The organism is Acidovorax sp. GW821-FHT09A11 (assembly GCF_059418365.1).
The window spans coordinates 1-55362 of sequence record NZ_JBWKPS010000015.1 but is presented as its reverse complement, the minus strand read 5'-3'; the positions used below and the strand labels follow the sequence as shown (position 1 = coordinate 55362).

57 protein-coding genes (1 of these 57 only partly in view) are annotated in these 55362 nt (G+C 67.4%); 36 read left to right on the top strand and 21 right to left on the bottom strand.

Annotated elements, in window-relative coordinates; translation table 11 throughout:
• The 12 genes from fliQ to fliF all read right to left on the bottom strand — a co-directional run.
• Nucleotides 1-3 carry the beginning of a flagellar biosynthesis protein FliQ gene (gene fliQ, locus AC07PV_RS23955; RefSeq protein WP_218296978.1) on the bottom strand. The gene continues 267 nt to the left of window position 1, outside the view, so only the first 3 of its 270 coding nucleotides appear in the window; the start codon lies at nucleotides 1-3; the stop codon falls past the left edge of the window.
• A gap of 11 nt (nucleotides 4-14) precedes the next feature.
• Entirely contained in the window at nucleotides 15-785 is a 771-nt protein-coding gene (gene fliP / locus AC07PV_RS23950) for a flagellar type III secretion system pore protein FliP (protein ID WP_494631498.1), read from the bottom strand.
• Nucleotides 778-1134: a FliO/MopB family protein gene (locus tag AC07PV_RS23945; RefSeq protein WP_369643493.1), complete on the bottom strand. Its 357-nt coding sequence runs from the start codon at nucleotides 1132-1134 to the stop codon at nucleotides 778-780. Before AC07PV_RS23945 ends, fliP begins: the two co-directional genes overlap by 8 nt.
• A gap of 7 nt (nucleotides 1135-1141) precedes the next feature.
• Nucleotides 1142-1579, bottom strand: a complete 438-nt coding sequence (gene fliN / locus AC07PV_RS23940; protein WP_218296975.1) for a flagellar motor switch protein FliN — start codon at nucleotides 1577-1579, stop codon at nucleotides 1142-1144.
• Nucleotides 1569-2573, bottom strand: a complete 1005-nt coding sequence (gene fliM / locus AC07PV_RS23935; RefSeq protein WP_010466026.1) for a flagellar motor switch protein FliM — start codon at nucleotides 2571-2573, stop codon at nucleotides 1569-1571. The genes fliN and fliM overlap by 11 nt, the downstream gene beginning before the upstream one ends.
• A gap of 18 nt (nucleotides 2574-2591) precedes the next feature.
• On the bottom strand, nucleotides 2592-3170 hold the full coding sequence (locus AC07PV_RS23930; protein ID WP_494631496.1) for a flagellar basal body-associated FliL family protein: 579 nt from the start codon (nucleotides 3168-3170) through the stop codon (nucleotides 2592-2594).
• Nucleotides 3171-3406: 236 nt separating this feature from the next.
• Nucleotides 3407-4768 carry a flagellar hook-length control protein FliK gene (locus tag AC07PV_RS23925; RefSeq protein WP_494631495.1) on the bottom strand — a complete coding sequence of 454 codons (1362 nt, stop codon included), beginning with the start codon at nucleotides 4766-4768 and terminating at the stop codon, nucleotides 3407-3409.
• A gap of 5 nt (nucleotides 4769-4773) precedes the next feature.
• Nucleotides 4774-5235 (bottom strand): flagellar export protein FliJ, encoded by a 462-nt coding sequence (gene fliJ / locus AC07PV_RS23920; protein WP_494631494.1) that lies wholly within the window; start codon nucleotides 5233-5235, stop codon nucleotides 4774-4776.
• Nucleotides 5236-5254: 19 nt separating this feature from the next.
• The gene (gene fliI / locus AC07PV_RS23915) at nucleotides 5255-6649 is read right to left on the bottom strand and encodes a flagellar protein export ATPase FliI (RefSeq protein WP_218296972.1); all 1395 of its coding nucleotides are present in this window, start codon (nucleotides 6647-6649) and stop codon (nucleotides 5255-5257) included.
• Entirely contained in the window at nucleotides 6639-7361 is a 723-nt protein-coding gene (locus tag AC07PV_RS23910) for a FliH/SctL family protein (protein ID WP_492245118.1), read from the bottom strand. The genes fliI and AC07PV_RS23910 overlap by 11 nt, the downstream gene beginning before the upstream one ends.
• Nucleotides 7345-8340: a flagellar motor switch protein FliG gene (gene fliG, locus AC07PV_RS23905; protein ID WP_218296970.1), complete on the bottom strand. Its 996-nt coding sequence runs from the start codon at nucleotides 8338-8340 to the stop codon at nucleotides 7345-7347. The genes AC07PV_RS23910 and fliG overlap by 17 nt, the downstream gene beginning before the upstream one ends.
• 27 nt (nucleotides 8341-8367) lie before the next feature.
• Nucleotides 8368-10059, bottom strand: a complete 1692-nt coding sequence (gene fliF, locus AC07PV_RS23900; protein ID WP_218296969.1) for a flagellar basal-body MS-ring/collar protein FliF — start codon at nucleotides 10057-10059, stop codon at nucleotides 8368-8370.
• A 173-nt stretch (nucleotides 10060-10232) separates the two neighbouring features.
• On the opposite strand from fliF, the gene fliE reads away from it, so the two are divergent.
• Nucleotides 10233-10544, top strand: coding sequence for a flagellar hook-basal body complex protein FliE (gene fliE / locus AC07PV_RS23895; protein WP_218296968.1), 312 nt, complete (start codon nucleotides 10233-10235; stop codon nucleotides 10542-10544).
• A gap of 412 nt (nucleotides 10545-10956) precedes the next feature.
• On the opposite strand, the gene AC07PV_RS23890 is transcribed toward fliE, so the two are convergent.
• The 4 genes from AC07PV_RS23890 to AC07PV_RS23875 form a co-directional block, all read right to left on the bottom strand.
• Entirely contained in the window at nucleotides 10957-11256 is a 300-nt protein-coding gene (locus tag AC07PV_RS23890) for a flagellar protein FliT (protein ID WP_063461658.1), read from the bottom strand.
• A 3-nt stretch (nucleotides 11257-11259) separates the two neighbouring features.
• Nucleotides 11260-11706 carry a flagellar export chaperone FliS gene (gene fliS, locus AC07PV_RS23885; RefSeq protein WP_218296967.1) on the bottom strand — a complete coding sequence of 149 codons (447 nt, stop codon included), beginning with the start codon at nucleotides 11704-11706 and terminating at the stop codon, nucleotides 11260-11262.
• Between the two features lie 61 nt (nucleotides 11707-11767).
• Nucleotides 11768-13210, bottom strand: a complete 1443-nt coding sequence (gene fliD, locus AC07PV_RS23880) for a flagellar filament capping protein FliD (protein ID WP_218296966.1) — start codon at nucleotides 13208-13210, stop codon at nucleotides 11768-11770.
• Between the two features lie 223 nt (nucleotides 13211-13433).
• The gene (locus AC07PV_RS23875) at nucleotides 13434-14873 is read right to left on the bottom strand and encodes a flagellin N-terminal helical domain-containing protein (protein ID WP_218296965.1); all 1440 of its coding nucleotides are present in this window, start codon (nucleotides 14871-14873) and stop codon (nucleotides 13434-13436) included.
• 325 nt (nucleotides 14874-15198) lie between these two features.
• Here AC07PV_RS23875 and AC07PV_RS23870 point away from each other — a divergent pair, with 325 nt between their 5' ends.
• From AC07PV_RS23870 to AC07PV_RS23825, 10 genes are all read left to right on the top strand, one after another.
• Complete coding sequence (locus AC07PV_RS23870; protein ID WP_369643497.1) at nucleotides 15199-16674, top strand: flagellin N-terminal helical domain-containing protein; 1476 nt, start codon at nucleotides 15199-15201, stop codon at nucleotides 16672-16674.
• 276 nt (nucleotides 16675-16950) lie between these two features.
• A complete protein-coding gene (gene motA / locus AC07PV_RS23865) occupies nucleotides 16951-17811 on the top strand; it encodes a flagellar motor stator protein MotA (RefSeq protein ID WP_218296963.1) in 861 nt (286 codons plus the stop codon).
• 148 nt (nucleotides 17812-17959) lie between these two features.
• Entirely contained in the window at nucleotides 17960-18892 is a 933-nt protein-coding gene (gene motB, locus AC07PV_RS23860) for a flagellar motor protein MotB (protein ID WP_218296962.1), read from the top strand.
• 72 nt (nucleotides 18893-18964) lie between these two features.
• Nucleotides 18965-19351: a chemotaxis response regulator CheY gene (cheY, locus tag AC07PV_RS23855; protein ID WP_010466076.1), complete on the top strand. Its 387-nt coding sequence runs from the start codon at nucleotides 18965-18967 to the stop codon at nucleotides 19349-19351.
• A 4-nt stretch (nucleotides 19352-19355) separates the two neighbouring features.
• Nucleotides 19356-19982: a protein phosphatase CheZ gene (locus AC07PV_RS23850; RefSeq protein WP_218296961.1), complete on the top strand. Its 627-nt coding sequence runs from the start codon at nucleotides 19356-19358 to the stop codon at nucleotides 19980-19982.
• Between the two features lie 159 nt (nucleotides 19983-20141).
• Entirely contained in the window at nucleotides 20142-21296 is a 1155-nt protein-coding gene (locus tag AC07PV_RS23845; protein WP_218341825.1) for an EscU/YscU/HrcU family type III secretion system export apparatus switch protein, read from the top strand.
• Nucleotides 21293-23374, top strand: coding sequence for a flagellar biosynthesis protein FlhA (flhA, locus tag AC07PV_RS23840; protein WP_218296959.1), 2082 nt, complete (start codon nucleotides 21293-21295; stop codon nucleotides 23372-23374). Before AC07PV_RS23845 ends, flhA begins: the two co-directional genes overlap by 4 nt.
• Complete coding sequence (gene flhF / locus AC07PV_RS23835) at nucleotides 23371-24876, top strand: flagellar biosynthesis GTPase FlhF (RefSeq protein WP_492245117.1); 1506 nt, start codon at nucleotides 23371-23373, stop codon at nucleotides 24874-24876. Before flhA ends, flhF begins: the two co-directional genes overlap by 4 nt.
• Nucleotides 24869-25666, top strand: coding sequence for a hypothetical protein (locus AC07PV_RS23830; RefSeq protein WP_218341823.1), 798 nt, complete (start codon nucleotides 24869-24871; stop codon nucleotides 25664-25666). Before flhF ends, AC07PV_RS23830 begins: the two co-directional genes overlap by 8 nt.
• Before the next feature lie 4 nt (nucleotides 25667-25670).
• Nucleotides 25671-26387, top strand: a complete 717-nt coding sequence (locus AC07PV_RS23825; protein ID WP_218296956.1) for an RNA polymerase sigma factor FliA — start codon at nucleotides 25671-25673, stop codon at nucleotides 26385-26387.
• 280 nt (nucleotides 26388-26667) lie between these two features.
• Here AC07PV_RS23825 and AC07PV_RS23820 read toward each other — a convergent pair whose 3' ends face one another.
• From AC07PV_RS23820 to flgA, 3 genes are all read right to left on the bottom strand, one after another.
• Complete coding sequence (locus AC07PV_RS23820; RefSeq protein ID WP_255591934.1) at nucleotides 26668-26943, bottom strand: hypothetical protein; 276 nt, start codon at nucleotides 26941-26943, stop codon at nucleotides 26668-26670.
• 147 nt (nucleotides 26944-27090) lie between these two features.
• Nucleotides 27091-27411 carry a flagellar biosynthesis anti-sigma factor FlgM gene (flgM, locus tag AC07PV_RS23815; RefSeq protein WP_218341822.1) on the bottom strand — a complete coding sequence of 107 codons (321 nt, stop codon included), beginning with the start codon at nucleotides 27409-27411 and terminating at the stop codon, nucleotides 27091-27093.
• Nucleotides 27412-27504: 93 nt separating this feature from the next.
• Nucleotides 27505-28296, bottom strand: coding sequence for a flagellar basal body P-ring formation chaperone FlgA (gene flgA, locus AC07PV_RS23810; RefSeq protein ID WP_494631492.1), 792 nt, complete (start codon nucleotides 28294-28296; stop codon nucleotides 27505-27507).
• Between the two features lie 213 nt (nucleotides 28297-28509).
• Here flgA and flgB point away from each other — a divergent pair, with 213 nt between their 5' ends.
• The 12 genes from flgB to AC07PV_RS23750 all read left to right on the top strand — a co-directional run bounded on the left by flgB (nucleotide 28510) and on the right by AC07PV_RS23750 (nucleotide 41054).
• Nucleotides 28510-28968 (top strand): flagellar basal body rod protein FlgB, encoded by a 459-nt coding sequence (gene flgB, locus AC07PV_RS23805; protein WP_218296953.1) that lies wholly within the window; start codon nucleotides 28510-28512, stop codon nucleotides 28966-28968.
• A gap of 37 nt (nucleotides 28969-29005) precedes the next feature.
• Complete coding sequence (gene flgC / locus AC07PV_RS23800) at nucleotides 29006-29410, top strand: flagellar basal body rod protein FlgC (protein WP_218296952.1); 405 nt, start codon at nucleotides 29006-29008, stop codon at nucleotides 29408-29410.
• Between the two features lie 18 nt (nucleotides 29411-29428).
• Nucleotides 29429-30082 (top strand): flagellar hook assembly protein FlgD, encoded by a 654-nt coding sequence (locus tag AC07PV_RS23795; RefSeq protein ID WP_218296951.1) that lies wholly within the window; start codon nucleotides 29429-29431, stop codon nucleotides 30080-30082.
• Between the two features lie 42 nt (nucleotides 30083-30124).
• Entirely contained in the window at nucleotides 30125-31405 is a 1281-nt protein-coding gene (gene flgE, locus AC07PV_RS23790; protein WP_218296950.1) for a flagellar hook protein FlgE, read from the top strand.
• A 179-nt stretch (nucleotides 31406-31584) separates the two neighbouring features.
• Nucleotides 31585-32325, top strand: a complete 741-nt coding sequence (gene flgF / locus AC07PV_RS23785; RefSeq protein WP_218296949.1) for a flagellar basal-body rod protein FlgF — start codon at nucleotides 31585-31587, stop codon at nucleotides 32323-32325.
• Nucleotides 32326-32370: 45 nt separating this feature from the next.
• The gene (gene flgG, locus AC07PV_RS23780; RefSeq protein WP_218296948.1) at nucleotides 32371-33153 is read left to right on the top strand and encodes a flagellar basal-body rod protein FlgG; all 783 of its coding nucleotides are present in this window, start codon (nucleotides 32371-32373) and stop codon (nucleotides 33151-33153) included.
• A 20-nt stretch (nucleotides 33154-33173) separates the two neighbouring features.
• The gene (locus AC07PV_RS23775) at nucleotides 33174-33863 is read left to right on the top strand and encodes a flagellar basal body L-ring protein FlgH (protein WP_218296947.1); all 690 of its coding nucleotides are present in this window, start codon (nucleotides 33174-33176) and stop codon (nucleotides 33861-33863) included.
• 411 nt (nucleotides 33864-34274) lie between these two features.
• Nucleotides 34275-35417 carry a flagellar basal body P-ring protein FlgI gene (locus AC07PV_RS23770; RefSeq protein WP_494631491.1) on the top strand — a complete coding sequence of 381 codons (1143 nt, stop codon included), beginning with the start codon at nucleotides 34275-34277 and terminating at the stop codon, nucleotides 35415-35417.
• Nucleotides 35418-35557: 140 nt separating this feature from the next.
• Nucleotides 35558-36478, top strand: a complete 921-nt coding sequence (gene flgJ, locus AC07PV_RS23765; protein ID WP_218296945.1) for a flagellar assembly peptidoglycan hydrolase FlgJ — start codon at nucleotides 35558-35560, stop codon at nucleotides 36476-36478.
• A gap of 20 nt (nucleotides 36479-36498) precedes the next feature.
• The gene (gene flgK, locus AC07PV_RS23760; RefSeq protein WP_218296944.1) at nucleotides 36499-38475 is read left to right on the top strand and encodes a flagellar hook-associated protein FlgK; all 1977 of its coding nucleotides are present in this window, start codon (nucleotides 36499-36501) and stop codon (nucleotides 38473-38475) included.
• Between the two features lie 26 nt (nucleotides 38476-38501).
• Complete coding sequence (gene flgL, locus AC07PV_RS23755) at nucleotides 38502-39755, top strand: flagellar hook-associated protein FlgL (RefSeq protein ID WP_218296943.1); 1254 nt, start codon at nucleotides 38502-38504, stop codon at nucleotides 39753-39755.
• 69 nt (nucleotides 39756-39824) lie between these two features.
• Nucleotides 39825-41054: an HDOD domain-containing protein gene (locus tag AC07PV_RS23750; protein ID WP_494631490.1), complete on the top strand. Its 1230-nt coding sequence runs from the start codon at nucleotides 39825-39827 to the stop codon at nucleotides 41052-41054.
• 220 nt (nucleotides 41055-41274) lie between these two features.
• Here AC07PV_RS23750 and AC07PV_RS23745 read toward each other — a convergent pair whose 3' ends face one another.
• On the bottom strand, nucleotides 41275-42762 hold the full coding sequence (locus AC07PV_RS23745; RefSeq protein WP_218296941.1) for an aminotransferase-like domain-containing protein: 1488 nt from the start codon (nucleotides 42760-42762) through the stop codon (nucleotides 41275-41277).
• A gap of 148 nt (nucleotides 42763-42910) precedes the next feature.
• Here AC07PV_RS23745 and AC07PV_RS23740 point away from each other — a divergent pair, with 148 nt between their 5' ends.
• The 11 genes from AC07PV_RS23740 (at nucleotide 42911) to AC07PV_RS23690 (ending at nucleotide 51891) form a co-directional block, all read left to right on the top strand.
• On the top strand, nucleotides 42911-43525 hold the full coding sequence (locus AC07PV_RS23740; RefSeq protein ID WP_369643505.1) for a LysE family translocator: 615 nt from the start codon (nucleotides 42911-42913) through the stop codon (nucleotides 43523-43525).
• Complete coding sequence (locus AC07PV_RS23735) at nucleotides 43522-44436, top strand: DMT family transporter (RefSeq protein ID WP_494631488.1); 915 nt, start codon at nucleotides 43522-43524, stop codon at nucleotides 44434-44436. Before AC07PV_RS23740 ends, AC07PV_RS23735 begins: the two co-directional genes overlap by 4 nt.
• An 81-nt stretch (nucleotides 44437-44517) precedes the next feature.
• Nucleotides 44518-44847, top strand: coding sequence for a DHCW motif cupin fold protein (locus tag AC07PV_RS23730; RefSeq protein WP_218341815.1), 330 nt, complete (start codon nucleotides 44518-44520; stop codon nucleotides 44845-44847).
• Nucleotides 44848-44935: 88 nt separating this feature from the next.
• A complete protein-coding gene (locus AC07PV_RS23725) occupies nucleotides 44936-46138 on the top strand; it encodes an aminotransferase-like domain-containing protein (protein WP_218296937.1) in 1203 nt (400 codons plus the stop codon).
• Nucleotides 46139-46234: 96 nt separating this feature from the next.
• Nucleotides 46235-46861, top strand: a complete 627-nt coding sequence (locus AC07PV_RS23720; RefSeq protein ID WP_492254010.1) for a glutathione S-transferase — start codon at nucleotides 46235-46237, stop codon at nucleotides 46859-46861.
• Between the two features lie 8 nt (nucleotides 46862-46869).
• Nucleotides 46870-47733 carry a PhzF family phenazine biosynthesis protein gene (locus AC07PV_RS23715; RefSeq protein ID WP_218341813.1) on the top strand — a complete coding sequence of 288 codons (864 nt, stop codon included), beginning with the start codon at nucleotides 46870-46872 and terminating at the stop codon, nucleotides 47731-47733.
• 177 nt (nucleotides 47734-47910) lie between these two features.
• Nucleotides 47911-48786: a PhzF family phenazine biosynthesis protein gene (locus AC07PV_RS23710; protein WP_494631487.1), complete on the top strand. Its 876-nt coding sequence runs from the start codon at nucleotides 47911-47913 to the stop codon at nucleotides 48784-48786.
• Between the two features lie 26 nt (nucleotides 48787-48812).
• Nucleotides 48813-49496: a VOC family protein gene (locus AC07PV_RS23705; protein ID WP_494631485.1), complete on the top strand. Its 684-nt coding sequence runs from the start codon at nucleotides 48813-48815 to the stop codon at nucleotides 49494-49496.
• A 5-nt stretch (nucleotides 49497-49501) separates the two neighbouring features.
• A complete protein-coding gene (locus tag AC07PV_RS23700; RefSeq protein WP_218341811.1) occupies nucleotides 49502-50143 on the top strand; it encodes a LysE family translocator in 642 nt (213 codons plus the stop codon).
• Complete coding sequence (locus tag AC07PV_RS23695) at nucleotides 50140-51123, top strand: threonine dehydratase (RefSeq protein ID WP_492254014.1); 984 nt, start codon at nucleotides 50140-50142, stop codon at nucleotides 51121-51123. The genes AC07PV_RS23700 and AC07PV_RS23695 overlap by 4 nt, the downstream gene beginning before the upstream one ends.
• A 96-nt stretch (nucleotides 51124-51219) precedes the next feature.
• Nucleotides 51220-51891, top strand: a complete 672-nt coding sequence (locus AC07PV_RS23690; RefSeq protein ID WP_492245111.1) for a histidine phosphatase family protein — start codon at nucleotides 51220-51222, stop codon at nucleotides 51889-51891.
• Nucleotides 51892-52046: 155 nt separating this feature from the next.
• On the opposite strand, the gene AC07PV_RS23685 is transcribed toward AC07PV_RS23690, so the two are convergent.
• Nucleotides 52047-52913 (bottom strand): creatininase family protein, encoded by an 867-nt coding sequence (locus AC07PV_RS23685; RefSeq protein WP_218296929.1) that lies wholly within the window; start codon nucleotides 52911-52913, stop codon nucleotides 52047-52049.
• A gap of 131 nt (nucleotides 52914-53044) precedes the next feature.
• On the opposite strand from AC07PV_RS23685, the gene AC07PV_RS23680 reads away from it, so the two are divergent.
• Nucleotides 53045-53800, top strand: a complete 756-nt coding sequence (locus AC07PV_RS23680; protein WP_494631484.1) for an alanyl-tRNA editing protein — start codon at nucleotides 53045-53047, stop codon at nucleotides 53798-53800.
• Nucleotides 53801-54208: 408 nt separating this feature from the next.
• The coding region (locus AC07PV_RS23675; protein ID WP_494631483.1) for a DUF748 domain-containing protein at nucleotides 54209-55362 on the top strand (1154 nt) is incomplete at its 3' end.

The window sequence follows — 55362 nt, the reverse complement described above, 5'->3', positions numbered from 1 at the left end:
CATCGCCCACTCCTTCAGGGAACAAAACTGGCAGCCAGCGAGCCGATCAGCAAATTCCAGCCGTCCGCCAGCACAAACAGCATGAGCTTGAACGGCAGTGCCACCAGCACCGGAGACAGCATCATCATGCCCAAGGACATGAGGATGCTCGACACCACCATGTCGATCACCAGAAACGGGATGAAGATCATGAAGCCGATCTGAAATGCCGATTTCAGTTCGCTGGTGACAAAGGCTGGCACCAGCACCCGCAGCGGCGCGGTTTCCGCCGTCACGCTCGCATCCAGGCGCGCCAGCCGGGAAAAGAGGGCGAAATCGGATTGCCGGGTCTGCTTGAGCATGAAGCTGCGCATCGGCGCCTCGGCCTTGACCAGTGCCTGTTCGAAGCTGATGGTGTTGTTGGTGTAAGGCACATAGGCGTCCTGGTACACCCGGTCCAGGGTGGGCCCCATCACGAAGAAGGTGAGAAACAGCGACAGCCCGATGATGACCTGGTTGGGCGGCGCCGACTGGGTACCCAGCGCCTGGCGCAGGAGAGACAAAACGATCACGATGCGCGTGAAGCCCGTCATCATGAGCAGAACCGCCGGCAGGAAGGACAGGGCCGTGAAGAACAGCAGGGTCTGGATGGGCACCGAATAGCTGTTGCCCGAAGGGCCGCTGCCCACCACCAATGGCAGCGCGCCCGCGGAGGCCTGCGCAGCGGCCGTGACATGCACCATGGCGCCCAGGGTGGCCACCGCAGCCAGCAGCAGCACACGACGCACCCGTGACGCCTCAGCCATGGGAAGGACTTCCAGGCGCGTTGACGGCCGACGCAACCGCGTGCGCGAAAGATGGTTCCGCCTTGGGCGCCGCGGAAGGCGTGCTGGCGGCAACGGCCGGCAGCACGTGCAGGCAGCTCACCTGCTGTGCGGTCACGCCAAGAACCAGCCAGGTCCGCGCGTGTTCCGGCCCCACCTCCACGGTGACCACGCGCTGCTGGGGACCCACGGCCACGGCGGAGAGCACGCGGGAAGCCGCTCCAGCCCCCAGGCCGGCGGTGGCGTGGCGCTGCTGCAGCCGGCGGACCAGCCAGGGCAGCAACGCCATGGCGCCCACGAAAAGGACGACCACCACCAGCGTCTGGGTCATGCTGCCACTATCCACGGCTGACCCGCCGAAGGCGCTCGGAAGGGGTCACCACGTCCGTGAGGCGGATACCGAACTTGTCATTGACCACGACGACCTCGCCCTGCGCGATGAGATAGCCATTCACCAGCACGTCCATGGGCTCGCCCGCGAGCGCGTCGAGCTCCACCACCGAGCCTTGGGCCAGCTGAAGGATGTACTTGATCGGCACCTTGGTGCGCCCGAGTTCCACCGACAGCTGGACCGGAATGTCCAGCACCATGTTGATGTCGTTGACCGTGCCATCCCCGCCGCCAGAGAAAGGGCGCACGGGGTCGCCGGAGAGCGGGCCGCCCTGCTCGGCATCGCCGGGCTTGTCCTCGGTCCGCTTTTGCTCCTCGAGCGCCTCGGCCCAACCCGCAAAGGGGTCATCCGCCGCGCCGTCCTTGTTATCTTCTTCAGTTGACATCTTTTTCTCCCAGCCAGCTCATGTCGGCATTGCGCAGGCATTCTTCGATACGAATGGCGTACTTGGAATTGTGCGTTCCGTACTGGCATTCAAAAATAGGCACGCCCCCGATCGACGCGCGGATGCGGGGCTCGCGGTCGAGCTCGATGAAATCGCCAGGCTTCATGGCCAGCAATTGCTCCACCGTGGCATCGGCGCGGGCCAGTTCAGCCACCAGCGTCACTTCGGCGGCCTGGATTTCCCGGGTCAGCACGCGCACCCAGCGGCGATCCACCTCGATGGAATCGCCCTGTGTGGACGAATACAGCACGTCGCGGATGGGCTCCAGCGTCGCGTAGGGCATGCAGATATGGATCGCCCCCGAAAGGTCGCCGATTTCCAGCTGAAAGGCCGTGGACACGACGATTTCGCTGGGCGTGGCGATGTTGGCGAACTGCGGCTGCATTTCCGAGCGCTGGTATTCGAGCTCCAGGGGGTAGATCCCCTGCCACGCCTTCTTGTATTCGGCGCAGATCACATCCACCAGGCGGTTGATGACCCGTTGCTCCGTGGGCGAGAAGTCCCGCCCCTCGATCCGAGTCTGGAACTTGCCCACGCCGCCGTACAGCGTGTCGATGATGCCGAACACGAGCGAGGGTTCGCACACGATCAGCCCGCTGCCGCGCAGCGGACGGATGGCCACGATGTTGAAATTCGTGGGGACCGCAAGCTCCCGCAGGAAGGCGCTGTAGCGCTGCACGGACACGGTGCCCACCGAGATCTCGGGGCTGCGGCGGATGAAATTGAACAGGCCGATGCGGAAGTTGCGCGCGAACCGCTCATTGACGATTTCCATCGTCGGCATCCGTCCACGGACGATGCGCTCCTGGCTGGAAATGTCGTAGTTGCGTACGGAACCCGCCTCCGCCACTTCCTCGACCGATTTCTGGCTCTCGCCAGTAACCCCTTCGAGAAGGGCATCGACCTCTTCCTGCGAAAGAAATGAATCACTCATGACTGGTCCTTGCCCGGGTCACTGGATGATGAAGCTGGAGAAAAGCACCCGGTGCACCGGGTTGCGCTCCGTGCGCCGGCGCGCGGGGCGTTCATCTTCGTCGCCGTCCTTGTCGGCCGCCGCGGCACGCGCGCGGTCGCGTTCCGTGGCAACCGGATAGCCCAGGGGACGCGAGACTTCGCGCAGGATATCGGAGGCCAGTTTTTCCTTGCCTTCCCTTTGCAGCAATTCGGCGGAGGTCCGCTGGGAAATCAGCATCAGGATGCCACTGCGGATGGTGGGCAGGTACAGCTTCACCTGTTCCGCCGTCTTGGCATCTTCCAGCTCCAGGGTAATGCCGATCTGTGCAAACCGGTCGCCGCCGGGGTCCGCCAGGTTCACCACCATGTTCTCCATGGGCAGGAAGGTGGGAGCCACCTTGGGGGCCTCCTTGCGGGCCGGGGCAGCCCCTTCCTCGTCTTCGGCGTGGGAGCGGCTGGAAATCAGCCAGGCCGCCACCCCGCCGCCAATCACCAGCACCGCCACAACGCCGATGATGATGATGATGAGCATCTTCTTGCTTTTGGCCGGAGCCGCTGCGGGGGTATTGGCTGACACGATGCGGATTCCTTGGTGGGAGACGGGCCGTACCCACGCAATCAATGGGCGGACAAGACCGGATGGCCCATTATTGGGCGATGCTGCGACCAATAATAGCCAGAATAAAAGCCCAAAACCATGGCATTCGCAGCGCTATCCCGATTGCAGGTCACCCGCCAGGAGCCGTGACCCGGCAATGCGCCCACGGCGCGGCGCATGCGGGGCGGGCCGAAGGTTCCCGCCGCCATGCGGACTCACACAAAGATGTCCACGGCACGGTCTGGCGCGCCGCCACCGCCGCGCAGCGGCGAGGCCATGCCCACCGGCGTGGCGGCCACCACCTGCGCCTGGCGTGACCCATCGCGGCGGCCCTGCCGTTCGGGGTCGGCCGCATTTTCACGTTGTCCGGCCGACGTGCCGACCGACATGCCCGAGAGCACCAGCCCCTCGCTGCGCAGCAACTCGCTCAATTGCGCCATGCTCCGGTCCAGCATGTCGCGGGTCTGCGGCTGGTCGCTGCGGAAAGTCACATGGGCCTCATTGCCCGACAGCGACACCGACACCTCGACGGGCTGCCCGTCGCGGTTGAGCGTCAGCTCCGCATTCTGAGTCTTCTGGTTGATCCAGTACGTCACCTGCTCGGCGACCTGGTCCTCCATGCCGGCCTGGGCAGGATCGCCAAACGCCGCGGCGCCATCGACGGCCGCTCCTGGCTCCACGGGCGCCACGCCCCCGCCATTGTCGAACCATGCGCCGGCATCCCCCCGCCCTTCGCCAGGGCGGCCGCCATTGCCGGCGGCCTCCCCACCCCGTGCGGGCGCTGCAGCCGCCAGCAGGTCGCCCGCCATCGCTGCGCCGTTGGCCACCAGGTCGCCGGCCCCGGCAGCCGCGCTCCGATCGGCGGCGCCCGCAACCGGCAGGCCCGCCGCCATGCGCTCGCTGGCGGCCTGCACCGTCGCCACGGCCGCCATGTGGTGCCCTTGCGTCGGCAGCGCCACATCGCCCGCCCGGGCCCGGCCCAGGGACATTTCTGCGGAATCCGCCCTTTGGGCCAATGCAGTTTGCATGCGCGAGAAAGCCCGGCCGAACGCTGCGGCACCGGCCTGTGGTGCCCCGCCCTTGAGGTCCGCGGAAGCGTCGAGCATGGCCGTTTCGGCCACCATGCCCTGTGGCAGGCCGTCCACGCCCGGCACACCAGCCGCCAACGGGTTCGCCCCTGCCTGGGCGCCCACGCCGGGCATCCCCGAGCCTGCCGCCGTTCCATCTTGCACTGCAATGCGAAGGCCGGTGCCCTGCCCCGCCGCCGCCCCGGCGGCATCGCCCCGCACAGCGGCGTCGGGCGCCAGCAATCCCTGCCATGCCGCCAGGGCCGAAGCATCCAGGGCATCCTTCGCGGCATCGGCGGGCAACCCATCGGCCGGCGCCGCGCCGGCGGACGGCAGGTCCAGCGGCCCGGCGTCCCCCGGGGCAGCAGCATCCCCGAGCGCTGCCAGCAGGGCCAGAAAGCCGCTGGGGGCGGCACTGTGGGCGTCGTCCGGCGCCTGCGCCGTGGACCGGGTCCGCGCGGCGTGGGCCGGCTGGGTGCCCTGGGGAGAAGAAATTCTTGCTTGTTCCATTGTCACTACTCCCGGCCCGCAGAGCCTTGCATCGCACTTCGGTACTGCAGGGCAGCCCGTTCATCGGTTTGTTTCTGATCTCTTCGCATTTCAGCCCGCTCCAGGTCGTGGCGCCGCTTCTCCATGACCTTGCGCAGGCTGGCCAGCCGCAGTTCCGCCTCCAGCAGGTTGCGCCGGGCCGCCTCCACCCGGTTGGCATGGTCACCCACCACCCCGGTCTGGACACCCGCCGCATGTCCCAAACGGTCCATGAACTGGTAGTGGTGGTACATCACCTCGGGCTTCATCGTGGTGTCGGTCTTCATGCCCCACCGCGCTTGCGTTTCACGGGCATAGTCTTCGAGCTGGTCGAGCTGGGCGCGTGCCGCCTGCTGCGCTGCCTGCGTGTCCTGCAGCACCTTGCGCGCGTCGTCCCGCTTGCGGGACGCCACCTCGACGGCGACGGACAGGGAATTGAGGCTGGACATGGCTGGCGATCCGCTGTGTTCAGTGGTCCAGCACCGCCGCCATGCCCGCGACGCTCTGGTCCATGGAGGCCGCCTCGAACATGTCCTGCTGCAGGAACCCCGCCATCTGCGGCTGCAGACGGATGGCCTCGTCCAGCGCCGGATCGGAGCCGCTCATATAGGCGCCCACCTGCACCAGATCGCGGCTTTTCTGGTAGCGCGAGTACACCGCCCGAAAGCGCCGCGCCAGGTCGAAATGCCCGCGCGACACCACGTTGTGCATCACGCGCGACGCGGATTGCTCGATGTCGATGGCGGGGAAATGGCCCGTCTCGGCCAGCGCACGCGAGAGCACGATGTGGCCATCCAGGATGGCGCGCGCCGCGTCGGCGATGGGATCCTGCTGGTCATCCCCTTCCGAGAGCACTGTATAGAAGGCCGTGATGGACCCGACGCCATGCAGTCCGTTGCCGCTGCGCTCCACGAGTTGAGGGAGCTTGGCGAAACAGGAGGGCGGATAGCCCTTGGTGGCAGGGGGTTCGCCAATGGCCAGCGCGATTTCGCGCTGGGCCATCGCATAGCGGGTCAATGAATCCATGAGCAGCAGCACGTGCTTGCCCTTGTCGCGGAAATGCTCGGCCACGGCCGTGGCATAGGCCGCGCCCTGCATGCGCAGCAGGGGGGGTGCGTCCGCCGGAGCGGCCACCACGACCGAGCGCGCGCGGCCGTCTTCGCCCAGGATGTCCTCGACGAATTCCTTGACTTCGCGCCCCCGCTCGCCGATCAGCCCCACCACGATCACGTCGGCGCGGGTGTAGCGGGCCATCATGCCCAGCAGGACGCTCTTGCCCACCCCAGAGCCTGCGAACAGGCCCAGGCGCTGGCCGCGCCCCACCGTGAGCAGGGCGTTGATGGCGCGCACGCCGGTGTCCAGAGATTCGCGCACGGGATCGCGGTCCATGGCATTGATCTGGCGGCGCCCCATGGGCTCGGACACCACGTCCTGCACCGGCCCGCCATGGTCCAGCGGCAGGCCCTGCGCGTCCACCACCCGTCCGAGCAGGCCCTCGCCCATGGGCAAGCGCAGCACACCGGCGCGCTGGATGGCCCGCGCGGGCTCGCCCAGTCGCGGCATGGGAACGTAGGGCGCCGCCGGCACCACGCTCGCGCCGCTGGACAGCCCGTGGATGTCTCCCGCGGGCATCAGAAACGCGCGATCGGCGGAGAACCCCACCACCTCGGCCAGCACCGGGGCATGGCCCGGCATCTGGACCATGCACTGCGAGCCCACCGGCACGCGGATGCCCACGGCCTCCAGCACCAGGCCTGTCAGCCGCGTCAGGGTGCCGCGTGTTTCCAGCGGAGCGCCCTCGGCAACACGCTCGCGCGCATCCTCGATGAGGCGTGTCCAGGCGGCGGGGGCTTCAACGCTCATCGCCGCCCTCCTCCTGCCAGGGCGACTGGAGGCCCAGCGCCGCGATGGCGCGCTGCCAGCGCTTGTCCAGGCTGCCATCCACCACGGTGCCCGCAGACTCGACCAGACAGCCGCCTGGCGGTACTGCGGCATCGGCCATCCACTGCACCCCCGGCGCATCCATCTCCTCGCGCAGGGGCTGGGCCATCGCCTCCATGTCGGCGGGGTTCAACCGGACCATCGCGGGCCGGCCTTCGGTCACCAGCATGCCCACGGCCTCCCGCACCACGGGCTGCAGGGCATTGGGGTTGACGGACAGCTCCTGGCGCACCACCTGGCGCGCGATGTCGCACGCCAGTTCCAGCAGCTGCTGGGCCATCTGCTGCTGCATGTCGATCAGGCTCGCGTCCAGCGTCTGCATCACACCCTGAAGGCGCAGGGCGGCTTCGTTCCCTTGCTGCGCGATGTAGTCATCCATGCGGCGCTGCCACTCCAGTGCCGTTTGGGCCTGGCCCTGGGCAAAGCCCTCGGCATACGCGTCGTCACACGCCTGCTGGACCAGCGCCTGCTGCGCGGCCTCGTCTATTTCGACCGGAATCTCGGCCACGGGCTCTGGTTCTGGCTCGACGAGGTCGGAGCCATCCACGGCGCCAAACTTCCACTGTGTGAAATCGCCGACTTCCTCGCTGGGGATGAAGCGCGAGTACGAACGCTGGCTAGACGAAGGCATCATCACCGCCGGATCCAATCACGATCTGACCCTCGTCGGACAGGCGACGCACGGTCTTGAGAATTTCCTTCTGCTGGGCCTCGACTTCGGACAGCCGCATCGGGCCGCGCGATTCGAGGTCTTCGCGCAGCGCTTCGGAAGCACGCGAGGACATGTTCGAGAGGAACTTCTCGCGCAACTCCGGCACCGCTCCCTTGAGCGCAACGATGAGCGTTTCGGAAGCCACTTCCTTGAGCACGGTCTGGATCGCCTTGTCGTCGAGCTTGAGCACGTCCTCGAACACGAACATCTTGTCCATGATCTTCTGGGCCAGGTCGGGGTCGTAGCCGCGGATGGACTCCAGCACCACGGCATCCATGTTGCCGCCCAGCAGGTTGATGATCTCGGCCGCTGCCTTGACGCCGCCGAGCGAGCTCTTGCGGATCTTGTCGCCGCCGGCCAGCACCTTGAACAGCACCTCGTTGAGGTCCTTGAGCGCCGTCGGCTGTATGCCTTCGAGCGTGGCCACGCGCAACAGAATTTCACTGCGCTGGCGGTCCGTGAGGTGCATCAGGATGCCCGATGCCTGGTCGCTGTCCAGGTGCACCAGGATGGCCGCGACGATCTGGGGATGTTCGTTGCGCAGCAACTCGGCCACGGACAGCGGGTCCATCCACTTCAGGCTTTCGATGCCCGAGACGTCGCCCCCCTGCAGGATGCGGTCGATGAGCAGCCCGGCCTTGTCATCCCCCAGCGCACGCCGCAGCACGGCGCGCACGTAGTTGCCGGTATCCGACACCAGAAGGCTCTGCGCCGCCGCCGCGTTGGAGAACTTGTTGATGACCTCGTCCACCTTGTCGCGCGACACCGAGCGCATGCGCGCAATGGTTTCGCCGAGCTTCTGCACTTCCTTGGGCGAGAAATGCTTGAACACTTCGGCCGCCTCTTCCTCGCCGAGGGACATCAGCATGATGGCTGCGTCGTTGAGTCCTTGGTCGTCCATGGTGGTCGTCGTCCGTGATGTCGGCGGTCAGACTGGCTCGCCGTTGAGCCAGGTCTTCAGGATATTGGCCACGGCCACAGGGTTCTCCTTGGCCAGCACCCGCGCCTCTTCCAGGCGCAGCTGCTCCGGCGTGGCGGGAAGCACTTCGTTCTTCGCGGCGGGCGCAGGCAGCGCGGGGCGCTCGGGTGTTTCGGACTCCACGGCGTCGAGCTGGCCGCCGGCCACCGGGATGGCGCGGGGCTTGGCAGCGGCGCCGCCCTTGAGCGCCGGCCGCACCAGGCCCAGCAGCACCAGGGCCGCGAACAGAACCGCACCCACTGGCCAGGCGAAGGTCTTGGCCAGTTCGATCACTTCAGGCTGTTTCCACAGCGGAACGTCGTTGGCGGGCGTCGCGTCCACCTGGAACGGGGTGTTCATGAGGTTGACCGAGTCGCCACGATCCCGGTTGAAGCCAATGGTTTCGCGCACCAGGGCGGTCATCTGCTCGAGCTGCTCTGGCGTGAGCGCCTTGGATACCGTCTTGCCCTTGTCCTCGGCGGACTGGTAGTTCACGACCACCGCCGCACTCACCCGCTTGAGGGCGCCGCTGCCGCCACGCGTCACGCGCACGGTCTTGTCCACTTCGTAATTGGTGATGGATTCGCGCTTGCTCGCCGCTGCCTGCGCACCCTGGGCCTGCTGGCCCGCCGCCGTGGGTGCCGGATTGGCGCCGTTGATGGGCGCCGCAGCAGCCGCGGGAGGCTGGTTGGTCGTGGCGCCAGGCACGCCCGTGGGCAGCGGATTGCCCTGCGGACCGGAGCTTTCCACGATCTGCTGGCTGCGGATGGCGCTGGCATCGGTGGCGAGGTTGGGGCGGTGCTGCTCGGACGTGGATTCGGTCTGGGTGAAGTCCACCTCGGCCGTCACCTGCGCCTTGACGTTGTTGCGGCCCACCACGGGTTCCAGGATGTCCAGGATCCGGCGGGTGTACTGCTGCTCGATCTGCTGCACATACAGCAGTTGCTGCGCGTCGACCCCGGTTCCCGCGGCGCCATCGGGCGATTGGGACAGCAGCTTGCCCGTGTCGTCCAGCACGCTCACGGCGGAGGGCGCCAGTTCCGGCACGCTGGAGGCGACCAGGTGCACGATGCCCGCCAGCTGGGCACGGTCGAGCACGCGGCCGGGATGCAGGCTCACCAGCACGGAGGCCGAGGGTTTTTGCTGCTCCCGGAAAAAGCCATTCTGATTGGGAAGCGCCAGGTGCACGCGCGCGCCCTGCACGGACGACAGCGCCTGGATGGAGCGGGTGAGTTCACCCTCCAGGCCCCGCTGGAAGTTCAGGCGTTCCTGAAACTGCGTCATTCCGAATTTGCTGGACTCCATCAGCTCGAAGCCCGCCACGGAACCCTTGGGCAGGCCCTGGGTGGCCAGGCGCAGGCGCACGTCATGCACGCGGTCCGCGGGGATCAGGATCGCACCGCCGCCATCGGCATGCTTGTAGGGCACGTTCATCTGCGACAGCTGGGCGACGATGGCACCGCCATCCTTGTCGTTCAGGTTGGCGAACAGCACCCGGTAGTCGGGCTGGCGCCCCAGCACGATGGCCGCAATGGCCGCTGCCACCAGGAGCGCCGCACCCACGCCCAGCCGCATGCGCTGCGCCCTGTCCAGGGCAGACAGCCGCTGCAGCCAGTTCGGGCCGGCAGGGGGAGTGAGAGGAACTTCAGCAACTGCAGACATCTTGCTTTCCAGTAGGGCAGGCCCGACAAGGACCAAAGCGTGGGGTCGATTATTCGGCCACGCCCTCAAAATGTTCGCTGGATAAGCCGCGCGTTTGGCCATCAATTCAGAGCGATGGGCGGGGGCGCGATGGCTAGGATACGCAGCATACCCCCATTCCCACGGACACCGCCATGGACCTTCGCATCTCAAGCTCTACCGCCCCGCTCACGGGCGCTGGCGTGGCGCGCCGTGCTGCGGCGCCGCAAAACGACGCCAATGAAGTGGGTTTTTCAGGGGCGCTCAAAGGCGCGCTCCAGTCGGTCAGTGCGGCCCAGAACCGTGCCAGCGACCTGCAGACGGAAGTCCAGATGGAGAACCCCTCCGTCAGCCTCGAGGAAACCATGGTGGCGATCCAGAAGGCCCAGATCGGATTCCAGGCCACGCTGCATGTGCGCAACCGGATGGTGCAGGCCTATACCGACATCATGAACATGCAGGTATAGCAGGGGCACTCCCCTGAGGCGCTGCGCGCCTTCCCCTCGCTCTCACAGCGCTGCGCGCTGTGGGCAAGGGGACGATGCCCTCGCTGCGGGGCGGCCCTTGCTGGGCATCCCTCGCGGGGGGCGCGCCGGTATCTGGCAGCGCAGGTCTGCGCTTACTCCTGATTTGTAGCTGCTTGCGCTTTATGGATAAGCGCTACAGGCACTTTTTATTCCGTAAAAGACACGCCACACTCTCAGCACAGGGAGCTCCGCGACGCATCGCTGGCCGTGGCAGCTTCGTGACAAGCGTCAGAAATCAGCCGCTCTCAATTTAATAGCTGCTTGCGCCTGATGGACAAGCGGTAGCGCCGTATTTCATCCATGAAAAAGCCGACCTCGCGGGGTCGGCTTTGTCTGGGGCTTGGCGCATGCCTCAATGCATCATCTGCGGCTGGCCTTCGAACAGGTGTTCGAACTGCGCCAGCCAGGGCTCGGCCAGGCAACGGATCTGGGCATCGTTGCGCAGGATGCGCTGCATGATGCGGGTCTTTTCGCGCCGATGCTCTGGCAGCAGTTCGTGTTCCTGCGACTTGAAGCGCAGTTGCTCGATCAGCACGGCACAGGCTCCTTCATAGCGCACCACGCCATCCCAGTCCTTGAGCCTGGCGGCCTCCAGCATCTTGGCGCTGCTGTCTTCGATCGCCTTGTAGTAGTCAATCAGCATGTGGGACATGGTTCAGGCCTCCACCAGTGCTGGCTGCCCCGGGGTGGCGGCCTCCGCGACGGCGCCCGATTGCTTGATCTGGCTCCAGCCCTGCGCCACCGGCTCGATCAGGCGCATGACCTCCTGCATCATGGCATCGTCGTTGCGGGCATTCGCCAGGATCAGGCGGTGCAGGCAGTAGTCATACAGGGCTCCCAGGTTCTGGGCCAGCTCCCCGCCATCCACCTTGTCGAGCGCCGTGCTCAGCCCCTCTTCAATGATGCGGACGGCCTTGGAGATATTGTTGACCTTGCCCAGCACGTCGCCGCGCGCCATGGCACCCCGCGCCGTGGCGATGGAGTTCAGGACACCTTCATACAGCAGGCTGACCAGCTGGTGCTGGTCCATCGTGTGCATGCTGGTTTCTACATTGATACGCTGATAAGCGTTGGCTGCACGGGGGCTATAGGCGCTGAACATGCTGGCAATCCTTGCGATGTATTACTTTAGTTATCGGCTACAGCCAGAAAAACTGAAGCGGTCAGCCCGAGGATTTATTCCAAGTGGTCACCTGCTGCGAGATATACGCATTGAGCGCATTCAGGCTCGACATCTTTGTATCAAGGGCGGTGTAGCGCGCCGTCAGGCTCTTTTCCAGGCGGTCCGCACGATCGTTGATCGTCTCCACGTCCTTGGCATTGAGCTTGAGGGATTGCTCGTAGATTTTTGCCTTGCTGGCGAAGAACCCGTCGTTTGCGAGCAGCTTGGTCGTGACCGCCTTGAATTTTCCGGCGAACCCGTCCTCCACGCTGCCGCCCTCCGGCCCCCGGAAGAAAGCCTTGACGTCGTCGGCGTTTTCCATGGCCTTGTTGAACTTGGTCGCGTCGAGCGTCAGGTTGCCGGTGGGCGCCACGTTGCCGAGCCCGCCCTCCGAGACCACTCCCACGGCAGACAGATTGCGCAGCGCGCCCGAGCTGTTCACGGACTGCAGCGCCATGCGCAAGGTGTTTTGCAAGGTCACCGCCGCGCTATCCCCCTGCAGCAACCCCGCCGTTTTGGTGCCCTGGTCGTACTTGGTGACCTCATTCAACGCCTGATTGATGGCGTTGTATGCGCTCACGAAGGCCTCGATGTTCTTCTTCACGGCAGAGTTGTCCTTGGCCACCGTCACCGCCACGTCGCCCGTGGTGACCTGCAGCGCCGTGAACGTCACGCCCGACACGGTATCGGCAAAGGCATTCGTTGCCGAAGTGACGGCAACGCCGTTGACGGTCGCGTTCGCGTTCGCCGCATACTCCGTCACGCCGCCCACCACGAGCCGCGACAAGCCCGCACCGTCCGCCAGGTTGCCGTCGGCGTCCGCCGCGCTCATCCGGTAGCCGGCATCCTCGCCCGTTGTCTTGCTGCGCAGCATCAGGCGCTCGCCGGAGGCATCGCTCAGCACGGTGGCCGTCACGCCGGCCTTCGAGCCATTGATCTTGCTGGCGACGTCCGCCAGCGTATCCGTGGCGCTGACTTCCACATTGACCGCGCCCGCGCTGCCCATCGTGAAGACCTTGGGCTCGCCGGACCACTTGCCCGTTTCAAAGGTCAGCGTGCCCGCCCCGACAGCCTGCTTGACGGGCGACAACGCCACGGAGATGGAGGACTGCGCCTTGGCCAGGTTCTGCACCTGCACATTGAATGACGTCGCCGCGGCGCCGCCCACGGCGGAGACCGACACGGCTTCCGGCTTGGCGGAGGTCGCGCTCACCCCGTTCCAGCCCGTGACGCTGGCGAGCTTGCTGGCGGCATCGGCCAGCGTGGAGACCAGGGATTTGAACTGGCCGAAGGCAGACACCTTCGCATTCGTGATGGCCGCCTGCTGGTTCAGGCCGTTGGTCTTGGTGATGGGGATCTTCACGGCGTCGACCGAAGCCTTGATCAGCCCATTGACGTCCACGTTGCCGCCCAGGCCGATGCCTATCGATGAAAAGCTAGCCATATCCCACCTCCTGAATCCGTGTCGGGTTGAATCGCCAGAAATTATCCAGGCCTTTGGCTTGTTGCATCCAGCCGATAAGCACCCAAGAAAGCCACCAATCTACCGCGTTGCAGCCCGATTGGCAAAAAGCGGAAAGCGGCGGCGACCAGGTCGCCTCCGCCTTGTGAGGAGCGGGCTTGTTTCACAAACCCGCCCCGCCTGTTCAACCCTCTGCCAAAGATGATCAGCGCAGCAGGGCCAGAACACCTTGTGGCAGCTGGTTGGCCTGGGCCACCATGGCCGTGCCAGCCTGCTGCAGGATCTGGGCGCGCGACAGGTTGGCGGTTTCTGCGGCAAAGTCGGCGTCCTGGATGCGGCCACGCGAGGCAGACATGTTTTCGGACGTGCTTTGCAGGTTGTTCACCGTGGTCTCGAAGCGCGACTGCAGGGCACCGAAGCTGGCGCGCTGGCCGTTGACGGCGGACAGGGCCGAATCGATGATCTTCAGGGCCTTGGTCGAACCGTCGACAGTCGACACGTCGATGGTGTTGACGGAATTCAGGGTCGAAGCACCGGCTGCCACGTACGCGGAGGTGCCGCCCAGAGAGAAGCCCTTGTCGGAGCTGAACTCCACCGTGCCACGCGAGTTGGCCGTGCCGCCAGCGACTGCCATGGACTGCGCGGCAGAGAAGGTCAGCGTAGCGGCCGTCGCGTTTTGCGATGCCAGGGTGGTCACGGCCACCGTCGAGTTGTTGACGATATTGATGTCCGAGCCCGCATCATTGGTCAGCAGGATGCCATCGCCGGCGCTGTTGAGCTTGGCGGTGATGCCGGTCTGCGATGCCACGTCATTGAATGCCTTGACGGCTTCGCCCAAGTCGGTTGCCGAGGTCGCGCTGAAGGTGATGTTGGCGGCGGTCGTGGTGTTGTCACCCTTGATCGCCAGGGACACGGCACCTGCCGTGGTGATCTTGAACTCGGACAGATTGCGAGCCGAAGCCGTCACGCCGGTGGTCTCGGCCGCTGCGTTGACTGCTGCGGCAATTTTCGAAGCCGTGTCGGCAGCGTCGACGTTCACCGTCTTGCTTTGCAGGCCGTTCACGATAACGGTCGCGGCGGCGGCGGCGGGGGCGGCGGCAGCCGCAGGAACGCTGGCCGAGGCCTTCAGCTGCGCACCATAGGTGGTCGTGCGGAAGTTGCCGGTGGTCGCCGTGATGGTCTGGTTGGCGTTGGCGCCCACCTGGAAGGTGGCGGAGCCGAACGAGCCGTCCAGCAGCTTCTGGCCATTGAATTCGGTCGTGGTGGAGATGCGGTCCAGTTCGGACAGCAGCTGGCCGACTTCAGCCTGGATGGCCTTGCGGTCGCCGGCGGAGTTGGTGGCATTGGCGGACTGCACGGACAGTTCACGCACACGTTGCAGGATGTCGCCAGAGGCCTTGAGCGCGCCTTCAGCGGTTTGCGCCAGCGAAATGCCGTCGTTGGCATTGCGCACTGCCTGGTTCAGGCCGCGGATCTGCGAGGTGAAACGCTCGGAAATGGCCAAGCCGGCGGCGTCGTCCTTGGCGCTGTTGATGCGCAGGCCCGACGACAGGCGCTGGATGGAGGTGTTGAGCGACAGTTGGCTCATACCCAGATTGCGCTGGGCGGTCAAGGAACTGACGTTGGTGTTGATGGTAGCTGCCATTTGCAAATCTCCTGAAAAGAACTGACTGAACATGGCGTTGCCGCCAACCTGGTGCCAGGCAAGGCACCCGGCCATACGGTTCACAGCGCCAGCATGGCCTTCTGTAGAACGGCGGGCATTTACGTCCCGTTGCAAATGTTTTCGGAAGCTGCGGCGAAAACTTTAGGGCGAAACGCACAAGTTGCAGGGTTTTTGTGCGCTTTATCGCACCACTGCGCACCGCGCTCGACTTTCACAATTCACCCATCGTTCCCGTCTTGTCTGCCGGACGGTGGGGCTTCTACCGGCGCAGATTTGGTTTTTCAAGCCTTTAAGGAGCATATCCATGGCAGCCACTATCAATACCAACGTCAGCTCCCTGACCGCCCAGCGCAATCTGGGCATGAGCCAGGCATCGCTCAGTACCTCCATCCAGCGCCTGTCGTCGGGCCTGCGCATCAACAGCGCCAAGGACGACGCCGCCGGCCTGGCCATTTCCGAGCGCTTCACCACCCAGATCCGGGGCCTGAACCAGGCGGTGCGCAATGCCAACGATGGTATTTCCCTGGCCCAGGTCGCTGAAGGCGCCCTGGCGGGCGCCAGCAACATTCTGCAGCGTGTGCGCGAATTGTCCGTGCAATCCGCCAATGCCTCCAACTCCGCCGGCGACCGCAAGGCCATTCAGGCCGAAGTCGGCCAGCTGCTGTCCGAGCTGGACCGAATTTCCGTCACCACCGAGTTCAACGGCCAGAAGCTGCTGGACGGCTCGTTCGGCTCCGCCACCTTCCAGGTGGGCGCCAACGCCAACCAGACCATCACGGCGACCACCGGCAACTTCCGCACGACGACGTACGGAGCACAGCTCAAGCAGTCGGCGCCCGTGGTGGTGACGGCGGCGGCGGCCCCCACGGCGCTGACCGGCACGTTCGACATCGCCGGGCTGCAAACCAAGACGGTCACGCTCACCGCCACCGACACGATGGCCACCGCGGCCGCCAAAATCAACGCGCTCTCCGAATCCACCGGTGTCTCCGCGTCTGCACGCAACCAGGTCAACCTGACCACCTTCGTGGCTGGCGGCTCCTACTCGCTGGCGGTGAAGGGAGACAACGCGACCGCCGCCAACGTGACTTTCAGCGTATCCGCCGCCGGCGCGACCGCGGGCGGGCTGGCGGAAGCCATCAAGGGTTTCAACGACGTGTCGTCGCAAACCGGCATCACCGCCAAACTCAACGACGCCGGCGACGGCATAGTGCTCATCAATGAGTCGGGTGCCAACATCCAGATTCAGAACAACTCCCTGGCGGGCAACACCATTGCCGTGGGCGCCTACGATGCCGCGACGTCGGCCTCCACCGGCACCCCCACCTTTGTCGCGGGTGTCGCCGCTGCGCCCGCCGGCGGCTTTGCGACGGCCACCGGGTACCTGGAGATGAGCTCGGACAAGGGCTTCGCCATTACCAATCTGACGGGCACGCCCCCGGTCACGGCGACGGCATCCACGTTGAACGCCGTCAACGTCATCGACGTGTCCACCGTCGACGGCTCGACCAAGGCCCTGAAGATCATCGATTCGGCCCTGGCGGCAGTGAACGGCCAGCGTGCAAGCTTTGGTGCCTTGCAGGCTCGATTCGAGACCACCATCTCGAACCTGCAGCTGTCCTCGGAAAACATGTCTGCCTCGCGTGGCCGCATCCAGGACGCCGACTTTGCCGCAGAAACCGCCAACCTGTCGCGCGCCCAGATCCTGCAGCAGGCTGGCACGGCCATGGTGGCCCAGGCCAACCAGATTCCGCAGGGCGTGCTGGCCTTGCTCAAGTAGTGGTGGCACGCAGGCCTGGGTGGGCGAAAAGTCTCAAAAACAGGAGCATCTACCGCTTACCACACAACCACTAGAGGCCAATTTGGCCTCTTTTTTTGCGCCGTATTGTGCTAACGTCATTGCGCGGCACGCCGGCCGCCAGGTCGTCCCAGGCAACCCGTTCGTTGGTCTGGCCCCTGCAATCCGATACATTTGAGAACACAGCGCCCGCGTTGTCTGCCCCCCTGAATCCGCCGCATCGTTTGCCCGCTCGCCGCAACTCATCACGCACAAAGCATGTTTGTCATCATCGGTTACGTCGTTTGCCTCGGCTGCATCTTCGGCGTGTACATCGTGCACGGGGGAAATATCAGCGTGATCCTGAAGGCCCTGCCCTTCGAGATCATCACCATCCTGGGGGGCGCGCTGGGCGCCTTCGTGGTGAACAACCAGCCCAAGGTGATCAAGGCCACCATGGCGGCCATCCCGATGGCGCTCAAGGGATCCAAGTACACCAAGGCGCGCTACATGGAGCTCATGGCGATGCTCTATGACATCCTGCAGAAGGCCCGCAAGGAGGGGCTGATGGCCATCGAAAAGGATGTGGAAGCACCCCACGAATCCGAGATCTTCAAGAAATACCCCACGGTGGGCAGCGACCACCACGTGATCGAGTTCACCACCGACTACCTGCGCATGATGGTGTCGGGCAACCTCAACTCGCACGAGATCGAGGCGTTGATGGACAGCGAGATCGACACCCACCACCAGGAGGCCCACGCGCCCGTGGCCGCGCTGGCGCGCCTGGCCGGCGCCCTGCCCGCGTTCGGGATCGTGGCCGCCGTGCTGGGCGTGGTGAACACCATGGGCTCGGTGGGCCAGCCGCCCTCGGTGCTGGGCGGCATGATCGGCTCGGCGCTGGTGGGCACGTTCCTCGGGATCTTGCTGGCCTACGGCGTGGTCGAGCCCCTGGGCGGCCTGGTCGAGCAAAAGACCGAAGATGCCGCCAAGGAGCTGCAGTGCATCAAGTCCACCCTGCTGGCCAGCATGCAGGGCTACAACCCGGCCACGGCCATCGAGTTTGGCCGCAAGGTGCTTTTCTCCAGCGTCCGCCCCAGCTTCACCGAGCTGGAGGGGCATGTGAAGGGGAAGAAATGAGACACCGCCCTGGTGCGCCACGCGCCTTCCCTCCGCGCTCGCGGCGCTGCGGGGCGGACCTTGGCTTGCGGCCCTGGCTTGGGACACGCCGGCATCAAAGGCTGCGGGTGGTGCGCAGCGCCATGGGGAGCCGACGGGATAGCTGACCATGGCAGAAAAGAAGCTCCAGCCCATCATCATCAAGCGCATCAAGAAAGGCGGCCATGCGGTGCATGGCGGCGCCTGGAAGATCGCGTATGCCGACTTCGTGACGGCGATGATGGCGTTCTTCCTGCTGATGTGGCTGCTGGGTTCCACCGCCAAGGGCGAGCTGCAGGGGATTGCAGCCTATTTCGCGTCGCCGCTCAAGGTGGCCATGACCGGCGGCGACGGTGCCGGCAACAGTTCCAGCGTGATTCCCGGCGGGGGGAACGACCTGTCCAAGGTGCACGGCCAGGTGCGGCGCTCCGACGTGGAGGCCGCCAAGCAGCGCCGCATGAGCATCGACGCAGCCCGGGCCGAGCAGGCCAAGCAGGACCTGGACCGCATCAAGGCGCTGGAAGCCAAGATCGATGCGCTCATCACGGAAAACCCGCGCCTGAATGAATACAAGTCGCAGATCCGCATCGACATCACGCCCGACGGGTTGCAGATCCAGATCATCGACGACCAGAACCGCCCCATGTTCGACAGCGGCAGCGCGTTGGTGAAACCCTACATGCGCGACATCCTGCGTGAGATCGGCGCCGCCCTTGGCGGGGTGGAAAACCGCATCAGCCTGGCTGGCCATACCGATGCAGTCCCCTACGGAAACAGCGACCGGGGCTACAGCAACTGGGAGCTTTCGGCCGACCGCGCCAACGCCTCGCGCCGGGAGCTTGTCTCGGCCGGCATGCCAGACGCTAAACTGGGACGTGTGGTGGGCCTGGCGGCCAGCGATCTGCTGGAGCCAAAGAACCCGCGCGCCCCCGCCAACCGGCGCATCACCATCACGGTGCTGACCCGGGAGGCCGAAGAACGACTCATGGGCAAGGGGATTCCCGAAATCACTTCGACAGAACTGTTGAATGAAAAGCGGGAAAATCCCCCCCCCGGCAGGTAAACGTTACGACTTGTCACCAACCCTGCCACCCATGACAATACTTACAGCCATTTCCGACCGAAAGGGTCCCACGTGACCACAGCCCTTCGTTTTTTGATCGTTGACGACTTCTCCACCATGCGGCGCATCGTGCGCAATCTGCTCAAGGAAAGCGGCTTTGCCGATGCCGACGAGGCCGAAGATGGCGTGGCCGCCCTGAACAAGCTGCGCAACAGCAAGTTCGACTTCGTGGTGACCGACATCAACATGCCCAACATGAACGGCTTCCAGCTGCTGGCGGAAATCAAGAAGGACGACAAGCTCAAGCACCTGCCCGTCCTGATGGTCACCGCGGAAGCCCGCAAGGAAGACATCGTGGCCGCCGCGCAGGGCGGGGCCGCCGGCTACATCGTCAAACCCTTCACCAAGGCAACACTCGAAGAGAAAGTGACCTTGATCCTGAAAAAGATGGGGCTATGACACCATGGACGACATACCGGACAACAGCCAGCCGCCTGCGGATGTACACCACAAGATCGGCCTGCTGACACGCCAGCTGCACGACTCGCTCAACGAGCTGGGCTACGCCGACAAGCTGCGCGGCTCCATGGGCGAGCTGCCCGACGCCCAGAGCCGCCTGTCGTACATCGCCCGGCTGACCGGGGAAGCCGCCGAGAAAGTGCTCAACCGCGTCGAGCAGGCCAAGGCGCAGCACGACTACATCGCCGCCGAGACGCGCCGTGTGGTGACGTCCCTGGTCAAGGACCCGGTGGCGGCCGTGGCCAAGGGGGAAATCATGAATTTCCTCACCGATGTCGAGCGGGTGACGAAGGAAGCCGACACGCACCTCACCGAAATCATGATGGCGCAGGACTTCCACGACCTGACCGGGCAGGTGATCGCCCGGGTGGTCAATCTCGCCGCCACCATCGAGGACCAGCTGGTGCAGCTGCTGATCCAGACCGCCCCCCCCAATGCACAGGTGGCCGCCGTGGCCGAACCGCCCCGCACCCAGCACCTGCAGGGCCCCGTGGTGGACCCCGAGCACACTCCCGACGTGGTGACCGACCAGTCCCAGGTGGACGACCTGCTGGCCAGCCTCGGCTTCTGAGGCTGCGGCCACGCAACGCCGCCCGCGGCCCTGCGGCGGCCGCAGGCGCCACGCCGGCGCCTGTTACGTCTCTGAAAAGAGGGGGCTGCAGCCTCCTTATCGGCCTTTAGATTTCCGGGTCGCTCACGACAATGGCATGACACGAGCCGTCATGCCACCATGGAATCCAGCCAAGAAAAAAGCCTACCCGCGTCAGAGCGCAAGCTGCAGAAAGCGCGCGAAGACGGCCAGGGAGCACGCTCGCGCGATCTTTCCCACCTGGCGATCCTGGGCGCGGGCGCGGCCTGCCTGCTCATTCTGGCCCCCCAGCTGATGGACCACATGCAGCGGGCGATGAGCCAGCAGCTCGCGTTTGACGCCACCACCGTCATGGCGCCCGGCACCATGCTCAAGCGCCTGCAGGACATGGTCGTCGTGGGCCTGGTGGCCAGCGCGGTGTTCGCCATCCTCACCGGCGCCGCGGCCCTGATCAGCGCCATCGGCGCCGGCGGCTGGATTCTGAGCCTCAAGCCCATCTCGCCCCAGTTCAACCGGCTCAATCCGATCTCGGGGCTCGCCAACCTGTTTTCCAAGCAGCAGATGGCCAACGTGGCCAAGATGGTGCTGATGACCGCGGTCCTGAGCTACGTGGCCTGGAAGTTCATGGGCAACAGCATCGACACCGTGGCCATGCTGGTGCTGCAGCCCTCCCCCATGGCCATCCGCCAGCTGGCCGACTGGCTCACGTCCGGCATGAGCCTGCTGCTCCTGGTGGTGTTCCTGGCGGCGCTGGTGGACGTGCCCCTGCAGGCCTACTTCTTCAAGGCGCGCCTGAAGATGTCGCACGAGGAAATCAAGCAGGAGCACAAGGAATCCGACGGCAACCCCCACACCAAGGGCCGCATCCGCCAGAAGCAGCGCGAGATCGCCGACCGTGCCAGCGTGGGCGCCGTTCCCAAGGCCGACTTCGTGGTCATGAACCCCACCCACTACGCCGTGGCGCTCAAGTACGACGAGAAGACCATGAGCGCGCCGCAGGTCATCTCGCGCGGCACCGACCTCATCGCGCTCAAGATCCGCGACGTGGCCAAGGAGCACAACGTGCCCGTGCTGCAGTCGCCCATGCTGGCCCGGGCGCTGTATGCCCATGCCGAGCTGGACCAGGCCATTCCCGCCACGCTCTACACCGCCGTGGCCCAGGTGCTGGCCTACGTCTACCGCCTCAAGGCCGCCCTGCGCGGCGAAGGCCGCATGCCCGACAGCCTGGTGGAGCCGTTTGTGCCCCCTGAACTCGATCCGCTGAACCGCACGCCCGTGCAAGGTGCCGCCGCATGAACACCTCCGTGAAATCTTTGCAGCAATGGGCGGGCAGCAATGCCAACGCCCTCCAGGGGCTGTCGGCCCCGTTGCTCGTGGTGGCCATCCTGGCGCTCATGGTGCTGCCCATCCCGCCGTGGCTGCTCGACGCGTTCTTCACGCTGAACATCGCCGTGGCCCTGATGGTGATGATGGTGGCGGCCTACATGCTGCGCCCCCTGGATTTCGCGGCCTTTCCCTCGGTGCTGCTGCTGACCACCCTCATGCGCCTGTCGCTGAACGTGGCCTCCACCCGCGTGGTGCTGCTGGAAGGCCACACGGGCCCGGGCGCCGCCGGCGCGGTGATCGAGGCCTTCGGCCACTTCCTGATCGGCGGCAACTTCGCTGTGGGCCTGATCGTGTTCGCGATCCTGGTGGTGATCAACTTCGTGGTGATCACCAAGGGCGCCGAGCGCATTGCCGAGGTGTCGGCCCGCTTCACGCTGGACGCCATGCCCGGCAAGCAGATGGCGGTGGATGCCGACCTGAACGCCGGCCTGATCGACGAGAAGGAAGCCAAGCGCCGCCGCGCCGAAGTGGCCGAAGAAGCGAACTTCTTCGGGTCCATGGACGGTGCCTCCAAGTTCGTGCGCGGCGATGCGGTCGCCGGCATCCTGATTCTGCTGATCAACATCATCGGCGGCTTCGCCATCGGGGTCTTGCAGCACGACCTGTCGGCCAAGCAGGCGGCTGATAGCTACATCCTGCTGGCCATTGGTGATGCGCTGGTGGCGCAGATTCCCGGCCTGCTGATCTCGGTGGCTGCGGCCATGGTGATCTCGCGCGTGGGCAAGGACCACGACATGGGCCGCCAGATCGTGCAGCAGCTCTTCATGTCGCCCCGCGTGCTGGGCGTGACCGCCGGCATCCTGCTGCTGCTGGGCCTGATTCCGGGCATGCCCCACGTGGTGTTTCTGACCATGGGTGGCCTGCTCGCCTATGGCGCCTGGGTGCTGCATGAACGGCAGAAGGTGCCGCCCGAAGTCGAGGCCCCGCCCGCCCCCGTGAGCGACGGCGAAGCCACCTGGGACGACCTGCAGCCCGTGGACCTGCTGGGCCTGGAGCTGGGCTACCGCCTGATCAGCCTGGTGGACAAGAGCCGCCAGGGCGACCTGCTCACGCGCATCAAGGGCGTGCGCCGCAAGTTTGCGCAGGAAGTCGGCTTTCTGCCGCCCGCCGTGCACGTGCGCGACAACCTCGAATTGAAGCCCAGCGGCTACCGCATCACGCTGCGTGGCGTGGTGGTGGGCGAAGGCGAAGCCTTCCCCGGCATGTTCCTGGCCATCAACCCGGGCGGCATCACCACGCCCCTGATCGGCACCCCCACCACCGACCCCGCGTTCGGCCTCCCAGCACACTGGATCGACGACCGCCAGAAGGAAGCCGCACAAATGGCGGGTTTTACGGTCGTTGATTCCGAAACCGTGATGGCCACCCATTTGTCACACTTGATGCAAGTGCAAGCCGCCAAGCTCCTCAGTCGCACGGAAACGCAGCAACTCGTGGAGCACGTGGCCAAGCTGGCTCCCAAGCTCATCGAAGAAGTGGTCCCGAAAATGGTCTCCATCGCAACGTTCCAGAAAGTCCTCCAGCTGCTGCTGGAAGAGTCTGTGCACATCCGCGATATCCGCACCATCATCGAAACGCTGGCCGAGTTTGCCGGCGGCATCTCCGACCCGGTCGAGCTGGCCCGCCGCGTGCGCATCGCGCTGTCGCCCGCCATCGTGCAACAGATCTACGGCCCCACCCGCGAACTCAACGTCATCGCCATCGAACCAGGCCTCGAACGCCTGCTGGTGCAGGCGCTGGGCAACACCGCCGGCCCCGCCCTGGACCCTGGCGTGGCCGACATCCTCACGCAAAAGGCCGCCGAGGTGGCCCTCAAGCAGGAAGAGATGGGCCTGCCCGCCTGCCTGCTGGTGCCAGACCAGATCCGCAATGCCATCTCCCGCCTGGTGCGCCGCGTCGCGCCCCGGCTGCAGGTGCTTGCCCACAGTGAAATCCCCGAGACCCACACCATCCGCATTGGGCCGATCCTTAGAGGTGCATCAGCATGAACATCAAACGCTTCCACGCTCCCACATCCCGGGAGGCTCTGGCCAAAGCGCGCATGGCCTTTGGTGACGGCACATTGATCCTGTCCAACCGCCCCACGGCCAACGGCGTCGAAGTCGTGGCCACGGCCGAGGACACGCTCTCGGCGCTGGACGGTGGTGGCGCGGGCCCGTCCGCCAACCCGCCCTTGCTGGCCCCCACACCGGCGCGCAGCGCGCCCCAGCGCGCAAGCCAGGCAGCAGCAGCCGCCGCCAGCACCCTGGGCCGCAACCCGGTGGAGGAAGACACCGAGCAGCTGGCGATGAGCACGCTGTCGTTCCAGGACTATGTGCGCGAGCGCATGCTGCGCCGCCGCCACGAGGCGCTCAATGGCCCGGCCGAACCGCAAACCCTGTCGGAGCGCAGCCGCGACCAGGAACCGGAGCGCGAACGCATGCCCGCGCCTGCCGTGGCGCGCCACAACCCGCTGCGCACCATCCCCATGGACATCCCGCCCGAGCCGCCACGCCGCCGGCAGGAGCCCGCCGTGAGCAGCGCCGTGCAGTCGGCCGCCAACCAGCAGAGCGTGATGAGCGAGCTGCACGCGATGAAGGAACTGATCGAGGACCGTTTCAACACCCTGGCGTGGCTGGGGCAGGCGCGGCAGAACCCCATCCAGTCCAACCTCATGCTCAAGATGATCCGCGCAGGCTACTCCCCTTCCCTCGCCCGTGCCGTGCTGGAGCGCATGCCCGAGGAGCTGTCGGCCGCCGAATCCGTGCGCTGGCTCATGGAGGTGCTGGAGCGCAACCTCAGGACCGACCTGGCCGAACCCCCGCTGTACGAACAAGGCGGCATCTTCGCGCTGGTGGGCTCCACCGGCGTCGGCAAGACCACCACCACCGCCAAGCTGGCCGCGATGTGCGCGCGCATCCACGGCCCCGGCAGCGTGGGCCTGATCACGCTGGACACCTACCGTGTGGGAGCCCACGAGCAGCTGCGCACCTACGGCCGCATGCTGGGCATCGTCGCCCACCTGGCCCACGACCGCGCCGCGCTGCAGGACCTGCTGGGCCTGCTGTCGGGCAAGAAGATGGTGCTCATCGACACCACGGGCGTGGCCCCGCGCGACCCGCGCAAGCGCGACATGCTCGACGTGCTGGACCTGCCCCATGTGAACCGCCTGCTGGTGCTCAACGCGGGCTGCCATGGCGACACGCTCGACGATGTGCTCACGGCGTTCAAGACCGAAGGCTCCCAGCAGGCCATCCTGTCCAAGGTGGACGAAGCCGTGAAACTCGGCCCGGCCATCGACGCACTGATCCGCCACCAGATGGTGCTGCGCGGCGTGACCAACGGCCAGCGCGTGCCGGAAGACTGGGAGCGTGCCGATGCGCACAAGCTCATCAGCACCTCCATGCGCGCTCCCGCCAAGTCGGCTTTCGACCCCAAGGCAACCGACCTGAACTTCTTCTTCTCGCATTCGCCCGACACCATGAACGAACGGGGGCTGGTCGATGCTTGATATCGGCTTTCACCAGGCCGCAGGCCTGCACAGCTTCACCCCGCAGTCGGAACTGCGGGTGGTGGCGGTCGCCAGCCAGGACAACGCGGGCACCGGGCTGGAGACGCTGTGGCAGATCTGCGCAAGCCTGCAGCGCCTGGGCTACCCGGTGGTGGTGCTCGATGGCACCGCCCAGGAGACGGACGACAGCCCAGGGCTGCTGCACCTGCTGCAACAGGCGCCCTGGAACGAGGGTGTCAGCCTGAACATGGGGGCCATGGCCTCCTCGCTGGCGGTGATTCCGGCGGCGAAGGGCCTTCTGCGCATCAGCCGGGAAGCCAGCCGCAATGAAACGGCCCCCCTGCCCAGCCTGCTGCCCTATTTCCGGACCTACGGGTTGATCGTGCTGCACGCGCCTGCGGCCACGCTCGGGCCGCTGCTGACGCACACGTCCACCATACCGCTGGTGGTGATGGGCGACGGATCGGCCGGCGTGCTGACCAGCTACAAGAGCCTCAAGCAGATCGCCCTGCACACGACCCTGCCCTGCATGGTGGCGGCCTTGCTGCGCGGCGACACCGCCGCCGAACGGCGCAAGACACAGCACGCGCTGCTGACCCTGCAGGACTGCGCGGAGCGCCACCTGGGTGGCCCGGTGCGCACGACCACCATCGCCACGCAGAACCCCCAGGACCTCCAGCGCCTGGCCTTGCAACTACTGGAAAATGCGGGCACTATCAGTGAATCGCTGACTGCGCTGCCACCCAGCAACTTGACAGGCATGCCTGCGCATTTTGTCCGGAGCCACTGATCTGATGTACACCGCCAAAGGCCAGCTCGATCGTGATGCGCTGATCCGCCAGCACGTCCCGCTGGTGCGAAGGATTGCGCACCACATGATCGCCAAGCTGCCGCCCAACGTGGAGCTGGACGACTTGATCCAGGTCGGCATGATGGGCCTGGCGGAAGCACTCTCGCGCTACGAAGCCGCCCAGGGCGTGCAGTTCGAGACCTTCGCGACCCAGCGCATCCGCGGCGCCATGCTCGACGAGTTGCGCGAGGGCGACTGGATGTCCCGCAGCTCGCGCAAGAGCCAGAAAGACATCGAGCACGCCGTGCAACGGCTGGAGCAGAAACTCGGCCGCAGCCCGCTCGAATCCGAGATCGCCAGCGAAATGGGCATGAACCTGGCGGACTACCAGAACCTGCTGGGCAAGGTGCGGGGCACACAACTCGTGTATCTGGAAGACATGACACACGGCAACGAGGACGACGACGGTTTCCTGGACCGCCATGTTGCCGACGGCGATGCCGACCCCATGGAATTGCTGCGCGACCAGCGGCTCAAGATGTCCCTGGTCAACGCCATCAAGAGCCTGCCCGAGCGCGAGCAGCACATCATGGGCATGTACTACGAGCACGACATGAATCTCAAGGAGATCGCGGCCGTGCTGGGGGTTACCGAGTCACGGGTGTGCCAGCTGCACAGCCAGTCCATCGCCCGCTTGCGTGCCAAGATGCGGGCGCATTAGGGCTCCCTGAGGCCATGGCTCCCCCTGAGTCGCCTGCGGCGCCTTCCCCCTGAGGGGGACGCCACCCCTGGACTGGCGAAGCCAGATCCCCGGTGGCACTGGTTGGGTTGCGACCGTTTCGACGGCCATTGCGCAAGGCCGAACTCCGGCGTACTGACCCCGGTTCGCTATCGATGGGATAGCTGCTTGCGCTTGACTTGCGTTGGATCAAGCCGGTTTGGCCATTCAAACGCAGGTAGCTCAATCGCTGGCAGCTATCTTTTTTGAGTTGCGACTCGACTCAGCCTGCCGACTTGTAGATCCGTGCCACGCCGGGCTTGCCGGGCTGGGCGCCGCGGCCGTCGCCATAGGTGGCGGGGGAGCCGGCCTGGGGCAGCAGGCTGGCAACCTGGCGGTCGGCGTTGGCGGACAGGCGGGCGAGGCCCTCGCGGTGATTGGCGAGCATGTCGCCGATGGCATCCACCCTCTTTTGCAACTGCGCGGGCAAAGGCAGGCCCCGGGCCGCCGCCTGCTCCAGGACGCGCGCGAACTGGGCCGCAGCATCCCGCAGGGCCATGCTGTTTTTCTCAAGGGATGGGGGATCTGCCGCAAGAAGGGCGGCAGAGACTTTTTCGATCAGCTGTTCAACAGCCGAGAGGGATTCTTCCAGCGACATGGCCCATTGTGCGCTGGATGGCATCTGGCTGCCAAGCGAGCTGTGGGATCAGCCGCGGGAGCGGGAGAGGATTTCCTGGGCGTTGGTGAGCATCTTGTCGGCAATGGCCTCGGCATCCACCGAGAACGTGCCTTTTTCGATGGCCGTGCGCACGGCCTTGACCTTGCCGGCATCGAAATCGCCCGTGGAACGGGCCGTCTGGTCCAGTGCGCGGGCTGCGGTGGACACCGTGACGGGCACACCGGCGGTTGACACGGCCGCTGCGTCCTTGGCGGCTCCTTCAGCAGCGCTGGCAGGACTTTTGGCCTGCTTGGCAGGCCCCGTCTGCGCCAAGGCGCCCGGGAGTTCCGGTTTTTGACCAATCTTCATCGCTCTCTCCACCACCCCGCTTGATGTGGGGCACAGTAGCAATGTTTTCGACCCTTTTGGCCCGGACTTTAGCCATTTATCGCCACAGCGTCATCAAAGAGCCACGACCACTGTCCCAGTCTCATTCACAGTTCCACTGACAACGCGGCCATTGTCCATGCGGATGCGAACAATCTGCCCCGCTGCCCCTGCCGACATCGCCTGGCCGGCCGATGTCACGGCATAGCCCGGCCCCTGCGCGACCACCTTGACCTGGGCCCCTGCCCGGAAAAGATGCGGGGCCCGCACCATGGTCTGGCGCAAAGTCTGCCCGGCGACCAGCTGGCGGGCGGCCACCTGCCCGACCCACAGCTCCGGATTGGCCATGACGGCCGCCGACTCCTCGGCCCAGTCCACCTCGGCCTGCGTCGCATCGTTGGCCGTGAGGATGGCGCCAGGAGCCACGGGGTTGATCAGCACCCAGGCGGGGCCAAAGGCCTTGACGGTCACCGGAAGATACACGTTCCATGCGGTCTGCCCCTCCACGCAGCGCAGTCCCAGGCGCGTACGCCCCCACAGCCGCGCGCCGGCCGGCAGATAGGGCTCAACCCGCGCACACGGCGCCAGCCGCAGCCTGGAATCCAGTGAGCCAACGCTCACTTCCATCCGCAAGGGGAGCCCCGCAGGCTGGTTGCGCGACATCGCATCGTCCAGCCAGCGCTGGGTCAGCGGCCCCAGGTCGGCCGCGGGATCGGCGGCGGCCTGCGCGAACGCGGCGCCGCTGCCGCCGGCCACAGCGGCCGCCAGCACCACGCCCGCCAGGGCGCGGTGCGCGGCCACCTGCCCGCGCAAGGACACAGCCTGCGCGCAGGCTCGGACGAAACGGGAAGAAAAGATCGATGGCATGGGGCCTCCTGGGCGTCGCGCGTCTTCCCGCGCAGGGCGGCAAAGACTATTTCACGACTGGAACTATAGGCAGCCGGGCACAGCGCAAAACCCGAAACTGCGCGCCCATTTCCTCGTTCTTCGCGCTTTAGAAAAAAGCCACGGTTTCCATAATCAAGCCACGCCGGAAAGCCCCCTGCCCGGCGCCATTGCAACCCAGGGTGTGAGGCAACCATGCTTGACAAGATGACCAACCGGCTGGACTTTCACGGCAACGCGCTGACGCTGCGTGCCGAGCGCCAGCGCGCCATCGCCAGCAACATCGCCAACGCCGACACCCCGGGCTACGTGGCACGCGATTTCAGCTTTGGCGACGCGATGCGCGAAGCCACGGGGTCCGGATCGGGCGTAACCCGCCTCGCCACCGCAGGCTCCGTGGGCACCACGGGCAACCTGGGGGCCAAGGGCGCCACGGACCCCCGCCACATTCCACTGCCCGCGGCCAGCACGGGCACTGGCGCACCCGGCGCACTGGGCTATTCCGTGCAGGCGCAGCCGAGCCTGGACAACAACACGGTGGACCTGGACCGGGAACGCGCGAACTTTGTCGACAACGCCGTGCGCTACGAAGCCACGCTGCGCTTCATCAACGGCAACGCCAAAACCATGCTCAGCGCGATCCAGGGCCAGTAAAGCCCACCGCATTGCAGCGCAGAAAGCGAGTCACCCCATGTCCATGTTCTCCATCTTCAGCGTGTCGGGCAGCGCCGTCAGCGCGCAGTCGCAGCGGCTCAACGTGGTGGCCAGCAATCTGGCCAACGTCGATGCGGTGGCCGGCCCCGACGGCCAGGCGTACAAGGCGCGCCAGGTGGTGTTCCAGACCGCGCCGATGGGCGCCGACAGCTCGGCCGGCGTGCGGGTGAGCGCCATCAGCGAAAGCAACACCCCCGGGCGCCGCGTGCACGACCCCGCCCACCCCTCGGCCGACGAGCAGGGCTACGTGACGCACTCCAACGTCAACGCCGTGGAGGAAATGGTCAACATGATTTCCGCCTCCCGTTCGTACCAGAACAACGTCGAGGTCATGAACACGGCCAAGTCGCTGCTTCTCAAGACCCTGCAGATGGGCCAGTAATTTCCGGGAGACCCCACCATGATCCTCAGCGCCACCAACGCCCCTTCCGTGACGGATGCGACCGGCACGAAAGCCAACGCCGCCACCGACCCCGCCGCCGCGCAGGACCGGTTCCTGAAGCTGCTCGTCGCGCAGCTGAACAACCAGGACCCGATGAACCCGCTGGACAACGCGCAGATGACCTCGCAGATCGCGCAGATCAACACGGTGACCGGCATCCAGCAGCTCAACCAGACCATGCAGAGCATGTCCGAGCAGTTCAACTCGCTGCAAGTGATGCAGGGCACGGCGCTGATCGGCCGCAACGTGATGACCGAAGGCTCGAGCGTCGCCGTGGCCGACAAGGTCGGCAAGGGCGGCTTCGAGCTGCCCTCGGCCGCCACGAACGTGAAGATCGAGGTCACCACCGCGGGCGGCCAGGTGGTGGACACCATCGACCTGGGCGCCAAGGCCGCGGGCCGCCACACGTTCGAGTGGGACGCCAGCAAATACACCGGCGCCACCGATGCGCTGCAGTTCCGCGTCAGCGCCGTCAACGGCTCGGCCAAGCTGTCGAGCACGCCGCTGTCCCTGTCCAAGGTCACCGCCGCGGGCGCCGAGGACGGCCAGCTCAAGCTGACGCTCGCGAACGGCAAGACCATCAGCTACAGCCAGATCAAGGCCCTGGTCTAACGCCGGCCCAAACCCTTTCTTCGCCTCTATCAGGAGAACACCATGAGTTTTCAGCAAGGCCTCTCGGGCTTGAATGCCGCCAGCAAGAACCTCGACGTCATCGGACACAACATTGCCAACTCCAACACCGTCGGGTTCAAGGCCTCGCGGGCGGAATTCGCTGAAATGGTCGCTTCCGCCATCGGCTCGGCCGGCGGCACCAACGCGGGCATCGGCGTCGAGGTCGGCGCCGTCTCGCAGCAGTTCACCCAGGGCAACCTCACGATCACGGGCAACAGCCTGGACGTGGCCATCAACGGCAATGGCTTCTTCACGCTGACCCTGCCTGACGGCACGCCCGCCTACACCCGCTCCGGCAACTTCAAGCTGGACAAGGAGGGCAACATGATCACGAACGACAACGCGAACGTGATGGGCTACCCCGTGGACCCCGTGACCGGCCTGCGCTCGGGCACCGACCCCATCCCCATGGTCTTCCCCACCTCCGAGCCGATCCCGGCCAAGCAGACGACGAAGATCACCGCGGCCTTCAACCTGCCCGCCACCGCCACCGACGCGGCCGGCGACCCCGCCGCCACGCCGCCCATCCCGGCCACGCCGCGCGCCACCTACGGCACCTCCATCAACGTGTTCGACAGCCAGGGCGTGGCCAAGCCGGTGAGCCTGTACTTCCAGAAGACCGCGACGGACAACACCTGGGACGTGTACGACGCGCTCGACGATCCCACGGCCACCCCGCCCGTGGTGGCCACCCCCATCGGCCAGATCACGTTCGACAACAACGGCGTCATCACCGGCCCCACCGCCACGCCACCCGCCACGGGCTTTTCGCTGCCGCTCACCGTCAATCCGACGCCGCCCAACCCGAACAACCTGCCCACGTTCACCGTTGACGTGAGCCTGGACAAGGTCTCCCAGAGCGGCAGCAAGTTCGCGGTCTCGAACCTGAGCCAGGACGGCTACACGACGGGCGAGCTCACCGGCATCAACATCGAGAACAACGGGATGATCATGACCCGTTACTCCAACGGCGTGACCCGCGCGGAAGGGCAGCTCGCGCTGTCGAGCTTCCGCAACACGCAGGGCCTGGCCTCTGTGGGCGGCAACAACTGGGTGGCCACCTTTGAATCCGGCCAGCCCGTGGTGGGCACCGCGACGGACGGCAACTTCGGCGCCCTGCGCTCGGGCGCCCTGGAAGACTCCAACGTCGATCTCACGGCCGAACTCGTGAACATGATGACCGCGCAGCGTGCCTACCAGGCCAACGCCCAGACGATCAAGACGCAAGACCAGGTGATGTCCACCCTGGTGAACCTGAGATGAAACACCCCCTGAGTCGCTTCGCGCCTTCCCCCTCTCTCGGCGCGCTGTGCGCTCCGGGAGGGGGACGCAGCCAGCGCGGCGTGGCGGCCCTTGCGCGGCTGCCCGCGCCTGGGCCGCGCCGGTTGCACACGCTGCGCACGGCACGCAGCACTGCAGGGTACTGAAAGGAGCATCGCACCATGGACCGCATCATCTACACATCGATGACGGGCGCGAACGCCGCCGCCCACCGGCAGGCCGTGCTGTCCAACAACCTCGCCAACGCGTCCACCCAGGGGTTTCGCGCGGAGCTTTCCACCTTCCGCTCGGTGCCGCTGCAGGGCGACGGCTCCAAGACCCGCGTGTTCGCGCTCGAAGCCACCTCCGGCCATGTGAACACGCCCGGGCCCGTGCAGCGCACCGGCCGCAATCTCGATGCCATGGCCGCGGGCAACGCCTGGTTTGCCGTGCAGGGCCTGGACGGCACCGAGGCCTACACCCGCGCGGGCACCTTCGAGCTGTCGGCCACGGGCCAGCTGCTCACGCCCACCGGGCTGCCGGTGCTCTCCGATGGCGGAGCGCCCATTGACGTCCCGCCGGGCGCCGAGGTCACGCTGGGCTCGGACGGCACGGTCACCGCCAAGGCCGCGGGCCAGCCCGCGCAGGCCATCGGCCGGCTCAAACTCGCCACCCCCACGCTGGAAGACCCGCTCAAGCGCGGCGATGACGGCCTGTTTCGCACCACGTCCGGCGATCCCATCGCGAACGATGCCAACGCCCGCATGCTCGCGGGGGCCGTCGAAGGCTCCAACGTGAACCCGGTCGAGAGCATGGTCGGGATGATCGCCGCATCGCGCCAGTTCGAGCAGCAGATGCGCCTGCTGCAGACCGCCGAGACCAATGACAAGACCGCCAGCCAGCTGCTGGGCATGAACGGTTGACGCGGCACCACCCACGCCCGCATCGCCCAAGGAAGGAAGCACACCATGATCAACTCCCTCTGGATCGCCAAGACCGGCATGTCTGCCCAGCAGACCCAGCTCGACGTCATCTCGCACAACCTGGCCAACGTCTCCACCACCGGCTACAAGCGCAACAACGCGGTGTTCGAGGACCTGATCTACCAGAACCTGCGCCAGGTGGGCGCCAACACCACCGAACAGAACCAGTTGCCCACCGGCCTGCACCTGGGCCTGGGCGTGCGCACGGTGGCCACCAGCCGCAACTTCGTGCAGGGCAGCCTGCAGGAGTCCAAGAACAACCTGGACGTGGCCATCAACGGCAACGGCTTCTTTGAAGTGACCATGCCGGACGGCACCCTGGGCTACACACGCGATGGCTCGTTCCAGGTGGATGCGCAGGGCCGCCTCGTCACCTCCAGCGGCCTGCCCGTGGCCAACGGCATCACCGTGCCCCCCAACGCCACGAGCGTGAGCATCAGCGCCGACGGCGTGGTGTCCGCCACGGTGCAGGGCAACACCCAGCCCCAGCCGCTGGGGAACCTGGCCATGTCGGCCTTCGTGAACCCGGCTGGCCTGGAGCCCATCGGGCAGAACCTGTTCAAGGAATCGGCCGCCTCCGGCCAGCCGCAGCAGGGCACGCCGGGCACCAACGGGCTGGGCATTCTCAAGCAGGGCTTCCTGGAAGCCTCGAACGTCAACGTGGTGGAAGAGCTGGTCACCATGATCCAGACCCAGCGCGCCTACGAAATGAATTCCAAGGCCATCCAGACCTCGGACCAGATGCTGGCCAAGCTCAGCCAGCTGTGACGACGACAGGACCTTTCGCCATGCTGCACTCCACACGCCTCCCAGCCCTGGCCGCCGCCGCGGGCGCCCTGCTGCTCACGGGCTGCGCCACCATGTCGCCGCCCCCGCCGGTGGACATCCTTCCCACCACGCCCCCTCCGCTGGCCGCCGCCCCGCGCACGCCGCCACCGGTCACGGGCGGCCTGTTCCACCAGGCCAGCTACCGCCCCGCCTTCGAAGACCGCCGCGCGCGCATGGTGGGCGACAACGTGACGGTCATGATCGTCGAGAACGTGACGGCCAGCCAGAAATCCTCCTCCACGGTGGACCGCACCTCCGAGGCCTCGGCCGGCATCACCAACCTGCCCTTCGTGAAGAAATCGCTGGCCGACCGCACCACGCTGGGCGCGGCCTCGGAAAACACCTTCTCCGGCAAGGGCGGCACCGAAAGCGCCAATACCTTCACGGGGTCGATCACCACCACGGTGGTGGACGTGCTGCCCAACGGCCACCTGGTCGTGACGGGCGAGAAGCAGATCGGCGTCAACCAGAACGTGGACGTGCTGCGCTTCTCGGGCACCATCGATCCGCGCGCGCTGCAGCCGGGCAGCATCGTCAACTCGACCCAGGTGGCCAATGTGCGGGTGGAATCCCGTGGCCGTGGCGCGCAGGGCGAGGCCCAGGCCATGGGCTGGATGGGGCGGTTCTTCAATACCATCACGCCGTTCTAGATTCCCCCCTGAGTCGCTGCGCGCCTTCCCCCTTGAGGGGGAACGCCACCCCCGGCCCGGCAAAGCCGGATCCGCGGTGGCGCTGGCCTTTGGCCGCGCCAGTTTTTACGGGTGTGGTTTCTGGATGCGCCGGGGGCACCAAGCCTGGGGTTTTGAGGCTTCGGGATGTCTGACCGTTGTGAAAAATCCTCGCCCCAGTTTGCTACATAATTTATAGCTTCTAGCGCTTACCTATAAAGCGGTAGAGGCTGTTTTCATTCATAATTTCTCCGGTAGCGCGGCACCAGCGCCTGCCTGGTTTTCCGCGCACCACTGGCCGCTCCCCACCCGCCCGGGAACCCATGCAATAAGCCGGTGAACCCGCTTCTTTTTGGGTTTTAGTTCCTGGCGGGGCCGCCCACAATGGATGCCATGAAAGCCTTGTCCCATTCCCTCCTGCCACGCTCCGCGCGCGCGCTGTGGCTGCTGCTGGCCCTCGTGGCCGCCTGCCTGGCCATGCCCGTGCACGCGTTGCGCATCAAGGAAGTGGCGGCGGTGCAGGGCGTGCGCACCAACCAGCTCACGGGCTACGGCCTGGTGGTGGGCCTGGACGGGACGGGCGACCAGACCACGCAGATGCCCTACACCACGCAGGCCATGTCCAACTACCTGCAGCAGATGGGCATCAGCCTGCCACCCGGCTCGGCCAATCAGCTGCAGCTCAAGAACGTGGCGGCGGTGATCGTCACGGCGCAGTTGCCCGCGTTCGCCCAGCCCGGCCAGATGATCGACATCAACGTCTCTTCCATGGGCAACGCCAAGTCGCTCAAGGGCGGCACGCTGATCGTCACGCCGCTGCGCGGCGCCGATGGCGAGATCTATGCACTCGCCCAGGGCAACGTGGTGGTCGGCGGCGCGGGTGCCTCGGCCGGCGGCAGCAAGGTCCAGATCAACCACCTGAGCGCGGGCCGCATTCCCCAGGGCGCGCAGGTCGAGCGCGCCGTGCCCACGCCGCTCAACGAGGGCGACACCATCAACCTCGGGCTCAACGCCTCCGACTTCCAGACCGCGCGGCGCGTGGCGCAGGCCATCAACACCAAGCTGGGCAGCGGCCTGGCCACGGCGCTTAACGGCCGCACGGTACAGGTGCGCGCGCCGCTCGACCCCGGCGCCCGCGTGGGCTTCATCGCCGACCTGGAAGAGCTGGCGCTGGAGTCGTCCACGCCCTCGGCCAAGGTCGTCATCAATGCGCGCACCGGCTCGGTGGTGCTCAACCAGGCGGTCACGCTGGGCCCCTGCGCCATCGCGCACGGCAACCTCTCGATCACCATCAGCTCCACGCCCATCATCAGCCAGCCCGCCCCGCTCTCGCAAGGGCAGACCGTGGTGGCGCAGCAAAGCGACATCCGCATCAACCAGGAGCCGGGCAACATCATCCAGATGCCGCCCTCGCCCCAGCTCGCGGACGTGGTGAAGGCGCTCAACATGCTGGGCGCCACGCCGCAGGACCTGCTGGCCATCCTGCAGGCCATCAAGGCTGCCGGCGCGCTCAACGCCGAGCTGGAAGTGATCTAAATGCTCCCCCTGAGTCGCTTCGCGCCTTCCCCCAAAGGGGGACGCACCTGGTGGCCTGGCGAAGCCAGTTCCACGGGTGCACTGGCCTGGGCAGCGCCCAATTCACTGTCTGTGGGTAGCCCAGCGCAGGAGTCTTGACCATGGCCCTCACACTCCCTTCGTCCAGCACCACCAGCACATCCAATGCGCTGGCGGTGGACATCCGCTCGCTCAATTCCCTCAAGTACGACGCGGGCACGGCCAGCAGCGCCCAGACCACGCGCGAGGTGGCCAAGCAGTTCGAGTCGCTGTTCATGCGCGAGCTGATCAAGAGCATGCGCGACGCCACGATGAAATCCGGCCTCATGGAGGGAGAGCAGGCCAACCTGGGGCAGGACATGCTCGACCAGCAACTGTCCGTGAGCATGTCCGGCATGCAGGGCGGGCTGTCCGAGGCGATCGCCCGCCAGCTGTCGCGCCAGATGGGGGGCGCCGACGCCAACTTCTCCGTGCCCTCCACCCTGAGCCTGCAGCAGCAGGCGCTGCCCCGCGCCGCCGCGCCGGCCACGGCAGCCCCCGCGGAGGCCACCCTGCAGGCCCCCAAGGGCCGCGAGGGTTTCGTGCAGCACCTCTCGGGCACCGCCGAGCGCGTGGCCCAGGACAGCGGCATTCCCGCCAGCTTCATGCTGGGCCAGGCCGGCCATGAAACCGGCTGGGGCAAGAGCGAGATCCGGAACAAGGACGGCTCCAACTCGTTCAACCTGTTCGGCATCAAGGCCGGCAAGGGCTGGACCGGCAAGGTGGCCGAGATCACCACCACCGAGTACATCAACGGCAAGCCCCAGAAGGTGACGGCCAAATTCCGCGCCTACGACTCGTACGAGGATTCGTTCCGGGACTACGCCCGCCTGATCACGGACAACCCCCGCTACGAAAAGGCGCAGGCCACCGCCAAGAGCGGCTCCGCCGTGGCCTATGCGGCCGAACTGCAAAAGGCGGGCTACGCCACCGACCCCGAATACGCCCGAAAGCTCAGCGGCGCCATCAACAGCGCATTGCGCGTACAGCGCGCCCAGGCGTGATGAGAAAGCCGAGGTAAGCCATGAGTCTTCTCAACGTCGGCGCCCGCGCCCTGCTGGCCAACCAGGTGGCCCTGCAGACGGCGGGCCACAACATCGCCAACGTCAATACGCCTGGCTATTCGCGCCAGACGGTGGTGCTGCAGACCGTGCAGGGCCAGTTCACCGGCGGCGGCTACATCGGCCAGGGCGTGGACGTGCAGACCATCCTGCGCAACCAGAGCGAGCTGCTCACGCGCCAGTCGGCCACGGCGGGCTCGGTGCAGTCGTCCGACATCGTGCGGGCCGAGCGCCTGCGCCAGTTGCAGGAGGTCTTCAGCGGCGGCACGGCAGGCCTGGGTGCCGCCATCAACGACATGATGAATGCGTTCTCGGACGTGGTGAGCGCCCCCACCGACATCACGGCGCGCACCGTGGTGCTCACGCGCATGGACGAAACGGCCTCGCGCATGCGCTCGGCCGCCGACCGCATCAACGAGATCCAGTACACCGTCACCGAACAGCTGCAGAGCAGCGTGACGGCCGTCAACAGCCTGGCCCAGCAGATGGCCAGCGTGAACGAGCAGATCGCGCGCGCCAAGGGCAACGGCCAGACGCCCAACGACCTGCTGGACCAGCGCGACCAGATCATCCGCGACATCAACCAGTACGTGCAGACCACGCAGATCCCGGCCGACGACGGCACCGTGGGCCTGTTCGTGGCGGGCAGCCAGCCCCTGGTGCTGGGCACCACGGCGACCAGCCTGTCGGTCGGGGATGCGACGGCCTTTCCCGGCAGCGGTCAGCTCAAGCTGTTCTTCAACCGGCCCGGCGCACCGGCCGTGGAAATGGACGAGAACGTGCTGGGCGGCGGGTCGATGTCCGGCCTGCTGCGCTTCAACAACAACGACCTGAGCGAAGGCCGCAACCTGCTGGGCCGCATGGCGATGGCCATCGGCATGACCATGAACGACCAGCACAACCTGGGCCTCACGCTCGATGGCGCGCTGGGCAAGGACCTGTTCGCGGTACCCACCAGCATGCCGGGCCACACCAACGGCGCGGGCGTCGGCACGGTGTCGTTCACCGGCCCCACGCAGTTCGCGGCGTCGGACTACGAGATCCGCTTCACCACCGGCACGGCCGGGCAGGTGGTGCGGCTGTCGGACGGCAAGTCCACCCCCTTCACCGACGCGGCCAACCTCGCCACGCTGCAGATCGACGGCCTGAACTTCAACCTGACCACGCCCGGCAACCCCGGCGAGCGCATGCTGTTCAAACCGTTCAGCACGGCGGCGGCCAACATCCAGTCCCTGGTGTACTCGCCACGCGACCTGGCGGTGGCCAATCCGGTCAACGCGGCCATGGGCACGTCCAACGGCGGAACGCTGCAGCTGTCGGGGCTCAAGGCCACGGGCCTGCCCAACCCTCCGGGGCTGGTGCTGCCGGCCAATGCGAACCCGGCCGCGGTGCCGCCGATCCTGGGCGGGGTGCAGCTGCGCTTCACCGCCGGCCCGCCGACCACCTACGACGTGCTGGACCGCGGCACGGCGCCTCCCACGACGATCGCCGCCGCACAGCCCTACACGCCCGGCGCGGCCATCTCCATCAACGGCTGGGAGATCAAGCTGCAGGGCTCGCCGAACACCGGCGACACGGTCGTCATCGGCAACGCCGCCGACCCCCAGTACGGCGACACGTTCACCCGCAACTCGGGCAACGCCAGCGCCCTCATGGGCCTGCGCGACGTGAAGATGTTCGACGACTCCACGCTCAGCGACGGCTACGCGGGCGCCATCGCCCAGGTGGGGACCCGCACGCAGAGCGCGCTGTTCGCCGCCGAGCTGTCCACCACCATCGCGTCCAACCTGGAGCGGGACCGCACCGCGATCTCAGGGGTGAATCTGGACGAAGAGGCCGCAAGGCTGATCCAATACCAGCAGGCCTACCAGGCATCTTCCAAGATGATCCAGATCGCGCAAAACATCTTTGACTCGCTGCTGCAGGGCCTGGGCCGCTGAATGCGGACAGGAGTTAGGAGTTCGACATGAGCAATAGCATCTACCGCCTTGGCACCGCCAACATGTATGACAACGCCCTGCGCAATCTGGGCACGCGGCAGACCAGCCTGTCGAACCTGCAGGAAAACCTGACCTCGGGCAAGCGCGTGGTGCGGGCGAGCGACGACCCGGTGTCGGCCGCGCAGGCCGAGCGCGCCATCAACCGCCTGGCCCGCATCCAGACCGAGCAACGCGCGCTGGAAACCCAGCGCAACGCCATCGCGCAGGCCGAATCGGCCCTGGGCGATGCCGTGAATCTGGTACAGAACTTCCGCGAACTGGTGGTGAGCGCCGGCAATGCCGCCCTCACCCCCAACGAGCGCACCACCATCGCCAACCAGCTGCAGGGCTTGCGCGAACAGCTGGTGGAAGTGGCCAACCGCAAGGACACCAACGGCATTCCGCTGCTGGGCGCGCTGGGCAGCGCGCTCGCGCCGTTCCTCGGCCCGCTGAGCAGCTCGCCGGACTACAGCTTCGACGGGCTGCCCGGGCAGGCGGCCAGCTCCGGCGTGACCATTCCCGGCGCGCTGGACGGCGAAGCCGCCTTCATGTTCGACCCGCAGCGCGACGGCGTCTACACCGCCGGCATCAGCGCCATTCCCACCGGGCGCATCCTCAACACCACGGCCATCACGCCCGTGGACCCGAGCCTGGTGACCGGCGACAACTACACCATCACGTTCAGCGCCGTCGGCCCCGGAGCCACGCCCGGCACCACGACCGCCACCTACACCCTCACCAACACCACCACCGGCGCCGTCTCCCCCGCCGTGGTGGTGCCCGACTTTCCATCGGACAAGCCGGTGACCATTGCCGTCACCGGCATTCCGGGGCTGACCTTCGACATCAAGGGCAATCCGGCCAACGGGGACACCATCACCCTGCAGCCCAGCCCCAGCATGTTCAGCACCATGGACAGCGCGATCAACGGCATCCGCAACGCACCCAACAGCAATGCGGCGGCGCAGGCCGTGGGGCAGGCGCTGGGCAACATGGACATCGGCCTGGAGCGCATGCACAACATGCGCGGCTATGCGGGTGAATTGCTCAACCGCGCGGACCGCATCACGGGCGACCAGGAAAAGCGCTCCATCCAGCTCGAAAGCGACCGCTCACGCGCCGAGGATCTCGATATGATCCAGGGAATTTCGGACTTCCAGAACCAGCAGGTGGGCTATGAGGCTGCGCTCAAGTCCTATGCCCAGGTCCAGAAGCTGTCTCTGTTCAACTTCATTAGCTAGGACCTGCTCACGCGGTGGAGGGGATGCCCCCACCCGGGAACAGGCCCCCGTACATTTGCCTGAGAGCACATGGTCCAATCTGTCCTTGGCAGCCTGATTCTGGGCTATCGCCCCTTGTGGAGCCGCGCCCGCAAACTCGCCGGCATCCAGCTCTACGTGCACAGCGAGGCAACGGCCCTGGTCGATGCCGCCCATCTGCTGCGCACGCTGCAGGAGCTCTGGTCGGCCAGTTCCCCGCCGATCCTGCTGTCGCCCCAGAGCCGCCAGCTGCTGTGCGACATGCTCGAGCACGCGCCGCGCGGCACCCCGTGGATCGAGGTGCGGGGCGGCTGGCTGGCCGATTCCGCCATCTACACGCGCGTCAGGTCCGCGCACCAGCGGGGCCTCAAGCTGGTGTGGCGGGGTGAACTGGGCAAGCTGCCAGAACCCGACATAGCCCAGTGCTTCGACAACAGCCTGCTCACCCTGCGCCCCGAAGACGCCGTGGCGGCGCTGCAGGCCGCGCCCGCCCGTCCCGGCGCGCCCGCGCAGCCGCTGCGCGCCGCCAGCCCGGTGCTGGCCGGGCAGATGTACGAAAACGTCGCCAGCCGCGCGCTCATGGAGCATTGCCTGGACCAGAACAACGCGCTGGCGCTGGCCGGCTGGCCGTCGGAGGACGTGCTCTACAGCCTGCGCCACCACCCCCAGCAGCCCTCGCACGCGGTGATCTTCAAGCTCATGAAGGCCATCGACGACGAGCAATCGCTCGAGACCTTCGAGGCCATCATGGGCGAGGACCCGCTGCTGGCCTACCGCTTCATGGTGTACACCAACTCGGCCGCGCTCGGCCTGCGCACCGGCATCGACTCGCTGCGCCGGGGCCTGGTGATGATGGGCTACGGCTCCATCAAGCGCTGGCTGTCCGACCAGCTGCCCCACGCGAGCACGGACCCCAACATGCACCCGGTGCGCGAGGCCATGGTGATGCGCGCCCGCCTGACCGCGCAGTTGCTGGACGCGGGCGTGGAAAACGATTTGCGCCGCGAGATCTACCTGTGCGGCCTGCTCTCGCAGATCGACGAGCTGCTGGGCGAATCCCTGGGCACGATCTTGCGGCGCCTGCCCCTGTCCGAGCGCATCTACGATGCCACGGTGCTGCGCACCGGCCCCTACACCGAAGGCCTGCAGATGGCCTGCGCGCTGGAGACGGACGACGCCAGCGCCATCCGCCAGCTGTGCGAGACCTATGAGCTCGACGTGGAAGAGGTCAACCGCGCCCTGCTGCGCGTGCTGTCAGACCTGGTGGTCGAAAGGAAGTAAACCTCCCACGGAAGCCCCCCTGAGCCGCTGCGCGTCTTCCCCCCAGGGGGACGCCACCCGCGGCCCGGCAAAGCCGGCTCCACGGTGGCGCTGGCGGGGCCGCGCACTGTGCGCAACGGCCAGCCGGGGTGAAGGTGCGCGGGGGTCGCAGAGGCCGCTGATGGCGCGATGAAGACGCGTCCAGTGGGAGCGACCCCGGTCTGGAGCCAAGGGTATCTGCCTACCGCCCTTGCTCATCGCGCACGCGCGCGAAAGTCTTCCAGAACGCCGCCTCCTGCGTGGTGGCGAAGTTGATGCGCATGAGGGTGCTGGGCTTGCGCTCGGCGTGGAACAGCGCCCCGGGCGCCAGCAGATAGCCCTCGTCCAGCATGCGCTGCGCCAGCGCGTCGGTGTCCACGCCCGTCTCCACCCAGCCGAACAGTCCCACGGGCTCGGCCGCGAAGGTGCAGCCGGCCCCGAGCGCCAGCTTCACACTGCGCGCGCGTGCCGCGTCGAGCCGCGTGCGGATGCGCTCGGCGTGGCGGCGCAGCTGGCCCTGCTCGATGCACAGCGCCAGCGCCTTCTCCAGCAGCGCGGGCGTGGTGAGGGTCGCGAGCAGCTTGGTGTCCAGCAGCTGCTCGATCAGCGAGGGGTGCGCTGCGAGGAAGCCGATGCGCCAGTTGGGAGCGAGGATCTTGGCGAAGCCGCTCACGTAGATGGTGCGCTGCAGCCCGTCCAGCGCCGTGAGCCGCGTGGCATGCTCGGGCGCGATGTGGCTGTAGGTGTCGTCCTCCACCACGTGGAAGTTGTACTGGTTGGCCAGCTGCAGGATGCGGTGGGCGCTGCCGGGCGACAGGCAGTAGCCCGTGGGGTTGTGGAACACGCTCACGCTCACGTAGAGCTTGGGCTGGTGCACCTCGCAGTACTTCGCCATGACCTCCAGGTCGGGCCCGTCGGCGCGGCGCGGCACCGGCAGGATGTGCATGCCCAGGGCGGCCAGGCGCGCGAACTCCACGGCCCAGCCCGGCTCCTCCACCATCACCGGGTCGCCCGGGCGCAGCAGCGTGCGGCTCACGATGTCGAGCGCGTGCGTGGCGCCCACGGTGGTGATGATGTTCTCGGGCGCCGCGTGCACGCTGAGCGTGGCCAGCTTCTTGGACAGCACCCGGCGCAGCCCCGTGTCGCCCAGCGGCTCGCCGTATTGCAGCGAGAAGTCCTGCAGCGCGCGCGTGTTGGTCACCTTGCGCACGGCGGCGGGCATGAAGGTGGACTCCAGCCAGTCGGGCGGAAACACGCCCATGCCGGGCTGCGGCTTGTCGCTCACCTTGTGGAACATGCCGCGGATGAGCGCCGTGGCATTGACGGGCGGCGCCCCGCGCGCCGCGCCGCGCCCAGCGCCCCGGGCCGCGAACCAGTGCGCCGTGCTCCAGTTGCCCATGCCGCGCTCGACCTCTTGCGCGGCCGCGTCGTCCTCCGGCGCCCGCTCCAGCAGCGCGGTGGCCATCTCCCGCACGAAGAAACCCCGGTTCTTGCGCGCCTCCACCAGGCCCTGCGCCAGCAGCTGGTCATAGGCGGCCACCACGGTGGAGGGGCTCACGCCGTGCTGCTGCGCGCACTGCCGCACCGACGGCAGGCGCGCGCCCGGCGCCAGCAGCCGGTTGCGGATGCGCTCGCCAAAACGCGCCGACAGCTGCTCGGTCAGCGACTGGGTGGAGGTTTTCATCAGCATGGCGGTGTCCTTGTGTACTGTTATCGCGGCCAATACAGATCACGAACTGCGCTGCTGAACTGTATTGGTTGTGTACTGGGCTGGAAGATTACATTGAAGCCTCAGCGTTGACAAGTTCCCCCCACTGAGCCCCGCCTATCCCCGCACCATGAGCGCCCCCGAACTGACTGCCCTGCTGCTGTTCTGCACCGCGATGAGTTTCTCGCCGGGGCCCAACACCACCTTGTCCACCGCGCTGGCCGCCAACCTGGGCCTGCGGCGCGCCCTGCGCTTTTGCCTGGCGGTTCCGGCGGGCTGGACGCTGCTGATGCTCGGCAGCGGCCTGGGCCTGGGCGCGCTGATCACGGGCGTGCCGGCCCTGCGCTGGGCGGTGACCCTGCTGGGCGTGGCCTACATGCTCTGGCTGGCCTGGAAGCTCAGCCGCGCAGGCCAGCTGGCCGAAGTGGACAGCACCCGCCTCTCCGTGACCTTCTGGCAGGGCGTGGGCCTGCAGTTCGTGAACATCAAGGCCTGGATGCTGGCGCTCACGCTCAGCGCGGGCTGGGTGGTGAATGCGGCCGGGCAGCCGGCGGCCAACCCCGGCGAGCGCCTGGCGATCATCTGCGCCGTGATGATGGTGTTCGCGTTCACGAGCAATTTCGTCTATGCGCTGGTCGGCTCGCTGCTGCGCCAGTGGCTGGCGCAGGGCAGCCGCCTGCTCTGGTTCAACCGCGCGCTGGCCCTGGTGCTGGTGGCCACGGCCGTGTGGATGCTCACCCTATGAACCGCGCACAGGAACGCGAAGCGCTGGTCTGGGGCCTGGTGGGCTTCACCTTGTTTGCCGCCACCCTGCCGATGACCCGCCTGGCGGTGGGCCCCGTGGACGCCCCCCAGCTTTCGCCCTGGTTCGTCACCTTCGGCCGCGCCGCGGTGGCCGGGCTCCTGTCCGTGGTCTACCTGGCGTGGCAGCACGGCCGCGGGCGGCTCAACGTGCCGCGCCGCGCGGAGTGGCCGCTGCTCGCCATCACGGCCTTTGGCGTGATCGTGGGGTTTCCGCTCTTCCTCGCGCTGGCGCTGCGCCATGTGCCCAGCACCCACGGCGCGGTGGTCACGGCGCTGCTGCCCCTGTCCACCGCCGTGCTCGGCGCGCTGTGGTTCCGCCAGCGGCCCTCCGCGGGGTTCTGGGCGTGCGCGGTACTGGGCAGCGGCCTGGTGCTGGGCTTCATGGTGTGGCGTGCAGGGGGGCTGTACCTGGGCGCGGCCAACATCTATCTCCTCATTGCAATGACCACGGGCGCTTTCGGCTACATCGGCGGGGCACGGCTCACGCCGCGCCTGGGCGCCGAGCAGGTGATCTGCTGGGTGCTCGTGTGCAGCCTTCCGCTGACCATCCCGGTGGCCTGGTGGTTCGCGCCCGCCGTGCCCTCTTCCATCGGCGGCATGAGCTGGCTGGGCTTCGTCTACGTGGCCCTGTTCTCGATGTGGATCGGCTTTTTTGCCTGGTACCGGGCCCTCGCGCTGGGTGCCGTGCGCGTGAGCCAGCTGCAGCTCGTCCAGCCCTTCCTGAGCCTGCTCTTCGCCGTGCCGCTGCTGGGCGAGCGCCTGGACGCGGCCACCCTGGGCTTCGGCCTGGCGGTGATCGCCACGGTGTTCATGGGCAAGAGGATGCCCGTCCGGCAAGGAGCCCCCGCATGAAGGCGGGCCCTGCGCAGCGCCTGCGCCCCCGGGGCGCGGCCGAGATCAACGCCATGGCTTCCCTGCAGGACTGAGGAGAAAATGCAGCTACACGACATCCCGTTTGCCACCACCGACTGGTCTGGCATTCCCCGCGAGGAAAAAAGCGCGCAGGCCGGCCAGGCCTTCTGGCGCACGCAGCAGTTTGGCGATGTGCGCGTGCGCATGGTGGAGTACACGCCAGGGTATGTGTCGGACCACTGGTGCGTCAAAGGCCACGTGCTGCTGTGCCTGAGCGGAGAATTGCACACCGAGCTGGCCGACGGCCGCCAGTTCACCCTGGCGCCGGGCATGAGCTACCAGGTGGCCGACAATGCGGAACCCCATCGATCCACGTCGCCACAGGGCGCCACCCTGTTCATCGTGGACTGACGCAGTGCCCGGCCCGGCGCGCCGCATCCGATTTTTTGACGACTTTGCAACAGGGGCGGTCCTTGTGGACTGCCCGCAGGAGACGAGAGTGAAACTGAACGACCTTCCACAGACCAGCACCTGGACCCTGGCGCGCCGCGCCGAGCGCATGAACCCTTCGGTCATCCGCGAAATCCTCAAGGTCACCGAAAAGCCCGGCATCATCAGCCTGGCCGGCGGACTGCCCTCGCCCAGGACCTTCCCGGTCTCGGCCTTTGCCGAAGCCTCCGCCGCCGTGCTGGCCAACGACGGCCCGGCCGCGCTGCAGTACGCCGCCAGCGAAGGCTTCGCCCCGCTGCGCCAGGCCATCGCCGACTTCCTGCCCTGGGACGTGGACGCCGACCAGGTGCTGATCACCACCGGCTCGCAGCAGGCGCTGGACCTGATCGCCAAGGTGCTGATCGACACGGACAGCCGCGTGCTGGTGGAAACACCCACCTACCTGGGCGCGCTGCAGGCCTTCACACCCATGGAGCCCGCCGTGGTGTCCGTGGCCAGCGACGATGAAGGCGTTCTGATTGACGACCTGAAGGCCAAGGTGGGCACGGGCGCCGGCAAGGCGCGCTTCCTGTACGTGCTGCCCAACTTCCAGAACCCGACGGGCCGCACCATGAGCGAAGCCCGCCGCGCCGCCCTGGTGCAGGCCGCCGCCGAACTGAACCTGCCGCTGGTGGAGGACAACCCCTACGGCGACCTGTGGTTCGACACGCCGCCACCCGCACCGCTCACGGCGCGCAACCCCGAGGGCTGCATCTACATGGGCTCGTTCTCCAAGGTGCTGGCCCCCGGCCTGCGCCTGGGTTTCGTCGTGGCGCCCAAGGCCGTGTACCCCAAGCTGCTGCAGGCCAAGCAGGCGGCCGACCTGCACACGCCCGGCTACAACCAGCGCCTGGTGGCCGAGGTGATGAAGGGCAACTTCCTGGACCGCCACGTGCCCACCATCCGCGCGCTGTACAAGCAGCAGTGCGAGGCCATGCTGGCCGCGCTCGACAAGGAGATGCAGGGCCTGTCCGTGCAATGGAACCGCCCCGATGGCGGCATGTTCCTGTGGGTGCGCCTGCCCGAGGGCATGAGCGCCATCGAGCTGCTGCCCAAGGCGGTGGAGCGCAATGTGGCCTTCGTGCCCGGCGCGGCCTTCTATGCCGACAACGCCGACCCGCGCACGCTGCGCCTGTCGTTCGTTACGTCCACGGTGGAGCAGATCGCCACGGGCATCGCCGCGCTGGCCGCCGCGATCCGCGATAGCAAGTGAACAACCCCTGCGGCGCAGCGCGGCCACCTCGCCTGGGCCGCGCCCGCTTCCTGCTGCGTCACGGGCCGCGCACCGCACCATGAAAGTTGATTCAACATGCTGAGGCTCTGGGGACGGCTCTCGTCCATCAACGTGCGCAAGGTGGTGTGGGCGGCGCAGGAGCTGGGCATCACGCTGCAGCGCACCGATGCGGGGGGGCAGTTCGGCATCGTGCGCGAGGCCCGCTACCTCGGGCTCAACCCCAACGGCCTCGTCCCGCTGATCGAGGATGACGACACGGGCGCCGTGCTGTGGGAGTCCAACCCCATCGTGCGCTACCTGTGTGCCCGGCATTCCATGGGCGAGCTGTACCCCGATGCGTTGCGCGAGCGCTTCGTGGCCGAGCAGTGGATGGACTGGCAGCAGACCACGCTGAACCCGGCCGGGCGCGATGCCTTCATCCAGTGGATACGCACGCCGGCCGCGCAGCGCAGCGATGCGCTGATTGCCGCGTCGGTGGCGGCCACCGAGCCCCTGCTGGCGATGCTGGATGCGCACCTGGCACGCCAGCCCTTCATGGCGGGAGACCGGTTCACCATGGCCGACATTCCCGTGGGCTGCGAGATCCACCGCTGGTGGGGCCTGCCGCAGGACCGCATCGCGCGGCCGCACCTGGAGCGGTGGTACAACACGGTCAGCACCCGCCCCGGCGCTCGGGGCGTATTGGACCAGCCTCTCTCCTGAACCTCACCATGCACCAGCGCCCCTTCAAGCAGATCGACGTCTTCAGCGACCGGCCCGGCTACGGCAACCCGGTCGCGGTGGTCCTGGATGCCGACGGCCTGGACGACAGCGACATGCGCCGCTTCGCGGCCTGGACCAACCTGTCGGAAACCACCTTCCTGCTGCCCCCCACCGAGGCCGGGCGCGCTGCGGGCGCCGACTACCGCCTGCGCATCTTCAGCCCCAATGGCGAGCTGCCCTTTGCCGGACACCCCACGCTGGGCACCTGCCACGCCTGGCTGCAGGCGGGCAACACGCCGCGCCAGAGCGGCCTGGCGATCCAGGAGTGCGCGCTGGGCCTGGTGCGCATCGCGCAGGCAAAGGACACCCTGGCCTTTGCCGCACCGCCCCTCCAGCGCAGCGCGCCCAGCCCCGCGCTGGTGCCGCTGATCGCCAGCGCGCTCGGCGTGCGCCCCCAGCAGATCCAGGGCGCGCAGCTGCTGGACAACGGCCCCGTGTGGCTGGGCCTGCTGCTCGACAGCGCGGACACCGTGCTGGGCCTCAAGCCCGACCATGCGCGCCTGAAAGACCTGGGCCAGGACGTGGGCGTGATCCATGTGGGCCCCGCCGCCAGCGACACCAGCCGGCCCGGCGTGGTGGTGCGCGCGTTTGCCGCGCCCATGGGCAACCCGGAAGACCCGGTCACCGGCACCCTCAATGCCAGCCTGGCCGAATGGCTGATCGCCGACGGCCTGGCCCCGCGCAGCTACCTGGTGGCCCAGGGCGAGTGCCTGGGCCGTGCGGGCCGCGTGCACATCCGCCAGGACGACGACCACCAGCTCTGGGTGGGCGGGCGCGCCGTCACCTGCATTGAAGGCACGGTGCTGCTATGACCTCGCCCAAGACCCCACGCCCCAGCGGCTGAACCCCGACCCCGTGGGCTCCCCCGGCGCCCACCGAACACAGCTGAAAAACACCGAGCCACGTCCCCGGTCAGCCCCCGGCGTGCCCTCCCCCGATCGATCCGCCGCCCGTTTCACCACTTTTTTGTTCCAAGGACCACGACCGCCATGCAACAGCGCCCCTTCAAGCAAGTCGACGTCTTCACCGACCAGCCCTACCGCGGCAACCCGCTGGCGGTGGTGCTCGATGGCACCGGCCTCAGCACCGAGGCCATGCAGGAGTTCACCAACTGGACCAACCTGTCCGAAGCCACCTTCCTGCTGCCCCCCACGCCCGAAGGCCGCGCCGCCGGTGCCGACTACCGCGTGCGCATCTTCTGCCCCGGGCGCGAACTGCCCTTTGCCGGCCACCCCACGCTGGGCAGCTGCCACGCCTGGCTGCAGGCCGGGGGCCAGCCCCGGGTGGCCGGCACCGTGGTGCAGGAGTGCGGCGTGGGCCTGGTCACGCTGCACCAGGACGGCGAGCGCCTCGCGTTCGCGGCGCCCGCGCTCATCAAGAGCGGCCCGCTGCCCGAAGCCGATGTCGCCCTGATCGCGCGCGGCCTGGGCGTGGCGCGCGGCGACATCCTGCACCACGCCTGGTGCGACAACGGTCCCAACTGGCGCGGCGTGATGCTGCGCTCGGCCGAGCAGGTGCTGGCGCTCAGGCCGGACGCCAGCATCCTCGGCCATCTGGACGTGGGCGTGGTGGGCCCGCGTGGAAAAGTGGGCGTCATCGGCAGCACCGACGCCGAGGGCATTGCCTTCGAGGTGCGCGCCTTCTTCCCCGGCAACAACGGCCTGGCCGAAGACCCGGTGACCGGCAGCCTCAACGCCGCGCTGGCCCAGTGGCTCATCGGCGCCGGCCTGGCCCCCACCCGGTACGTGGCCAGCCAGGGCACCTGCCTGGCCCGCGCGGGCCGCGTGTTCGTGGAGCAGGACGGCGACACCATCTGGGTGGGCGGCAGCTCCGTCACCTGCGTGTCGGGCGAGGTGCTGCTGTGACGGCCGCCGCGCCCAGGCCGCCCTGCGTGGATCATCTGGTCGTGCTCGCGGCCGACCTGGCCTCGGGCGTGTCGTGGTGCGAACGCACGCTGGGCATCACGCCCACGGCAGGCGGCGAACACCCGCTGATGGGCACGCACAACCGCATCCTGAATGTGGGGAGCACCGCGCATCCACGCACCTACCTGGAGATCATTGCTATCAACCCAGGAGCTGCTCGCGCAATACCAGAAAGCGCCAGACGCTGGTTTGACATGGATGATGCCGCCTTGCAGCACCAGGTGGCGCAACACGGCCCACGGCTCATCCACTGGGTGGCTTCCGTGCCCGACGTGGCCGAAGGGTGCGCCGCGCTGTCGGCGCTCGGCATGGAGCGCGGCGCCATCGTCACCGCCAGCCGTCCCACGCCGCAAGGGCTGCTGCAGTGGCAGATCACCGTGCGCGGCGATGGGCTGCGCCTGATGGACGGCTGCCTGCCCACGCTCATCCAGTGGAGCGATGCGCACCCTTGCGACAGCCTGCCGGCATCTGGCGTGCAACTGCAGTCCCTGGCGCTGCAGCACCCGCAATCGGCCACGCTGCAGGCCGCCTGCGCAGCCGTCGGCGTGGCGGCCCACCTGGCCGTGGGCGCGGGGGATGTGCCCCGCCTCACCGCCCAGCTCTCCACGCCGCGCGGCCCGGTCACCCTTTCATCCTTCATTCCGGAGTAACCACCATGCTCTTTTCCGCACAGGAACTGCTGCTCTTCGCGCTCGCCGCCCTCGTGCTGGTGCTCACGCCCGGCCCCAACATGGTCTATTGCGTCTCGCGCAGCCTCACGCAGGGGCCGCGCGCGGGGCTGATCTCGCTGGCGGGCGTGGTGCTGGGCTTTCTGGTGCACCTGCTGGCGGCGGCACTGGGCCTCACCGCGCTGCTGGCCGCCGTGCCCGTGGCGTTCGATGCCATCCGCTACGCCGGGGCCGCCTACCTGCTGTGGATGGCCTGGCAGGCCGTCAAGCCCGGCGGCGCCGCGCCCTTCGAGGCCCGCAACCTGCCGCACGACGGCCCGCGCACGCTGTTCCTCATGGGCTTCATGACCAACCTCCTGAACCCCAAGGTCGCCATGTTCTACCTGTCGTTCTTCCCGCAGTTCCTGCACCCCGAGCGCGGCCACCTGCTGCTGCAGAGCCTGACGCTGGGCGCGGTGCAGATCACCACCAGCGCGGCCGTCAACGCACTGCTGATCCTGTGCGCCGCCCGCGTGGCGCTGTTCCTCAACCGCAACGCCGCATGGATGCGGGCCCAGCGCTACTTCATGGGCACGGTGCTCGGCCTGCTCGCCCTCAGACTGCTCACCGAAAAGAAAGCCGCCGCATGAACGCCCGCCTCGACACCGCCCCCCTCCTGCCCACCCTGGCCGACATCGAGGCCGCCGCGCAGGTGGTGTACCGCGACTTTCCGCCCACGCCCCAGTACCGCTGGGGCCTGCTGAGCGAACGCCTGGGCACCGACTGCTGGCTCAAGCACGAGAACCACACGCCCGTGGGCGCCTTCAAGATCCGCGGCGGCCTGACCTACTTCGACCAGCTCGCCCGGCGCGGCGCCATGCCCCGGGAGGTGATCAGCGCCACGCGCGGCAACCACGGACAGAGCATGGGCTGGGCCGCGCGCAGCCACGGCGTGGCCTGCACCATCGTCGTGCCCGAAGGCAACTCGGTCGAGAAGAACGCCGCCATGCGCGCGCTGGGCGTCACGCTCATCGAGCACGGCAGCGACTTCCAGGAGGCGCGCGAGTTCGCCATGGACCTCGCGGCCGAGCGCGGCGCCCACATGGTGCCCAGCTTCCACCCCGACCTGCTGCGCGGCGTGAGCACCTACTGGTGGGAGTTCCTGCGCGCCGTGCCCCAGCTCGACGTGGTGTACGTGCCCATCGGCCAGGGTTCGGGCGCGTGCTCGGCCATCGCGGCCAAGCTGGCGCTGGGCCACGGCGTGCGCGTGGTGGGCGTGGTCAGCAGCCATGCCACCACCTACGCCGACTCGCTGGCCGCAGGCCGCGTGGTCGAGGCGCCGGTCACCACGCGCCTGGCTGACGGCATGGCCTGCCGCGTGGCCGACCGGGAGGCGCTGGCCATCATCGCCCCGCACATCGACCACATCGTGCAGGTGAGCGACGACGAGGTGGCCGCCGCCATGCGTGCCCTTTTCACCGACACGCACAACGTGGCCGAGGGCGCGGGCGCGGCCGCGCTGGCGGCGGCGCTGCAGGAGCGCGCGCAGCTCCAGGGGCAGGCAGTGGGCCTGGCGTTGACGGGAGGCAACGTCGACGCGCCGGTGTTCGGCAGCGTCCTGGCGACCTGACCGCCTTGTCCATAGGGGCTCAATTGCTACATCTTCAGTAGCATTGGTCGCTTGTGCGACAAGCGCCAGGGCCCGGATCTGGCCACAATCCGCCGCATGGGAACCCTCTACCTCGTGCGCCACGGCCAGGCCTCGTTTGGCGCGGATGACTACGACCAGCTGAGCGCGCGGGGCCGTGAGCAGGCCGTGCGCCTGGGCGAATACTGGCGCGCGCGCGGCCTGGCGTTCGACGCCGTGATCACCGGCACGCTGCGCCGCCACACACAAACGCTGGAAGGCATCGCCGAGGGCCTGCGGACCGCGCCCGAGGTACTGCGGCTGCCGGGGCTCAACGAGTACGACAGCCATGCGTTGATCGCCGCCATCCACCCCCAGCCCCTGGGCCGCGCCGACACGCCCGAGCTGTACCGCCAGCATTTCCGCATCCTGTGCGACGCGCTCGCGCAATGGATGGCCGGCGTCATCAGCCCGCAGGGCATGCCCAGCTGGAACGAATTCTCCGCCGGCGTGCGCGCGGCACTGGACCATGTGCGCCATCACCACGTGGGCCACAACGTGCTGCTGGTGAGCAGCGGCGGCCCCATCTCGACCGCCGTGGGCGAGGTGCTGGGCACGGCGCCCGAGGTGACGATCGCCCTGAACATGCGCCTGCGCAACAGCGCGGTGACGGAGTTCTCCATCGCGCCCAAGCGGCTGATGATGCAGACCTTCAACACCCTGCCGCACCTGAACGAGGGGCCGCACCTGGACTGGATCACGCACGCATAGCCGCCAGCGGGCCCGCCTGTTCCCCTGCCTGCCCATCCAGCGCGCCCGGAACCGGGTTCAGGGCACGGGGTTCGAGCTCACGGGCGCAGCCGTGGCAAAGCCCGGCGAGGCATGGCGCCGCCGGGCCACGGCGGGCTCGGCCAGCACATCCGGGCCTATTCCCATTCCGTATCGGGGCGCACCGTCTGCGGCGCCAGGTCCGCAAGCTCCTGCAGCAACGCCACCAGTTGGCCCGCCGCGGCCTCCACCACCGCGCGCCCCTTGCCCGCCGTGGCGCCAGCGGCATTGCCCACGGCACCCGCGGGGTGGTAGTCCTGCATCTGCCAGCCCAGCTTGGCGCTCTTGCCGTTGCCCAGAATGGCGTAACGCTCCGCCCGGTCCTGCGACGTGGAGCGGAAATCCCGCGCGTGCTCCATGTGCACCGCGCCAGGCGCCAGGTGCAGCATCATCGAGGTCTCGATCTCGCCCGCGTGGATGCCAAAGCGGTGCTCCTCGCCGCTGAACTGGCCCGCCACCGCATCGGGCAGCGGCAGGCTGAACCAGCTGGCGCTGTAGACGATGAGGTCGCAGCGCGTGCGCAGTTCGCGCGCCACGATGTCCATCACGCTCACCTGGCCGCCGTGGCCGTTGAACAGCAGCAGCTTCTTGATGCCCGCACGGGCCACACATTCGCCGATCTCGGTCCACAGCGCGATCACCGTGGCTGGAGACAGCGTGAGCGTGCCCGGAAAGCGGATGTGCTCCGGGCTCAGGCCCACGTTCTGCGGCGGCAGGAAGAGCACGGGCAGGTCGGCGGGCAGCTGCGGCAGCGCCGCGTCGATCACGCCCTGCAGCAGGGTGGCATCCACCGACAGCGGCAGGTGCGGGCCATGCTGCTCGACGGCGGCCACGGGCAGCACGGCCACCACCTGGCCGGCCTGGCCCGTGCCCTGCAGCGCGGCAAAGTCGCGGGTGGACAGGTCGGCCCAGAAGCGGGATGGCAAGGCGGGGCGGGCGGAGGAGGTCGCGGCGGCAGCGGTCATGCCGCGATGTTAGGGCCTGTCCGGGGCCGCGTCACTTCGGCGCCGCCTTGCCCAGCCCATGGCAGCCGGCGGCCCGCGCCCGTGGTATCCCTGCAGCCACGGGGCGCCGCCCATGCCGCTACCATCACCGCATGACCCAAGACATCTTCCGACAAGACGCCTACCTGCGCGAATGCGATGCGCACGTCACCGCCATCACCGACACCGGCGCCATCGTGCTGGACCGCACGGTGTTCTATCCGCTGGGCGGGGGCCAGGCCGGCGACAGCGGCGTACTCGTGCTCGCCGACGGCAGCAGCATCGCCATCGCCGACACCCGCAAGGGAAAGGATGCCGACGGCAACCCCACCAGCGACATCGTGCATATCCCCGCCCCGGGGCAGGAAGACCGCGTGGCCCAGCTCGCGGCAGGCACCGCCGTGACCGCCCGCATCGACTGGGAGCGCCGCCACCGCATGATGCGCCTGCACACCACCTCGCACCTGCTGTGCCATGTGGTGCCGCAGCTGGTCAACGGCTGCTCCATCACCCCCGACTACGCGCGGCTGGACTTTGCGATGACCGACCCGCTGGACAAGGAAGCCCTCACCGCCGCCATCGCCGCCCTGGTGGCCGCCGCGCACCCGCTCACGGTGGCCTCGATCAGCGACGAAGAACTGGACGCCAACCCTGCCCTGGTCAAAAGCATGAGCGTGCAACCCCCGCGCGGCACGGGGCGCATCCGCACCATCCGCATCGGGGGTGACAGCGGTGCACCGCTGATCGACCTGCAGCCCTGTGGCGGCACCCATGTGGCCAACACGTCCGAGATCGGCGCCATCGTGGTGACGAAGATTGAAAAGAAAAGCGCCACCACCCGCAGGGTGGTGCTGGGCTTTGCCCAGTGAGCGCAGCGAAGAGCGCTTTTCTTTGGGGAGCACTCATGGGTGCGCAGCGCAAATGAGTGCCCCCAAAAAGACGTGGCACTGCCCCACCACCCGCAGGGTGGTGCTGGGCTTTGCCCAGTGAGCGCAGCGAAGAGCGCTTTTCCTTGGGGAGCACTCATGGGTGCGCAGCGCAAATGAGTGCGCACCAAAAGACGTGGCACTTGGCCACCACCCGCAGGGTGGCACCGGGCTTTGCCCAGTGAGCCCACGCCCTGGCCACCCCCTCAAATGTCAACAATCTTGAGCCAGGGCGGTGCCCCCGTTGCATTGGTTTACGCGGCCTGACGTACAACAGGGACAATAGCGGCCCGCGCACGCGGTCTTGCACCAGGCCTCCTGGGACGGCGGCGCTCACTTCTGCCTGCCGCCATGCCGTTTTCCCTGCGCTCCGTCACCCCTGCCTCCGTCCGCCAGCACCGCTGGTTCCGCCCCATCGTGCGCGCCGCCCTGGCCCTGGCCGGGCTGTGGCTGTTGACCTGGCTGGCCGTGCCGCCGCTGCTCAAGGGCCCGCTGGAGCGCGCGGCCACCGCGCAGCTGGGCCGTGCCGTGACGGTGGGCGCGATCGATTTCAAGCCCTGGACGCTGGAGCTGGCCCTGCGCGACGTGGCGGTGGCCGGCGCCGACGAGGGCGCGCCACCCCAGCTCACCATCGGCCGCATCTACGCCGACGGCGAACTGCAGTCGCTGCTGCGCCTGGCGCCCGTGGTGGATGCCTTCACCGTGGAAAACCCCGTGCTGCGCCTCACGCACCGCGGCGATGGCCATTACGACGTGGACGACATCATCGCCAAGGTCACCGCGCCCACGAACGAGCCCGACACGGGGCCGGCGCGCCTGGCGCTCTACAACCTGGCGCTGACCGGCGGCAGCATCGACTTCACCGACAGCAGCGTGGGCAAGACCCACGAGGTGCGCGAGCTGGCGCTGCAGGTGCCGTTCGTGAGCACCCTTTCCAGCCAGCGCGACGTGAAGGTCGAGCCTCACCTGGCGTTCGTGCTGGGCGGCAGCCGCTTCGACTCCTCCGCCCAGGGCACCCCCTTCGCCCAGACCACCCATGCCGACGCGAACATCCGCTGGCAGGGGCTGAATCTCGCGCCCTATCTGGGGTACCTGCCCGCGAGCCTGCCGGTCAAGGTGCAGGGCGCCACGCTGGATGTGGATGTGAAAGTGGCGTTCGAGCAGGCGCCCCGCATGGCCGTGAAGCTCAGCGGGACCGTACAGGCACGCGATGTGCGCATGACCGACCGGGGCGGCCAGGACCTGCTGGCCTACGACGGGCTGAAGATCGACATGGCCGATGTGCGGCCGCTGGAACAGATCGTGCGCCTGAGCCATGTGGAGCTGACCGCGCCCGTGGTGACCGCCACGCGCAACGCGTCGGGCGACATCAACTGGGCCCAGCTGGCCCAGGCGCCGTCGGCCCCCGCGCAGGTCGCACAGGCCGCGCCGGCCAGCGCCGCGCGCGGGCCCGCCAGCTCCGAGGCAGCGCCCCCAACACCCGCCAGCGGCGCTGCATCGGGCCC

Bases quoted from the DNA above. Each gene is read 5' to 3' on its own strand.
- flgE (WP_218296950.1), top strand. From the start codon at position 30,125: ATGAGTTTTCAGCAAGGCCTCTCGGGCTTGAATGCCGCCAGCAAGAAC.
- fliG (WP_218296970.1), bottom strand. From the start codon at position 8,340: ATGGACGACCAAGGACTCAACGACGCAGCCATCATGCTGATGTCCCTC.
- AC07PV_RS23910 (WP_492245118.1), bottom strand. From the start codon at position 7,361: ATGATGCCTTCGTCTAGCCAGCGTTCGTACTCGCGCTTCATCCCCAGC.
- AC07PV_RS23820 (WP_255591934.1), bottom strand. From the start codon at position 26,943: ATGGCCCTGCGGGATGCTGCGGCCCAGTTCGCGCGCGTCCTGGAGCAG.
- flgA (WP_494631492.1), bottom strand. From the start codon at position 28,296: ATGCCATCGATCTTTTCTTCCCGTTTCGTCCGAGCCTGCGCGCAGGCT.
- AC07PV_RS23775 (WP_218296947.1), top strand. From the start codon at position 33,174: ATGCTGCACTCCACACGCCTCCCAGCCCTGGCCGCCGCCGCGGGCGCC.
- AC07PV_RS23700 (WP_218341811.1), top strand. From the start codon at position 49,502: ATGCTCTTTTCCGCACAGGAACTGCTGCTCTTCGCGCTCGCCGCCCTC.
- AC07PV_RS23850 (WP_218296961.1), top strand. From the start codon at position 19,356: ATGGACGACATACCGGACAACAGCCAGCCGCCTGCGGATGTACACCAC.
- fliJ (WP_494631494.1), bottom strand. From the start codon at position 5,235: ATGTCCAGCCTCAATTCCCTGTCCGTCGCCGTCGAGGTGGCGTCCCGC.
- AC07PV_RS23710 (WP_494631487.1), top strand. From the start codon at position 47,911: ATGCAACAGCGCCCCTTCAAGCAAGTCGACGTCTTCACCGACCAGCCC.
- flgB (WP_218296953.1), top strand. From the start codon at position 28,510: ATGCTTGACAAGATGACCAACCGGCTGGACTTTCACGGCAACGCGCTG.
- AC07PV_RS23735 (WP_494631488.1), top strand. From the start codon at position 43,522: ATGAACCGCGCACAGGAACGCGAAGCGCTGGTCTGGGGCCTGGTGGGC.
- AC07PV_RS23845 (WP_218341825.1), top strand. From the start codon at position 20,142: ATGGAATCCAGCCAAGAAAAAAGCCTACCCGCGTCAGAGCGCAAGCTG.
- AC07PV_RS23680 (WP_494631484.1), top strand. From the start codon at position 53,045: ATGACCCAAGACATCTTCCGACAAGACGCCTACCTGCGCGAATGCGAT.
- AC07PV_RS23685 (WP_218296929.1), bottom strand. From the start codon at position 52,913: ATGACCGCTGCCGCCGCGACCTCCTCCGCCCGCCCCGCCTTGCCATCC.
- fliE (WP_218296968.1), top strand. From the start codon at position 10,233: ATGGACCTTCGCATCTCAAGCTCTACCGCCCCGCTCACGGGCGCTGGC.
- fliN (WP_218296975.1), bottom strand. From the start codon at position 1,579: ATGTCAACTGAAGAAGATAACAAGGACGGCGCGGCGGATGACCCCTTT.
- fliS (WP_218296967.1), bottom strand. From the start codon at position 11,706: ATGTTCAGCGCCTATAGCCCCCGTGCAGCCAACGCTTATCAGCGTATC.
- flgF (WP_218296949.1), top strand. From the start codon at position 31,585: ATGGACCGCATCATCTACACATCGATGACGGGCGCGAACGCCGCCGCC.
- flhF (WP_492245117.1), top strand. From the start codon at position 23,371: ATGAACATCAAACGCTTCCACGCTCCCACATCCCGGGAGGCTCTGGCC.
- motB (WP_218296962.1), top strand. From the start codon at position 17,960: ATGGCAGAAAAGAAGCTCCAGCCCATCATCATCAAGCGCATCAAGAAA.
- AC07PV_RS23925 (WP_494631495.1), bottom strand. From the start codon at position 4,768: ATGGAACAAGCAAGAATTTCTTCTCCCCAGGGCACCCAGCCGGCCCAC.
- AC07PV_RS23870 (WP_369643497.1), top strand. From the start codon at position 15,199: ATGGCAGCCACTATCAATACCAACGTCAGCTCCCTGACCGCCCAGCGC.
- AC07PV_RS23945 (WP_369643493.1), bottom strand. From the start codon at position 1,134: ATGACCCAGACGCTGGTGGTGGTCGTCCTTTTCGTGGGCGCCATGGCG.
- fliF (WP_218296969.1), bottom strand. From the start codon at position 10,059: ATGTCTGCAGTTGCTGAAGTTCCTCTCACTCCCCCTGCCGGCCCGAAC.
- flgC (WP_218296952.1), top strand. From the start codon at position 29,006: ATGTCCATGTTCTCCATCTTCAGCGTGTCGGGCAGCGCCGTCAGCGCG.
- motA (WP_218296963.1), top strand. From the start codon at position 16,951: ATGTTTGTCATCATCGGTTACGTCGTTTGCCTCGGCTGCATCTTCGGC.
- fliD (WP_218296966.1), bottom strand. From the start codon at position 13,210: ATGGCTAGCTTTTCATCGATAGGCATCGGCCTGGGCGGCAACGTGGAC.
- AC07PV_RS23875 (WP_218296965.1), bottom strand. From the start codon at position 14,873: ATGGCAGCTACCATCAACACCAACGTCAGTTCCTTGACCGCCCAGCGC.
- flgG (WP_218296948.1), top strand. From the start codon at position 32,371: ATGATCAACTCCCTCTGGATCGCCAAGACCGGCATGTCTGCCCAGCAG.
- AC07PV_RS23695 (WP_492254014.1), top strand. From the start codon at position 50,140: ATGAACGCCCGCCTCGACACCGCCCCCCTCCTGCCCACCCTGGCCGAC.
- fliI (WP_218296972.1), bottom strand. From the start codon at position 6,649: ATGAGCGTTGAAGCCCCCGCCGCCTGGACACGCCTCATCGAGGATGCG.
- flgJ (WP_218296945.1), top strand. From the start codon at position 35,558: ATGGCCCTCACACTCCCTTCGTCCAGCACCACCAGCACATCCAATGCG.
- AC07PV_RS23825 (WP_218296956.1), top strand. From the start codon at position 25,671: ATGTACACCGCCAAAGGCCAGCTCGATCGTGATGCGCTGATCCGCCAG.
- AC07PV_RS23890 (WP_063461658.1), bottom strand. From the start codon at position 11,256: ATGTCCCACATGCTGATTGACTACTACAAGGCGATCGAAGACAGCAGC.
- flgL (WP_218296943.1), top strand. From the start codon at position 38,502: ATGAGCAATAGCATCTACCGCCTTGGCACCGCCAACATGTATGACAAC.
- flgM (WP_218341822.1), bottom strand. From the start codon at position 27,411: ATGAAGATTGGTCAAAAACCGGAACTCCCGGGCGCCTTGGCGCAGACG.
- AC07PV_RS23750 (WP_494631490.1), top strand. From the start codon at position 39,825: ATGGTCCAATCTGTCCTTGGCAGCCTGATTCTGGGCTATCGCCCCTTG.
- AC07PV_RS23830 (WP_218341823.1), top strand. From the start codon at position 24,869: ATGCTTGATATCGGCTTTCACCAGGCCGCAGGCCTGCACAGCTTCACC.
- AC07PV_RS23690 (WP_492245111.1), top strand. From the start codon at position 51,220: ATGGGAACCCTCTACCTCGTGCGCCACGGCCAGGCCTCGTTTGGCGCG.
- fliM (WP_010466026.1), bottom strand. From the start codon at position 2,573: ATGAGTGATTCATTTCTTTCGCAGGAAGAGGTCGATGCCCTTCTCGAA.
- AC07PV_RS23730 (WP_218341815.1), top strand. From the start codon at position 44,518: ATGCAGCTACACGACATCCCGTTTGCCACCACCGACTGGTCTGGCATT.
- flgK (WP_218296944.1), top strand. From the start codon at position 36,499: ATGAGTCTTCTCAACGTCGGCGCCCGCGCCCTGCTGGCCAACCAGGTG.
- fliP (WP_494631498.1), bottom strand. From the start codon at position 785: ATGGCTGAGGCGTCACGGGTGCGTCGTGTGCTGCTGCTGGCTGCGGTG.
- AC07PV_RS23720 (WP_492254010.1), top strand. From the start codon at position 46,235: ATGCTGAGGCTCTGGGGACGGCTCTCGTCCATCAACGTGCGCAAGGTG.
- AC07PV_RS23740 (WP_369643505.1), top strand. From the start codon at position 42,911: ATGAGCGCCCCCGAACTGACTGCCCTGCTGCTGTTCTGCACCGCGATG.
- AC07PV_RS23795 (WP_218296951.1), top strand. From the start codon at position 29,429: ATGATCCTCAGCGCCACCAACGCCCCTTCCGTGACGGATGCGACCGGC.
- flhA (WP_218296959.1), top strand. From the start codon at position 21,293: ATGAACACCTCCGTGAAATCTTTGCAGCAATGGGCGGGCAGCAATGCC.
- AC07PV_RS23770 (WP_494631491.1), top strand. From the start codon at position 34,275: ATGAAAGCCTTGTCCCATTCCCTCCTGCCACGCTCCGCGCGCGCGCTG.
- AC07PV_RS23745 (WP_218296941.1), bottom strand. From the start codon at position 42,762: ATGCTGATGAAAACCTCCACCCAGTCGCTGACCGAGCAGCTGTCGGCG.
- AC07PV_RS23715 (WP_218341813.1), top strand. From the start codon at position 46,870: ATGCACCAGCGCCCCTTCAAGCAGATCGACGTCTTCAGCGACCGGCCC.